The 56,909-nt window shown below is 45.8% G+C and carries 59 protein-coding genes, 1 tRNA gene and 1 riboswitch; of the genes, 40 read left to right on the top strand and 20 right to left on the bottom strand.

Going from position 1 to position 56,909, the window contains the following annotated elements:
- Positions 1-205 precede the first annotated feature (205 nt).
- Both F3J22_RS19810 and F3J22_RS19805 read right to left on the bottom strand, forming a co-directional pair.
- The gene (locus F3J22_RS19810; RefSeq protein WP_167019675.1) at positions 206-2,140 is read right to left on the bottom strand and encodes a PKD domain-containing protein; all 1,935 of its coding nucleotides are present in this window, start codon (positions 2,138-2,140) and stop codon (positions 206-208) included.
- Positions 2,141-2,348: 208 nt separating this feature from the next.
- The gene (locus F3J22_RS19805) at positions 2,349-2,741 is read right to left on the bottom strand and encodes a nuclear transport factor 2 family protein (protein ID WP_167019674.1); all 393 of its coding nucleotides are present in this window, start codon (positions 2,739-2,741) and stop codon (positions 2,349-2,351) included.
- Between the two features lie 223 nt (positions 2,742-2,964).
- On the opposite strand from F3J22_RS19805, the gene F3J22_RS19800 reads away from it, so the two are divergent.
- Positions 2,965-4,137 carry a hypothetical protein gene (locus F3J22_RS19800; protein ID WP_167019673.1) on the top strand — a complete coding sequence of 391 codons (1,173 nt, stop codon included), beginning with the start codon at positions 2,965-2,967 and terminating at the stop codon, positions 4,135-4,137.
- A gap of 9 nt (positions 4,138-4,146) precedes the next feature.
- On the top strand, positions 4,147-4,512 hold the full coding sequence (locus F3J22_RS19795; protein ID WP_167019672.1) for a hypothetical protein: 366 nt from the start codon (positions 4,147-4,149) through the stop codon (positions 4,510-4,512).
- Between the two features lie 5 nt (positions 4,513-4,517).
- On the opposite strand, the gene F3J22_RS19790 is transcribed toward F3J22_RS19795, so the two are convergent.
- The 3 genes from F3J22_RS19790 to F3J22_RS19780 are packed head-to-tail and all read right to left on the bottom strand — an operon-like array spanning position 4,518 to position 8,040.
- On the bottom strand, positions 4,518-6,260 hold the full coding sequence (locus F3J22_RS19790; protein ID WP_167019671.1) for a CocE/NonD family hydrolase: 1,743 nt from the start codon (positions 6,258-6,260) through the stop codon (positions 4,518-4,520).
- A gap of 18 nt (positions 6,261-6,278) precedes the next feature.
- Complete coding sequence (locus tag F3J22_RS19785; protein WP_167019670.1) at positions 6,279-6,992, bottom strand: LytTR family DNA-binding domain-containing protein; 714 nt, start codon at positions 6,990-6,992, stop codon at positions 6,279-6,281.
- On the bottom strand, positions 6,979-8,040 hold the full coding sequence (locus F3J22_RS19780) for a sensor histidine kinase (RefSeq protein WP_167019669.1): 1,062 nt from the start codon (positions 8,038-8,040) through the stop codon (positions 6,979-6,981). Before F3J22_RS19780 ends, F3J22_RS19785 begins: the two co-directional genes overlap by 14 nt.
- 132 nt (positions 8,041-8,172) lie before the next feature.
- Here F3J22_RS19780 and F3J22_RS19775 point away from each other — a divergent pair, with 132 nt between their 5' ends.
- From F3J22_RS19775 to F3J22_RS19755, 5 genes are all read left to right on the top strand, one after another.
- On the top strand, positions 8,173-8,754 hold the full coding sequence (locus F3J22_RS19775; RefSeq protein WP_167019668.1) for an SUKH-3 domain-containing protein: 582 nt from the start codon (positions 8,173-8,175) through the stop codon (positions 8,752-8,754).
- A gap of 364 nt (positions 8,755-9,118) precedes the next feature.
- Positions 9,119-12,268 (top strand): TonB-dependent receptor, encoded by a 3,150-nt coding sequence (locus tag F3J22_RS19770; RefSeq protein ID WP_167019667.1) that lies wholly within the window; start codon positions 9,119-9,121, stop codon positions 12,266-12,268.
- Positions 12,269-12,513: 245 nt separating this feature from the next.
- Complete coding sequence (locus F3J22_RS19765) at positions 12,514-13,539, top strand: hypothetical protein (protein ID WP_205195441.1); 1,026 nt, start codon at positions 12,514-12,516, stop codon at positions 13,537-13,539.
- Between the two features lie 20 nt (positions 13,540-13,559).
- Positions 13,560-15,464: a LodA/GoxA family CTQ-dependent oxidase gene (locus F3J22_RS19760; RefSeq protein ID WP_167019666.1), complete on the top strand. Its 1,905-nt coding sequence runs from the start codon at positions 13,560-13,562 to the stop codon at positions 15,462-15,464.
- Between the two features lie 5 nt (positions 15,465-15,469).
- Positions 15,470-16,546, top strand: a complete 1,077-nt coding sequence (locus F3J22_RS19755) for an NAD(P)/FAD-dependent oxidoreductase (RefSeq protein ID WP_167019665.1) — start codon at positions 15,470-15,472, stop codon at positions 16,544-16,546.
- 12 nt (positions 16,547-16,558) lie between these two features.
- On the opposite strand, the gene F3J22_RS19750 is transcribed toward F3J22_RS19755, so the two are convergent.
- Complete coding sequence (locus F3J22_RS19750; protein ID WP_167019664.1) at positions 16,559-16,858, bottom strand: hypothetical protein; 300 nt, start codon at positions 16,856-16,858, stop codon at positions 16,559-16,561.
- Between the two features lies 1 nt (position 16,859).
- Positions 16,860-17,246, bottom strand: a complete 387-nt coding sequence (locus tag F3J22_RS19745; protein WP_167019663.1) for a VOC family protein — start codon at positions 17,244-17,246, stop codon at positions 16,860-16,862.
- Between the two features lie 143 nt (positions 17,247-17,389).
- Positions 17,390-17,597, top strand: a riboswitch (cobalamin riboswitch).
- Between the two features lie 162 nt (positions 17,598-17,759).
- Between F3J22_RS19745 and F3J22_RS19740 the strand changes: the two genes are divergently transcribed.
- The 14 genes from F3J22_RS19740 (at position 17,760) to F3J22_RS19675 (ending at position 34,096) form a co-directional block, all read left to right on the top strand.
- On the top strand, positions 17,760-19,778 hold the full coding sequence (locus F3J22_RS19740) for a TonB-dependent receptor (RefSeq protein ID WP_205195439.1): 2,019 nt from the start codon (positions 17,760-17,762) through the stop codon (positions 19,776-19,778).
- Positions 19,775-20,923 carry a YncE family protein gene (locus F3J22_RS19735; protein WP_167019661.1) on the top strand — a complete coding sequence of 383 codons (1,149 nt, stop codon included), beginning with the start codon at positions 19,775-19,777 and terminating at the stop codon, positions 20,921-20,923. Before F3J22_RS19740 ends, F3J22_RS19735 begins: the two co-directional genes overlap by 4 nt.
- A 41-nt stretch (positions 20,924-20,964) precedes the next feature.
- Positions 20,965-22,440, top strand: coding sequence for a PKD-like domain-containing protein (locus tag F3J22_RS19730; RefSeq protein WP_167019660.1), 1,476 nt, complete (start codon positions 20,965-20,967; stop codon positions 22,438-22,440).
- A gap of 48 nt (positions 22,441-22,488) precedes the next feature.
- Positions 22,489-23,412, top strand: coding sequence for a DUF4465 domain-containing protein (locus tag F3J22_RS19725; protein ID WP_167019659.1), 924 nt, complete (start codon positions 22,489-22,491; stop codon positions 23,410-23,412).
- A gap of 68 nt (positions 23,413-23,480) precedes the next feature.
- Positions 23,481-25,004 (top strand): hypothetical protein, encoded by a 1,524-nt coding sequence (locus F3J22_RS19720; protein WP_167019658.1) that lies wholly within the window; start codon positions 23,481-23,483, stop codon positions 25,002-25,004.
- 78 nt (positions 25,005-25,082) lie between these two features.
- Complete coding sequence (locus F3J22_RS19715) at positions 25,083-26,429, top strand: DUF5074 domain-containing protein (protein ID WP_167019657.1); 1,347 nt, start codon at positions 25,083-25,085, stop codon at positions 26,427-26,429.
- A 90-nt stretch (positions 26,430-26,519) separates the two neighbouring features.
- Positions 26,520-27,110, top strand: coding sequence for a DUF6580 family putative transport protein (locus tag F3J22_RS19710; protein ID WP_167019656.1), 591 nt, complete (start codon positions 26,520-26,522; stop codon positions 27,108-27,110).
- Positions 27,111-27,213: 103 nt separating this feature from the next.
- A complete protein-coding gene (locus F3J22_RS19705) occupies positions 27,214-27,561 on the top strand; it encodes a hypothetical protein (protein ID WP_167019655.1) in 348 nt (115 codons plus the stop codon).
- A 137-nt stretch (positions 27,562-27,698) separates the two neighbouring features.
- Positions 27,699-28,739 carry a bifunctional transcriptional activator/DNA repair enzyme AdaA gene (locus F3J22_RS19700; RefSeq protein WP_167019654.1) on the top strand — a complete coding sequence of 347 codons (1,041 nt, stop codon included), beginning with the start codon at positions 27,699-27,701 and terminating at the stop codon, positions 28,737-28,739.
- A 35-nt stretch (positions 28,740-28,774) separates the two neighbouring features.
- Positions 28,775-30,208 (top strand): MFS transporter, encoded by a 1,434-nt coding sequence (locus F3J22_RS19695; RefSeq protein WP_167019653.1) that lies wholly within the window; start codon positions 28,775-28,777, stop codon positions 30,206-30,208.
- 78 nt (positions 30,209-30,286) lie between these two features.
- The gene (locus F3J22_RS19690; RefSeq protein ID WP_167019652.1) at positions 30,287-31,009 is read left to right on the top strand and encodes an SDR family NAD(P)-dependent oxidoreductase; all 723 of its coding nucleotides are present in this window, start codon (positions 30,287-30,289) and stop codon (positions 31,007-31,009) included.
- A gap of 153 nt (positions 31,010-31,162) precedes the next feature.
- Entirely contained in the window at positions 31,163-32,500 is a 1,338-nt protein-coding gene (locus F3J22_RS19685; protein ID WP_167019651.1) for a serine hydrolase, read from the top strand.
- Entirely contained in the window at positions 32,484-33,410 is a 927-nt protein-coding gene (locus tag F3J22_RS19680) for a TraB/GumN family protein (RefSeq protein WP_167019650.1), read from the top strand. The genes F3J22_RS19685 and F3J22_RS19680 overlap by 17 nt, the downstream gene beginning before the upstream one ends.
- Before the next feature lie 83 nt (positions 33,411-33,493).
- The gene (locus tag F3J22_RS19675) at positions 33,494-34,096 is read left to right on the top strand and encodes a hypothetical protein (protein ID WP_167019649.1); all 603 of its coding nucleotides are present in this window, start codon (positions 33,494-33,496) and stop codon (positions 34,094-34,096) included.
- 66 nt (positions 34,097-34,162) lie between these two features.
- On the opposite strand, the gene F3J22_RS19670 is transcribed toward F3J22_RS19675, so the two are convergent.
- Positions 34,163-35,110: a lipopolysaccharide assembly protein LapB gene (locus F3J22_RS19670; RefSeq protein WP_167019648.1), complete on the bottom strand. Its 948-nt coding sequence runs from the start codon at positions 35,108-35,110 to the stop codon at positions 34,163-34,165.
- Between the two features lie 207 nt (positions 35,111-35,317).
- Positions 35,318-36,010 carry a MarR family winged helix-turn-helix transcriptional regulator gene (locus F3J22_RS19665; RefSeq protein ID WP_167019647.1) on the bottom strand — a complete coding sequence of 231 codons (693 nt, stop codon included), beginning with the start codon at positions 36,008-36,010 and terminating at the stop codon, positions 35,318-35,320.
- 143 nt (positions 36,011-36,153) lie between these two features.
- On the opposite strand from F3J22_RS19665, the gene F3J22_RS19660 reads away from it, so the two are divergent.
- From F3J22_RS19660 to F3J22_RS19645, 4 genes are all read left to right on the top strand, one after another.
- Positions 36,154-36,657 carry a transposase gene (locus F3J22_RS19660; protein ID WP_167019646.1) on the top strand — a complete coding sequence of 168 codons (504 nt, stop codon included), beginning with the start codon at positions 36,154-36,156 and terminating at the stop codon, positions 36,655-36,657.
- Between the two features lie 178 nt (positions 36,658-36,835).
- On the top strand, positions 36,836-37,156 hold the full coding sequence (locus F3J22_RS19655) for a helix-turn-helix transcriptional regulator (protein ID WP_167019645.1): 321 nt from the start codon (positions 36,836-36,838) through the stop codon (positions 37,154-37,156).
- Positions 37,153-37,662, top strand: coding sequence for an SRPBCC domain-containing protein (locus tag F3J22_RS19650; protein WP_167019644.1), 510 nt, complete (start codon positions 37,153-37,155; stop codon positions 37,660-37,662). The genes F3J22_RS19655 and F3J22_RS19650 overlap by 4 nt, the downstream gene beginning before the upstream one ends.
- 30 nt (positions 37,663-37,692) lie before the next feature.
- Positions 37,693-38,109, top strand: coding sequence for an SRPBCC family protein (locus F3J22_RS19645; RefSeq protein WP_167019643.1), 417 nt, complete (start codon positions 37,693-37,695; stop codon positions 38,107-38,109).
- A gap of 145 nt (positions 38,110-38,254) precedes the next feature.
- Here F3J22_RS19645 and F3J22_RS19640 read toward each other — a convergent pair whose 3' ends face one another.
- The 3 genes from F3J22_RS19640 to F3J22_RS19630 all read right to left on the bottom strand — a co-directional run bounded on the left by F3J22_RS19640 (position 38,255) and on the right by F3J22_RS19630 (position 40,492).
- A complete protein-coding gene (locus F3J22_RS19640) occupies positions 38,255-38,887 on the bottom strand; it encodes a hypothetical protein (RefSeq protein ID WP_167019642.1) in 633 nt (210 codons plus the stop codon).
- 110 nt (positions 38,888-38,997) lie between these two features.
- Positions 38,998-39,564, bottom strand: coding sequence for a DUF417 family protein (locus F3J22_RS19635; protein ID WP_167019641.1), 567 nt, complete (start codon positions 39,562-39,564; stop codon positions 38,998-39,000).
- Positions 39,565-39,634: 70 nt separating this feature from the next.
- Positions 39,635-40,492: an AraC family transcriptional regulator gene (locus F3J22_RS19630; RefSeq protein ID WP_167019640.1), complete on the bottom strand. Its 858-nt coding sequence runs from the start codon at positions 40,490-40,492 to the stop codon at positions 39,635-39,637.
- A 124-nt stretch (positions 40,493-40,616) separates the two neighbouring features.
- Between F3J22_RS19630 and F3J22_RS19625 the strand changes: the two genes are divergently transcribed.
- The 6 genes from F3J22_RS19625 (at position 40,617) to F3J22_RS19600 (ending at position 45,360) form a co-directional block, all read left to right on the top strand.
- Complete coding sequence (locus F3J22_RS19625) at positions 40,617-40,946, top strand: helix-turn-helix transcriptional regulator (protein ID WP_167019639.1); 330 nt, start codon at positions 40,617-40,619, stop codon at positions 40,944-40,946.
- A gap of 55 nt (positions 40,947-41,001) precedes the next feature.
- Positions 41,002-41,838, top strand: coding sequence for an arsenite methyltransferase (locus F3J22_RS19620; RefSeq protein ID WP_167019638.1), 837 nt, complete (start codon positions 41,002-41,004; stop codon positions 41,836-41,838).
- Between the two features lie 29 nt (positions 41,839-41,867).
- Positions 41,868-42,932 carry an ACR3 family arsenite efflux transporter gene (arsB, locus tag F3J22_RS19615; protein WP_167019637.1) on the top strand — a complete coding sequence of 355 codons (1,065 nt, stop codon included), beginning with the start codon at positions 41,868-41,870 and terminating at the stop codon, positions 42,930-42,932.
- 36 nt (positions 42,933-42,968) lie between these two features.
- On the top strand, positions 42,969-43,394 hold the full coding sequence (locus tag F3J22_RS19610) for an arsenate reductase ArsC (protein WP_167019636.1): 426 nt from the start codon (positions 42,969-42,971) through the stop codon (positions 43,392-43,394).
- 130 nt (positions 43,395-43,524) lie between these two features.
- Positions 43,525-44,220: a VIT1/CCC1 transporter family protein gene (locus tag F3J22_RS19605; protein WP_167019635.1), complete on the top strand. Its 696-nt coding sequence runs from the start codon at positions 43,525-43,527 to the stop codon at positions 44,218-44,220.
- Between the two features lie 237 nt (positions 44,221-44,457).
- The gene (locus tag F3J22_RS19600) at positions 44,458-45,360 is read left to right on the top strand and encodes a DMT family transporter (RefSeq protein ID WP_167019634.1); all 903 of its coding nucleotides are present in this window, start codon (positions 44,458-44,460) and stop codon (positions 45,358-45,360) included.
- Between the two features lie 81 nt (positions 45,361-45,441).
- Here F3J22_RS19600 and F3J22_RS19595 read toward each other — a convergent pair whose 3' ends face one another.
- Entirely contained in the window at positions 45,442-46,377 is a 936-nt protein-coding gene (locus F3J22_RS19595) for a ketopantoate reductase family protein (RefSeq protein ID WP_167019633.1), read from the bottom strand.
- 126 nt (positions 46,378-46,503) lie between these two features.
- On the opposite strand from F3J22_RS19595, the gene F3J22_RS19590 reads away from it, so the two are divergent.
- Genes F3J22_RS19590 through F3J22_RS19575 form a run of 4 tightly spaced genes read left to right on the top strand, consistent with a single transcriptional unit; the run spans position 46,504 to position 48,286 of the window.
- Positions 46,504-46,827 carry a helix-turn-helix transcriptional regulator gene (locus F3J22_RS19590; protein ID WP_167019632.1) on the top strand — a complete coding sequence of 108 codons (324 nt, stop codon included), beginning with the start codon at positions 46,504-46,506 and terminating at the stop codon, positions 46,825-46,827.
- 8 nt (positions 46,828-46,835) lie between these two features.
- Positions 46,836-47,303 carry an SRPBCC domain-containing protein gene (locus tag F3J22_RS19585; protein WP_167019631.1) on the top strand — a complete coding sequence of 156 codons (468 nt, stop codon included), beginning with the start codon at positions 46,836-46,838 and terminating at the stop codon, positions 47,301-47,303.
- 6 nt (positions 47,304-47,309) lie between these two features.
- Positions 47,310-47,696: a DoxX family protein gene (locus tag F3J22_RS19580; protein ID WP_167019630.1), complete on the top strand. Its 387-nt coding sequence runs from the start codon at positions 47,310-47,312 to the stop codon at positions 47,694-47,696.
- 11 nt (positions 47,697-47,707) lie between these two features.
- Positions 47,708-48,286: a YdeI family protein gene (locus tag F3J22_RS19575; protein WP_167019629.1), complete on the top strand. Its 579-nt coding sequence runs from the start codon at positions 47,708-47,710 to the stop codon at positions 48,284-48,286.
- Between the two features lie 48 nt (positions 48,287-48,334).
- On the opposite strand, the gene F3J22_RS19570 is transcribed toward F3J22_RS19575, so the two are convergent.
- The 3 genes from F3J22_RS19570 to F3J22_RS19560 all read right to left on the bottom strand — a co-directional run bounded on the left by F3J22_RS19570 (position 48,335) and on the right by F3J22_RS19560 (position 50,866).
- The gene (locus F3J22_RS19570; protein WP_167019628.1) at positions 48,335-49,462 is read right to left on the bottom strand and encodes a tetratricopeptide repeat protein; all 1,128 of its coding nucleotides are present in this window, start codon (positions 49,460-49,462) and stop codon (positions 48,335-48,337) included.
- Positions 49,463-49,648: 186 nt separating this feature from the next.
- A complete protein-coding gene (locus F3J22_RS19565) occupies positions 49,649-50,098 on the bottom strand; it encodes a DUF1569 domain-containing protein (protein ID WP_167019627.1) in 450 nt (149 codons plus the stop codon).
- Positions 50,099-50,257: 159 nt separating this feature from the next.
- On the bottom strand, positions 50,258-50,866 hold the full coding sequence (locus F3J22_RS19560; RefSeq protein WP_167019626.1) for a hypothetical protein: 609 nt from the start codon (positions 50,864-50,866) through the stop codon (positions 50,258-50,260).
- A gap of 187 nt (positions 50,867-51,053) precedes the next feature.
- On the opposite strand from F3J22_RS19560, the gene F3J22_RS19555 reads away from it, so the two are divergent.
- Both F3J22_RS19555 and F3J22_RS19550 read left to right on the top strand, forming a co-directional pair.
- Complete coding sequence (locus tag F3J22_RS19555; RefSeq protein WP_167019625.1) at positions 51,054-51,560, top strand: SRPBCC domain-containing protein; 507 nt, start codon at positions 51,054-51,056, stop codon at positions 51,558-51,560.
- 50 nt (positions 51,561-51,610) lie between these two features.
- Positions 51,611-51,994: a DoxX family membrane protein gene (locus F3J22_RS19550; RefSeq protein WP_167019624.1), complete on the top strand. Its 384-nt coding sequence runs from the start codon at positions 51,611-51,613 to the stop codon at positions 51,992-51,994.
- A 76-nt stretch (positions 51,995-52,070) separates the two neighbouring features.
- Here the strand turns inward: F3J22_RS19550 and F3J22_RS19545 are convergent, their stop codons facing one another.
- From F3J22_RS19545 to F3J22_RS19535, 3 genes are all read right to left on the bottom strand, one after another.
- Positions 52,071-52,406 (bottom strand): MGMT family protein, encoded by a 336-nt coding sequence (locus F3J22_RS19545; RefSeq protein WP_167019623.1) that lies wholly within the window; start codon positions 52,404-52,406, stop codon positions 52,071-52,073.
- Between the two features lie 273 nt (positions 52,407-52,679).
- Positions 52,680-52,862, bottom strand: coding sequence for a hypothetical protein (locus F3J22_RS19540; protein ID WP_167019622.1), 183 nt, complete (start codon positions 52,860-52,862; stop codon positions 52,680-52,682).
- Positions 52,863-53,046: 184 nt separating this feature from the next.
- On the bottom strand, positions 53,047-54,150 hold the full coding sequence (locus F3J22_RS19535) for an acyltransferase (RefSeq protein ID WP_240155134.1): 1,104 nt from the start codon (positions 54,148-54,150) through the stop codon (positions 53,047-53,049).
- Positions 54,151-54,308: 158 nt separating this feature from the next.
- Here F3J22_RS19535 and F3J22_RS19530 point away from each other — a divergent pair, with 158 nt between their 5' ends.
- From F3J22_RS19530 to F3J22_RS19520, 3 genes are all read left to right on the top strand, one after another.
- Positions 54,309-54,905 carry a TetR/AcrR family transcriptional regulator gene (locus F3J22_RS19530; RefSeq protein ID WP_167019621.1) on the top strand — a complete coding sequence of 199 codons (597 nt, stop codon included), beginning with the start codon at positions 54,309-54,311 and terminating at the stop codon, positions 54,903-54,905.
- Complete coding sequence (locus tag F3J22_RS19525; protein WP_167019620.1) at positions 54,902-55,258, top strand: GIY-YIG nuclease family protein; 357 nt, start codon at positions 54,902-54,904, stop codon at positions 55,256-55,258. The genes F3J22_RS19530 and F3J22_RS19525 overlap by 4 nt, the downstream gene beginning before the upstream one ends.
- Positions 55,259-55,358: 100 nt before the next feature.
- Positions 55,359-55,431, top strand: a tRNA-Lys gene (locus F3J22_RS19520).
- 211 nt (positions 55,432-55,642) lie between these two features.
- Here the strand turns inward: F3J22_RS19520 and F3J22_RS19515 are convergent.
- Positions 55,643-56,653 (bottom strand): YhcG family protein, encoded by a 1,011-nt coding sequence (locus F3J22_RS19515; RefSeq protein ID WP_167019619.1) that lies wholly within the window; start codon positions 56,651-56,653, stop codon positions 55,643-55,645.
- Between the last annotated feature and the right edge of the window lie 256 nt (positions 56,654-56,909).

Below are 56,909 nucleotides of genomic sequence, written 5' to 3'. Positions count from 1 at the left end.
AACAGATATCAGCGACCACTCCCGGGATTTACATCAGTTAATCCGCAGTGGCAAAAAGGAGGAAGCAACAGCAAAACTTCCGCAGGAACGTATCTATCCACTGGATGCTGTACTGGGTAAACCTATTCATCATTCCACACAACAATAAATGGTGTCTCTACCTGGGTAGAGACACCATTTTCCTTTATAACCTGAAAGTCTAACCTCAACGTATCAACGTTACCGTCCCCTTCCTGCTAAATCTTCTCCCCAGATAATCTACTCCCTCTACCATCCATACATAGGTATCCGCAGGTGCTGGCTGTCCCCTCACCGTACCATCCCAGCCGCCAGGCAAGTCGGTACTTTTAAAAACCAATTGTCCCCAGCGGTTCCAGACACAGAAGAAGTCGAGATGCTGCACACCAGGCGCTATCGCCCTGAATACATCATTTCTGCCATCATTATTGGGCGTAAAGGCATTGGGGACATAAAACTCCGGCCCGGTATAAACTTTAATATGGATAAAATCCGTGGCAGTACAGCCTTCCGGAGAAGTGAGTGTCAGCCCGTAGGTTTGATCGCTTTGCAGGTAAGCCACAGGATGGTCGCTGTAAGGATCACTCAGTCCTGTTGCCGGCTGCCAGTGGTAAGTGACACCTGGCTGCGTCCAGCCGGCCCTCAGTTGCAGTGGCTGCCCTACTGCGATAATGGTATCTTTCCCCGCCTGCGCATATACGTTGTTTACTTTCACCGGCACCGGTACCACCGGAGAAGCACATCCTTCACTACTGAGACCATACATCGTAGCCTGGTAAAGACCGGTATCTGCATACTGATGCTGCAACGACTGCCCCATCCCCATCTGCCCATCCCCAAATTTCCATACATACTTACTAATGGCAATCCCCGGCGTTTCATTGGTGCTGCTGAAATCTGTAGCAACACCCAGACAAACATTACTTCCTGTGGCGGTAATATCAGGCGTTTCACTGAAAAGTACTGTTTTGGTGGCGGAGCTACTACAGCCCTGTGTAGTCGTCACCGTTAGCGCCACCGCATGTGGCCCTGGCTGTGTGTATGGAGGCGCCGGACTGCTACCGGTACTACTGGTGCCATCGTCCCATTGCCAGCTCCAGGTCGCGGGCGTACCTACTGTCACCTGTGTTTCATCGGTCATCGATTGATTAGCACCTAAACAGTATGGGGCGGGACCAAAATCTACCTTCGGGTAAGAGCCCAGCGTAAAAGGGGATTTCAACGTATCAGAAATACAGCCGCTGTTATCCTGGATAACCAGTTTCACCGTATAATTGCCGGCTGCGGGGTAATCATGCGGCGCAGGCTGGGCTACCGAAGACTGCGTACCATCGCCAAAATCCCACCACCAGCGGGTAATAGTACCAAAAGAACTGGAGTTGTCGGTAAAAGTTACCGGCGTGCCCTCGCAGTATATCTGCTGCGATGTAAATCCGAATTCAGGCCGCAGGGCTGCACAAAATTGCTGCAGGTTATGCGAGCCGCCGGTACTGCCGGCAAAACCCCATAGCACTTCAGGATCTCCACCGAAAATATCATTCACCAAATCTTTGTCTATACTTAAACGGTACTGATTATCTACACTTATTTCCAGGTGTTTCGTAGTGGCGTCCCAGTTAATCCGGAACAGGTGCCATTTACAATCTTTAATATTATTTACATTAGGCAGTACCGTAACCGGCCCCGCCAGGTTATTAGGACTATTATGATCCGACACACCATTCATCTGAATGGCAACGTGGTCATACGGAGGGTCATTTTCATCATAATTCTGGTAGGTATCAATGATTACACCCAGCGAAGGAGATATGCCTTTAAATCCAATCCCCTGCCCGTTTGCCCCCAGATTGGTACCTTTTGTCTGCAAAATAAACCCTATCCCATCGGCGCCATCGGTATTACAGCCGAGAAATACATCAAAAACATAATTAAATGATTGATTCAGATTGATTTTATTCTTATTCCAGGCAGTGCCGCTGGTGAAGGTGACGTCCTGGGTAAGTACATAGCAATTGCAGCTGGTTTGCGTGGCGGAACCATTGAGGATGTAGGGAGACTGACTCTGAACAGGAAATGCATAGCAAACTAATAATATGTTGGCCAGGAGCGCTAAAATTTTCATAACTGGGAATTGGGGCACTGATTACCTTGGTTACCTCGCAACAAGTTAAGGCGCGCTTTGATAATATCAAAGCGGTATTATGCAACGGATATACGGCAATATGAAGTGCTCTTTCAGGGACTGTCCGGGAAAGCAAAACACCCGTTTCTCAGGCAGAAACAGGTGTTTTATCTAAAATCAGATTACTATGCGGCATCATATTGCAGAATTATAATTCCTGCCGGTAAGATACCTTATCGACAATCTGCCATCTGCCGCCTAACTTCATCAGGTTAAACCGATCGATAAACCGGAAGGTCGCAAATGTCAGCTGTACCTGCGCCGAGGCAGTATCACCATCCCAGGTATACGAAATAAGTTCAGGCTGACATTCCTGTACAGTTGCTTTGCCAACCAGGTCCAGGTATTGTGGTAATGCCCACTGTACCAATTTCCCCTCAATGGTGGTCCTGATATAGGCATTTGGGTGAAATGCCCGCCGGAGTCTTTCCAAATCTAATACCGGACGGCCTTCGAGGTAATCATTCAGTGTAAGAAGAATCAACTGTTTTTCTGCTGCATCCATTTGAGTAGCCGGAGTTTCCATAGTTTTTTTCAGCAAAGCTATTTGATTTCTCTCCCACACCTCCTACCCCAATTACTGTTTTTTGTATTGAAATTCACTATTCTATCTGGATAAATTTAGCAGCAAAATTATCAGGATCGCAATTATTTTGTTTACCACCGGATGATTGCTTATTCTTATATATACCAATATTACTGTAACAGCTTATGAGGATATCCTCTTTTAATCATTTACCTGTTTGTAAAATATATTGCTTCCTATGAATTCAACACGAAACTGGCTGATAACCACTGTTATCCTGATTAATTTTATTTCCCGGGCCCATAGTCAGTCGGTAATTATCCCGAAAGGAATTGTGCTTCCAAAAGACTCCCTGGTCAGGGAACGCCTGATCCGTTCACTGAATGGCTTCCTGGCGCAAGCAGACCAGCCGGCTATAAAAAATGAATATATTCTTAAAACAGAACTACTCGCCACTTCCGCATTATTGGACGAAATGAAAGGAATGCGGCAAAACATCACCCTGAAAGATAACGACTTTTATAAATGCTACCTGGGCAATGCTGTACCATTGGATGATAATAATTTCATACTACAGCTATCATATATTGGTATTAATGAAAATACACCCCTACTGCGTGGGAACTACAGCATAATGGCCCGACAAATCAATAATAACTTTTATTTTTATTCACCCTTAAAACAAAACACAGCTCACTGGAAATCTCAGAAAATAAATAATACCACTTATTACTTTAAGGATACGCTGTATACTTCTTGCGCGGATGCATTTGAAAAACACCTCGATCTCTACAACAAAAAACTGAATATTCCATCTTCAGTGGCAGACTTCTACTACTGCGATAATTTTACAGAAGTGCTGCAGCTGGTGGGTGTAGACTATAAATATAATTACAACGGCATTAAAAATAATCAGCTGGTATCCCGGGAAAACAATACCGATTTGCTGGTAAATGGATGGACATCTAATCCCCAACGCTTCGACCCGCATGATATGTGGCACGACCGCCTGCGGATTGTACTTGACAAAGATGTAATTAACAGACCCGTCGACGAAGGCTGTGCCTATCTATATGGCGGCAGTTGGGGCTATACGTGGACAGAGATTTTAAGTATCTTTAAAACGTATATCAATAACAATCCCAATGCCAACTGGCAATCCCAGTACATGGATCTGAAGAATTTTTCTGAAGGAAGCAAGCCATTAAAAGTGGCATACGTATTAAATGCCCTGATCGTACAGGAGATTGAGAAAAAGAAAGGATTTCCCGCAGTTTTACCATTGTTAAGTTGTGGTAAGAAAGAAGATGGAGATGCAAATTATTTCGCTGCCCTGGAGAAAATAACCGGCGTGAAAAAGGAAGGCTTCAATCAGTATATAACGAAACTGATAAAAGCGGCCTATTTATAAAAAGCTGTAATGGAAAATATACATGTAAGAATTTCAGGAAAACTAAGCCCAAAGGTGCTACCACTCTTTGCTGAAGTGCTGGGATCGATGAAACTGGCACGCAACGAAATCATTTTCTTCTGTAGTTATTCAGCTTATGATATTCCGGCAGGGCATTGCTTTTCTGAAATTCTTAATAACGATAAAACCACCAAATGCAGGATCATTCTCAAAGAAATCAGCCAGCAGTTTTTCAAACCATTTGACGAAATACCTCACGGATGGAAAACAGTCTGTAAGTTTGAATTTCCTGATGGCATAATTCCTTCGGCAGTAATGGAATTACCGGCATTAGATGGCTGGGGGTATGAAAAACATTTCCTCATTTTCCAATAGCTATCCTATGGCATGAGTACCGGAATAGCTATCGTACTCTCCGAAAGCCATTCCAGCACCAGCGGCACACCGGCATCGGCAACGGTTTCTGTGCTGACATCCTTCCCTGTTCCATAATTCACCTGTGCAAAAGGATTTCTGTCTGCATCTACTACTATCATGATACTGCTGCCGGCGGGAAGTAATTTGCTGATCATCCGTGACCGGTCAAAAGGCAGGTGTGCGATACCTCCTGGTGTCAGCAGCTTCCGTGTAGTCCTGTCCGTTATATAACTGGCCCTTGCGAGGAAGTAGGACAACTGAAAATAACTACCATCCGCTTTCACTTCATATAAGGCCACATGAAAATCGAAATCCTTTTTATTGCATTTAACGTACAGGTTGCCTGCAAAAGCGCCACTGATAATCATATTCCGCTGCAATGGCTTGCTGACAAAAGCCAATCCCCCGTTTCCCGGAAAGGATGTCTGTTCCAGCGGGAATGGGTAGTAGGAAGATGATTGTGTTTTGTCTGCCAGATTTATGATTTGTTTAATACTACCTTTCATGGTTTTTCCGGCAGTCAGGCGGTGAAACTTTTTTTCACGATGCGGATCCAGGTGGAAAGTCCAGATGGAGTCGTGCATCTTTGCGATGGCCGGAACATGGCGCCAGCTATTGGCACCCATTACTTCAAAATTAATTTTATCTTTTAGTATGGCAGGTTTTGGGGCTCCTTTGAGAATATAGTCGAGCCATTGAAAGGTAATTTCGCGGGTATTGATCAGTGCGGCGCTATCTACCTTATACCCTCTCAGCAATGCCGTACCACCTGTTTGAGTTCCGAAATGATCGTATGGGCCGATAATCAGGTAATGCTCCGCAGATGGGTTATAACGGTAATGGCTATACAGGTATTCCAGGCCCGACACCTGTCCGTCATCATAATAACCTTCAAAGGTCAGTACGGGAATATTGATATGTGCGAAATCCTGCTGCCATGGCACCATCGCCTGCCAGTAGGCATCATAACCGGGATGCAGGAGCCATTGCTGCAGCCAGGGAGAAGGCGTACCATCAATACTGTCTATCCGGTTAAAGGCGGCGCCACTATTGTACCAGCGGCCGCGCATACGTTGCCACCGGTCATTGTCGTTATTAACGATATTATCGGTGAAACGGTTATTGGTAACATAAAAGGCCCACTGATAATTGGCTGTAAGAAATACGTTGTTTTCCATCGGCAGGCCTTGTCCGGGAATGGCCGCCACATAAGGCACAATCGTTTTCAGCGAAGGGTGTAGCTTTTTGGTGGCGGCCCATTGGGCAAATCCGGAATAGCTGCCGCCATACATCGCTACAGCGCCATTGCACCACGGCTGCCGGCTAATCCAGTCTATGACTGTATTCGCGTCTTCACACTCCGTTTCATAAAGCCGGATACTATCCCTGCCAAGGTACTTCCCCCGGGCATTGGCAACAATACCTACATACCCATGATCAGCCATGGACTTCGCCTCCCGCAACGAACGCTCCGGGCTGGTGTAGATGGTATAGAAGAGAATGCCTGGGACTTTTTCAGTAAGTCCTGTGCGCCTTACCAGTGTAGCCGTTAGGGTTATTCCCTGCGGGGAAGTGATGCGTATACTGTCTTCTATATGATAGTGATTTCCCATGGATGTACGCAGACTATCGTAAACGGGGCCCGGGTACTGGGCATAGCAGTGGCTGGCGCCACTCAGCAGGAGCAGCAGCAATAAATATTTCATGTAAAAAGCATTTTGTGTTTAAGGTAAACGTGCGATTTGCTTTAACCTGGAAGCCTGTCTGACAGAGGTTTCCAGGAGCGTACCATTTTTCATGGTAAGGCGCATACTTCCATTCGGCAAAGTTTTCGTTGAGTCGATCTGCCTGGTATTTACTACCTGGTTTCTGTTGATCCTGCAAAACAGGGCTGGGTCCAGGCGTTGCTCAAACTGTTGCAATGAACTTTTGATAACGCTTTTCTGCGTGTCGGTAACGATGGTGATGTAGTTGTCTGTTGCAGTGATGTAGTGTATGTCTGCCGGCTGGATAAGCGTTCCCCTGTTTCCGTTTTTAATAAATACAGGCCGTGTGTATTGCAGGTCATGATGGCGGGCCAACAAACGCTCCAGTACCCGTTCCATGGCCAAGGCAAAGCGTTCCATACGAATTGGCTTCAGGAGGTAATCTACCGCATTTACATCAAAGGCCTTAGCGGCATATTGATCAAAGGCGGTGACAAATATGATGGCGGGCAGCTCTGGCAGCTGTTGCAACAGGTCGAAACCTGACAGCCCCGGCATCTCTATATCCAGAAAAATAATATCCGGCTGAAGCGTCTCCACAATTTCCCTTGCCTGTTGTACATGCTGCGCCATGCCGGCGATCTCCAGCATGAAGTAAGGTTCCAGCTGTTCCCGAAGCTCTTCCCTCGCGGCCTTTTCATCATCTACGATCAGTACTTTATATTTTCGCATGCAAGGGTATTTTAATAGTAGCACTGACATTTAATTCATCCGTATGTATTTCCAGCGCAGCATCACCGTGATAATGCAATGCCAGCCGGTCACGCAGGTTTTGGAGTCCGATCCCTGTACCTGTTGCAGGTTTCCAGGCGCCGGTATTGGTGACGGTGACCATCAGGAACGGTTCCTGGCGGGCCGCATGGATGCGGATCACGCCCCCATCCTGTTGCTGCATGATACCATGTTTGACAGCATTCTCCACGAGCGTCTGAATGCTCCAGCGGGGAATTTTTATCTCTTCTGTATCAGCCGCCAAATGGTGCGTTATACGTAATATTTCTCCCCATCTCAATTGTTGTAATTCAAGATAATCCCCGACAATCTCCATCTCTTCACTAAAAGGAATCAGGGCCATATCTTTTTCGTATAGGGATGACCGTAACAGCGATGCCAGCAGGTCAATCGCACGGCGTGCCTGTTCAGGTTCATTCCTGACCATGGATTTAACAAGGTTCAGGGAATTAAACAGGAAATGTGGCTGTAGCTGCCCTGTCAGCTGCTGTAACTGCATTTCGCTGGTAATCAGCTCCAGTTTTGCTTTTTCTGTAGCTATCCTGATCTCGCGCTGCGAGTAATGGTACAGATGGTATGCCAGCAGCCAGATAGCCATCAGCCTTACGCCGGCAATAAAGGTAGGTTCTGCTGCCATGGCAGCATACTCCCGGAATGGCGGGTGGAAAGACGGTACCAGCCAGTATTTCAGGAGATAGAGCTTCGCAATGGTAACCACCATGAACACCACCCCCATGATAATGACAGCAGGGATCAGCCGCCAAAGCAATTGTTGCGCCCCCAGCTGGTTCCATCCGGCATGTCGCGCAATAGCACGGTAAATATGGGTAATACCTATGTAACATAACATGTCGGTGATGAAAAAGCAGACCGCCAGCGACAACATAAAACCTTCGCCGGTAAGGCCTTTAAAGGCCCAGTACAACGAAGCCGCACCCCAGCCGAAAAGCTGGCACTTCCAATATGTCGACAAGCCCTGTTTTCTCATATGAACAAAGGAACAAATAATTTCAGGACCGGAGAATTAAAAGACGGTCAGCGTTGAAATATGGGGGATAAGCGTCTTGTACCGGCGGAACCTTAATTAATTTTTTATAATATAATCAAATATATTGCAGCTATGCTACTACCTAATACACCTGAAAACCTGGAAATGGTTCTAAAAGCAGCCGGATGGTATGAAGGCCGGAATATACGGTCAACATTGGCTAATACACTGGCATTTCATATGTACCCTGAGAACGTACAGGCATTTCTTTCTGAATTCGGAGAACTCCATATCAAAAGTGCAGGGATAGTCTATGGCGATTATCAGATACCTGGAATTAAGCAACTTAACGATGTAAGTTTTGTGAATAATGTAAAAAGAGATATCTATCTCACAGGTAACGAATGGGACAAAAACAATCAGTCGGACGTTTACTATTACTCCCTGATTCTTGGCGTACAACTGCATGATGTTGGGCACATTAAAACCTGTGGACCAATATACCTTGATGACAAAGGCAATTTCTACCTCCATGACTTTCTTAATAACCTATATTGGGTTGCCGATGCTGCCCCGGTTGCCTTTGCCAAACTTTTCTTTGGATCAATTGATATGGCTATATTTCATGAAGGTAAATGGAGAATATCTCCTGAAACTAATTTGGATATCTCACACTTACCGGTAAGTCCGGATTATGATAAAATTGACTGGTAATTTTTTATTCAGTCATCATATTCAAACAGGTCAGGGATATAGACTGACACAAATCATTATGTAAATAATAATTTCAATATATCATATCAGCAACAAAACACCAGCCGCGAGCATATTTCTTACCTGGTAATTAATAAATTCGTACCTGCTTCACCGTTAGCACAACCCCGGCAGCGACCACCGGCATAAAGACACAAATCACTGCAGCAGCCCGACAACCCGGCCCAAGACCATATCGATTTTCAGCATATACTATCTGCAACGGTTATACGAACAAGAGAGTTAATGTTTTGTTAACGTGGCCGTAATATTCCCGACAAACCGGCCACCTATTTTTGTCACCTTAGTTTAAAACCCTTAGTAAATGAAAAGCCTGATTTGTACTATTTTCCTCGCGTTAGGTTTGCTAACGTCAACCAACATCATCGCACAATCCACGCTTGCTGACCTCAACGGTCAGATCAAAGCAAAGGACGGTACATTGATCCCCGGCGCCTCTGTTACTGTAAGAAACGAATCAACAGGTTTCACCAACAGAACGCAGTCCAACACCAAAGGTTTCTATACCTTTAAACAACTACCACTTGGTGGACCTTACACCATTACTGTATCAGCCATTGGGTTTGGTTCTCAGAAAAAAAAGGACTATACCCTCAACCAGGGGGATGTCCTGCAGGTAAGCTTCGACCTGGAGCCATCCGTTTCCAACCTGGAAGCGGTAACGATTACTTCTACCTCTAACAAGAAAGCGATCGTAAATGCCGGCGCAGCTACCACCATCACGCCAACCGACATGAACAGACTTCCTGTCAACGGCAGAAACTTCGCTAACCTGGCAGCCTTATCCCCACTCACCGGCAACGGTAACAGTATCAGTGGTCAGCTGGGATCAGGGACTAATTATACCATTGATGGTATGACTGCAAAGAACCCTACCTCTGCCGGTCCTACCACCTCCAGAAGTGGCGCCCCTTATTCTATCTCCATTGAAGCGGTTCGTGAATTTAAAGTGGTCACCAACCAGTACGATGTTACATTGGGCAGATCAGGTGGCGGTACCGTAAGCGCTGTTACCAAATCCGGTACCAACACGGTTTCCGGCTCAGTATTCGGCTTCGGCCGCGCCAACTGGTTATCCAGCCCCTATGATATCCGTGGCAACAAAAGAAACAACGACTACTCTACCTATCAGTTCGGTGGCTCTATCGGCGGCCCTATTATCAAAGATAAATTACACTACTTCTTTGCATGGGACCACCAGACAGATAACCGCTCCCTGGTAATCGCTGACGTACAATCTCCATCTGACCAACTGGTATATAATATCACCAGAAGCGTATTGGATACTTTTGTAGATATCGCCAGAACAAAATATGGTGTATCACAACATCCGCAATATGGTTCCTTCGGAAAAACACGTAAGTCCGACGCAGGCTTCCTTCGCTTAGACTGGCAGCTGAACGATAAAAATCTCCTGACCATCAGGGATAACTACACCAACGACATCAACAAACTGGGCCTGATAGACAACAATGCCATCGACCTGTATGAGTCTACCGGCAACGATTTCAACAAGGATAACAGTCTGTTGCTGACACTCCGCTCTACCATCAGTTCAAAGCTGACCAACGAATTAAAGGCACAGCACCTCTACACCTGGCAGGCAAGCCGTCAGAACGATGAGTTACCTGGCGCATTACCCAGAGCAATCGTTGAAAAAGTAACTTCTGTATTATCTAACGGTACCACCAAATCTACCACCATACAGATTGGTGGTCACCGCTTCGGACAGGAAGGCTTTACCAACAATGTATTCCAGCTGACAGACAACCTGTATTACAATACTGAAAAAGTTAACTATACCTTCGGTGTGGACATGATGTACACCCATGCCAAATCACTGTATGGCAGTGAGGTCAACGGCCGCTATGTATACAGGGGCATGGATGCCTTCAAAAACAATACACCGTATGCTTTCTACCGCGAAGTACCTTTGGTGGCTGACCCAAGTGTGATCTCCACTATCTTCAATGGCGGTATTTACGGGCAGTTGCAGACCAGTCTGGGTAAAGGCCTGAACCTTACTGCCGGCTTGCGTTTTGATATGGCTACCTACCCTAAGGCGCCATTCAATCAGGCCTTACACGATGCACTTGGCCTGAACACCAGCAACGGCATCAAATCCTTTGTAACACAGCCAAGGATTCAGCTGACATGGGACGTCAACGAGAAACATACAGACTATCTCAAATTTGGTGCAGGGGTATTCAGCTCTGATATCAATAACTACATGCTGATCAACAACCTGACCTTTGACGGCAGACATTTCGGAACGGTTAACCTGAACTCCAGTTCAGTAAATATCCCTTCTCCCGATTTCTCTGCTTTCAGAAAAGATCTTTCTACCGTACCTACTTTCGCCGCCAACCAGCTGCCACTCATCAACTATACCGGCCCTGATGCCAAAATACCGATCGTTTACAAAGCGAATATCAATTATACCAGGTATATTACCAGCCGACTGAGAATGGGCCTTTCTGCCTACCTCACCTACGGCCGCAACAACTACTTCTACATAGATAAAAATATGGTGGAAAAACCATTCTTTACTATGCCTGCAGAGGCTAACAGAGGTGTATATATTCCTTTGGAAAAGATGAATACCAGCGGTGGTAGTGGTAACTACCTCGATGGCAGGATCAGCAACGCTTTCGGAAGAGTACTGGAACTGACCAGCAAAGGAAAAAACAATACCTATACTTTTGTGTATGATGTCAACTATCGCTATTACAAAGATGGTAACATCACCGCCAGCTATACCTGGAACGATTCCAAAGACAACTCCTCCTACAATGGTAACGTTGCCAACAGTGCTACTTTAGGTTTGCCGGTGGCAGATGATCCACGAGACCTGAGTAAAATGACCTACTCCGATTTACAGTTCCGTCATAAGGTAGTATTGTACGGCACCTCTCCTACTGTGGCAGGATTTGTATTCAGCGTACGTTTCTCCGGTATCGGCGGTACCCGTTACAGCCTGTTGTCTGGTGTAAACAGCAACCAGGATTTCGTAAGCGGCACCAACGACCTGGCCTATGTATTTAATCCGAATGATCCGAATACAGCTGCTGCTGTTAAAACAGGACTGCTCAACCTGCTGAACTCCGGCGCCGGCCGCAGCTTCAAAAAATATATTGAAAAATCCGAAGGCAAGATCGCTGAAAGAAACGGTGGTGTTAATGGTTTCTATGGCACGCTGGATTTAAGACTGCAAAAATCTTTCAAGGTTTCCAGGACCAGCGGTTTTGAGTTTTCTGTTGATGTATTCAACTTCGCCAATATGCTGAATAAGAAATGGGGCGCCAGCCACAACTTCGGTAACACATCCTTGTACAGCGCTTCCGCTTTCAGCAAAGATACCCGCGAATACACCTACGACATCAACACCAGCGGCATTGCCAATCCTGGTGGAGACCCTTACCAGGTGCAGTTAGGCGTGAGATATTTCTTCTGATAAAATTGATAAATAAAAATAAAAATCCTTCTTCACGCGAAGAAGGATTTTTATTTTTATTTAAGCAGATGAATATATTTTGTTAGGAAGATTAACTTTTTTTTGGAAGAAATTTTATTTTCTGTAATATTGATCTATCAGAATAACCAAAGAATTTTATTGCATTTTCATTTAGAGCAAATCCCCCCTCATAGTCGTCGTTTAACAACACAATCATCTACTTAAAACAAAACCTGATTTACGTTATGCACGCATTAAACCCCATGGACAATTCGGGCCGTAAGAAGGCCGTGAATTGCGATGTAGACCCTACCAGCAGTTTAAAGGAAATGTTTATTGACATGATCCAGTTTCCAAGAGCACTGGATGGTCAATGCCCGGTACGGCGTCCTGTATTTTCCAAACAACATGGCATGGTCAAAGCTACTTTCGTAGTAAGCAAAGAAGTGCCGGCACATCGCCGTATTGGCATTTTCAAGTACGACCAGCTGGATGCCTGGGTAAGATTTTCAAGCGATACCAAACAAGGGTTAGGCGATTTTAAAACCACCATCGGCATTGGTATCAAACTATTTGGTGTTGACGGTAAAAAGTTACTGGAGAGCGAATCAGACGCCTTAACGGCCGATTTCATTCTACAGAACCATGATGTCTTTTTTGTAAATACAGCAAAAGACATGTGCGAATTTACCTATGCCGGAGTGGTACTTCGCGACTACGACTCCTACCTGAAAGACCACGAAGAAACAGCAAAAATCCTGGATGCAATGGAAAAGCCGGAAACGAGTGTCGCCACGGCAGTTTATGGCAGCTGCCTGCCGTATGCATTCGGAGCGAATGATTACGTAAAATATAAACTGGTACCCATCAACGTAGGTCCTGGCCCGGCTATCCCAACCAATAACCCTGGTTACCTCAGGGATGAACTGAAACAAAGATTGATCAAAGAAGAGGTACGCATGGGCTTTTACCTGCAATTCAGAACAGATGAGGCTAGCATGCCACTGGATGAAGCAATGGTGCGCTGGCCGGAAAATATTTCCGCCCCTCAGCTCTTTGCAACACTGATCTTACATCAACAGGACATTGACGCCCCCGGCCAGGTAACCTATGGTGAAAATCTCTCTTACAATCCATGGCATACATTGGCAGAACATACACCCATAGGCAGTATCAGTGATGCCAGGAAAGTAGTGTATGAAGAAGGCGCCCGCCTGCGCCGCGACAGAAACGGTATCCCCCTGACAGAACCACACACCGCACGTAAATAAACCTCAATAAAACCAATATTATGGCAGAAAAAGCTGAATACGCCAGAATGGCGATCTATCCCCCGCTAGGTATTGCCAGAGTCGGCAATTCCGATGAATATTTCCTTGCACCAGATGTGCCGGGCATAGAGCCTCCTCACCAAAATGGCTATAAAGACAATCAGGGACGCATCAAAAAGCAGGTACCACGCTTTCGTATATACGCTTTTGATGAAAACAACAACCCTGTAAAGGAAATTACAGCAGACGCCAATACAACTATCGAATGGCGCGTAAACCTGGCAAATAGAAAATCCAGCTGGTATGATTTCGAAAATGCTGCTGATCTCCCCGATGAACAGTCTAAAACTACCGAACATCGGAATATCAAAGAAACCGACAGAAGCAAATTAAACATCTTACCAAAACCCAAAACAATCAAGGGTATCAATCAAAGCGGCGTACTCTTCAATGAAGGGTACTTCTATGATATCAATGTTCCATTGGGAGAAATCAGGACAGATGATAAGGGCCGCCTGCTGGTCATCCCCGCCGATGGCACCTCCGCCTCTGCTTTTAAAGAGCCTCCAACAACCTTCGCCAACAACGTTGGCTGGCATGACGACACCGCTGATGGCACCATTTTCGCATCCGTTACAATCGGCAACGCTACCTACCAGGTTAAGCCTGCCATGGTAGCCGTAACGCCTCCCAACTTCGGCCCAGGCCTGTTTGCGGTAGTAACCATGTACGATGTAGTGGAAGATTTATTCCTGCAAAGCGGTGAAATTCCTAAGCCTGCACAGCTGGAATTCTGGAAACATATTTATCCGATCATCTCCAGAACAGTGCAGACACAATGGGTTAACCACGGGTTCTATATGTTGTTCGGACAAAACTCTCCCAGTGACTACCTCATGGCAGAAAATTTTGCGAAGCTGATGAGTCCTGACCCTATTTACCGCGACTTCCGCACCAAGGTTTTCCAATGGTACAGAGATCCGGAAAATAAGGATTATACACCCGTAAAAATACCACCGTTCTATGGCGATGCTTTCGGTGATTATGAAGATGTGTTTAATGTAGACCTGCCACTGACCAAAACGCAATACGAGCGAATGGCACAGTGGGCACAGGGACATTTTGTTGTAGGGAACAAAGCAGGAACCGATTTCGACAAATTCACACTGGAACAACAGATACAGGCCCTCATCGAAGCCCCGCTGGAAGAATGCCTCGGTGGCCCCTTCCATCCTGGTATTGAAATCACCTGGCCTTTCCGTCAGCGTATCTTCTGGGCAGAGCCTTTCAGGATTAAACTCCTCCCTGAAAATGTAGAACCCAAAGATGATTATGGTAAAGAACTCACACCTGAAGTAGCTGTTGGCCCCAATGGCCCTATCGATGGCAGCGGCCCCGGCTCGCTGACACGCTGGCTGGGCGTTCCATGGCAAACAGATGAAGCCAGCTGCTTATCGGGCTATGATACCACCACCTACCTGATGCTTCCTTCTTTCTGGGCCGCCAGGGTTCCTAACCAGGTACTGTCTGAATCCTCCTTCCAGCGCCTGACAGATAAAAACCTCAATATCAACCAACGCCTCAAGCACTTCGACTACCGCCAGGACTGGCTGCGTGACCTGGGCACACAATACCTGCCAAAGCTGGCAAGGATGGTGGAGAAATGGCACTACCTGGGGATTATAACAGAGGTTAAACTCGAGGCAGATATGGCCAATCCGGCGCTCCCGAATACCTTATGGGTGGAAACCGGGCGCCCTGGCTTTACAACAGAGGACCCTACCTTCGATCAGGTACTCATTGCAGAGCATGCACAGCCGCCATTACTGCAGAAAGCAAGAGCTATCCTGCGTACTGCCGCCGGCGTAGATGCCAGTCAGCTCAGAATACTGCAACGCAAACCATTCAGAAGAGACGAAATGTAAGCAGGATGAATATTCCAGTAATAATTATCGGTGGCGGCCCTGCAGGTGCCGCCACTGCTTTGCAGCTACGCAGCCGGGGTTACGAATGCCTCATTCTGGAGGCCTCGGCAACGCCTGTACGAAAACCCGGCGAAACCATCCCCCCTCAATCCTGGCACCTGTTTAAGAAGTCCGGGCTGGAAACACTACTGCACCACCCCAGTCATCTTACCTGCTATGGCAACAGGTTTATATGGGGAGATGAACACCCGGTAGATAAATCATTTTTTGCCAATACCGTAGCCCGGGGATGGCATCTATGCAGGGATATCTTCGAAGAACAGCTCTCCGCGGAAGTTACCCGCCGTGGCGCGCAATACCTTCCTGGCTGTACCGTGACTGCCGCCAACTTTAATAACGGCCAATGGCATGTCACCTATATAGCTACCAATAAAGCAATACAAACCATTACCTGCAAATTTATCGTAGATGCTACCGGCCGTAAAGCCCGTGTTGCCCGTAAGCTGGGCATACAACGCAACTCATTGGACAGGCTGGCAGGCATCACCACCTGTATCACTTTGCCCGGAAGTATACAGCAGTTCACCTACCTGGAAGCCGTACAGACAGGCTGGTGGTACGCTGCACCCCTAACTGAAAAACAGCTGGTATTAAGCTTCATGACCGACACCGACCTGCTACCTGCTACCTTACGCAGCAGCAAAGACCTGCTGCAAAGCGCTGCCACTACCACTATGATCAGCGAATTGATAACAGGTAACGCTGCCACAGATACGCCTCTTACAATAGCCAGCGCCGCAACCGGCTACCTGCAGCAACGTAGCGGCCACCAATGGCTGGCAGTAGGCGATGCCGCCTATTCCTACGACCCTATCTCTTCCTATGGAATCACCTCCGCGCTGGAAAGCGGCTATTATGCAGGCCATGCCATCGCTGACCACCTGAATGGCGACAACGACGCACTCCGGGCGTATGACTGGGCCATCAGTACCGCCTTCTCTACGTATCTTAAAATGCTTACCGGACAATACCTCCAGGAAAGAAGATGGCAGGATGCGCCATTCTGGAGCAGAAGAAATTAACAATACAAAACACTAAACCTGCAACTCACTTATAGTAGGATCAGGTGGGTAATACATTACCTCGTATTGCCCGCCCACATAAACATCTGCATAAATATCCAATCCCATGTAACCCATGTAAACCTTGCCATCTACCGTAAATTCATAATGGATGGTAGGTGCCCCCTCATTGGATGGCTCAATTTTAACTATAATACCCGTCGTAAAGGCATGGTTTTTCTTTAGTAAATAGGGGTTAATGAACAATGACTTTACAAGAAATATTATCACCAGCATAAGGAGAATCAACCCCGATAAGTATACTACAGCCATTTTATGCCAGATTTTGTTTCCTGTATTTCAGCTGGAATACATTCCCTTCCGGATCAGTACCATCACAAAGCCAGTAATCATAATTATCAAATGTTTTCAGCTCCCGCATAGGAACCCCTTGCTCCAGTAATTGCTTTCGTACCAATTGAATATCTTCATCCAGCTCAAAAACAATTTTTGTATTGCTATCAAACTGATGGCCCGCTGTCATTTTATCGGCGTATGCCGGACCTATTTTGTGTAAACCCACGAAAACTTCACCCGCCTGCAATAACACCCAGATATCATCCTCCTCTACCACTGTAAGACCAAGTACATCCCGGTAAAAGATCTTCAGCCGCTGCGGGTCCTGCACATAAAATATGATGGTATTCAGTTTAAGCTTCATAGCGAACCTATTTTTCCCTCTCCCAAAATACAACTAAAATCCGGTGGTTCACATACTCCCACAAACACCTGCAATAATGCCACCATAACAGTTCACTTTCCGCCATTCCGTTAGCATTTTGTTAAAATTCAAATATTTAATTGTACCTTTGCCCCCGCAATGGTTTTCAGCATAGTACTCTCTATGCCGGAATTAATAGGGAATCAGGTGCAAATCCTGAGCAGACCCGCTACTGTAAGTTCTGTTACAACACTTTGAGTTCTACTTGCCACTGTTTTTATTTTATAAAAACGGGAAGGCCGTTCAAAGTGAGAATAAGTCAGGAAACCTGCCACTGCAGACAGATTCAACACCCTCGAGGATAGGGAATTGAGTAAAGCATACTCTGAATTTTTTCAGCATTATTAGCATTTCATTCCATGGCCGCGACTGGTCATTGTCTGATTCAATTGTCAAACCTTTATGTTCAATGCATTAAAAGCGTTAGGGATAACGTTTTTAACCTTTATTTGTATGCCGCTGTGTGCACAGCATCATTACCGCGACTCCACCCAGGTGGATTCATTACGTGTAAAAGACCTGAAAGGTGTTACTGTACTTACAAACGTTTACAAAGAAGTTATTCCTTCACAAAAACTCACGGGTGAAAATCTCAAGAGTTTAAACAGCTTTTCTGTAGCAGACGCCATCAGGTATTTTGCCGGCGTCCAGGTGAAGGACTATGGCGGCATCGGCGGCCTCAAAACCGTTGATATGCGTAGCATGGGCACCAACCATATGGGCGTCTTCTACGATGGTATACAATTGGGCAACGCCCAGAATGGCCAGGTAGACCTCGGTAAATTCTCTATGGACAATATCGAATCTATCTCTGTCTACAATGGCCAGAAAAGCGAGATATTCCAGCCCGCCAAAGACTATGGCTCATCAGGAACCATCTATCTGCGCAGCCGCAAGCCTGTCTTCGATTCCCTGCAATCCACCCATGTAAAGGCCGTATACAAAACGGGTTCTTTCGATCTGGTAGACCCCTCCATCCTTTTTGAACAGAAACTGACACCGAAAATTAACTATTCCCTCTCCGGTGAATTGATCAACGCCTCCGGCAAATATCCCTTCCGGTACAAAAGAGTATATGCAAAAACAGGCCATACCGCCTGGGATACAACAGCTATAAGGCAAAACGGAGATATCAACGCACACAGAATAGAAAGCGGATTATATGGAAATATCGACCGCGGACAATGGAACGCGAAAGTGTATTACTACGATGCAGAAAAAGGCATTCCCGGTGCAATCGTCAACAACGTATGGAAACGCTCCCAAAGACAATGGGACCGCAACTTCTTCGTGCAGGGCGGGTTTCAGAAGAATGTAACCCAAAGATATGATATACAGGTAAACGGCAAATACGCCAACGACTATATGCGTTACCTCAACCCGGATACCACCCTGATGTATATAGACAACACCTTCCACCAGCAGGAATGGTACGGATCTGTGGCCAATAAATACAGTATCTCCAAAAAAATAGATGTCGATTTATCTACAGATTTCCAGTACAATACCCTCAGCTCCAACCTGGATGGTTTTGTGTTTCCTAAAAGATTTACCTCGCTGATCGCCCTCGCAGGCGCTGCCGACCTTGGCCCCGTGAAAATGCAGGGCAGCGTTTTAGGTACGTTCATCAACGAGCAGGTGACCAGGGGCAATAAATCCCAAAGTGATACTGCAGCCTCAGCTCCCGGAAAAAGCGAAATCACACCGGCATACTTTATCACTTATAAACCTTTTGCCGAAGCTGATTTCAACATAAGGGCATTCTATAAAAATATCTTCCGTATGCCCACCTTCAATGACTTGTATTATACCGATATCGGGAATATCAGTCTGAAGCCGGAATTTACCCACCAATATGATCTGGGATTTGCTTACCGTAGAAATCCAGTAAGCAGGATACTCAACGAATGGAAAATTCAAACGGATGTTTACTATATCAAGGTTACCGATAAAATAGTAGCCGTACCCAAGGGAAATGGTATGTACCGCTGGATGATGATGAATATCGGTACGGTGGAGATAAAGGGGCTCGACCTCATCGCCGACTGGGCATTTACCCTTTCTAAAGAGATCATGCTCAATGTCAGGGCCACTTACACCTATCAGCAGGCACAGGATTTTACCAAAAGAAAAAGTCCGGCACTACAGCAAGAAACCTGGGGAGGTCAGATCCCTTATGTACCCTGGAACAGCGGCTCATTGATCACATGTCTGCAATACAGATCATGGCGGCTCAACTACAGCTTTATTTATGTAGGGGAACGCTACCAGAACTCTGCCAATACAGTAGAGAACTACGAACAGCCATGGTACACCAGTGATATGTCGGCATCAAAAAACTTTCAGTACAAACGCTATCGCTTCAGGATTGCTGCCGAGCTGAATAACGTTTTAAGCCAGGATTATGAGGTAGTCTCGAATTACCCGATGCCTAAACGAAATTATAAACTCATCTTATCCGTTGAACTATGAGAAAGTATTCCTTATTCTTTATCGTACTGCTATCACTTTTCGCCTCCTGCCGGAAAGATATAGCCGTGTTCATCAATGAGGATACAACGGTGGATTCATCTTCCAAAGATAACGCCGCAGGATTTTATTTGCTGAATGAAGGGAATATGGGTAGTAATAAAAGTACCCTGGATTTTTTTGATTATGCTACGGGCAAGTACCAACGAAATATATATGCCGCCATCAACCCCACGGTACCAAAGGAACTGGGAGATGTAGGCAATGATATCGCCATCTATGGCAACAGGCTGTATGCGGTGATCAATGCATCTAACAAGGTAGAAGTAATGGATGCACGCACCGCCAAAAGGATTGGCCAGATAGACATCCCCAACTGCCGTTATATCAAGTTTGATAAAGGGTATGCCTATATCACCTCCTATGCCGGCCCTATTCAAATCAACCCCAACTACACACAGAAAGGATATGTGGCAAAAGTAGATACGGCTACGCTAACCGTTGTAGACAGATGTATTGTTGGCTTCCAGCCCGATTGCCTGGAAATAGTAGATGGAAAAATATATGTGGCCAACTCCGGCGGATACATGGGTGCAGGTAACACGAGTAACTATGAAAGAACGGTTTCTGTAATAGATATGGGCACCTTTACAGAAGATAAACGTATCGACGTAGCCTATAACCTCCATCATATCCTCGCAGATAAGCGCGGCGATCTGTGGGTGACATCCAGAGGTGATTACAAAACACTGCCATCCCGGCTTTTCTTTATCAGCAAGGCACAGCAGCAAGTGACAGATACCATTCCGATTGCTGTCAGCAACTATTACCTCGACGGCGACTCACTTTATGTATACAGCACCGAATGGAGTTACATCACCTATTCCAATGTCATTACCTATGCCATCGTTAATACACGTACCCATCAGGTGGTGAGCCACGCCTTCATTACAGATGGCACTGACAAGGAGATTGAAATCCCCTATGGCATTATGGTGAATCCGATAACCAAAGATATTTATGTAACCGACGCGGGTAACTATGTTTCCCCAGGTATTCTATACTGTTTCACGAAAGAAGGAAAAAAGAAATGGAGTGTTCGCACGGGTGATATCCCTGCCCACTTCGCGCTATTACCAAAATCATAATCATCTACCTGATACAAATATTACAAATTGAAATCAACTATATGAAAAGGACCTTATTGCTGAACACACTGGCAGCAGTTATTTTTTTCGTTACTGCCTGCACGAAAGAACAATACAACACCCCTGCGATTTCCGGTGTGGGTACAGATACCATCGTACTGAATATCGGTGATAAATTTGTTCTGGCACCCAACATTACCAACGTGAAAGGCAATGATTATGCCTGGTTGGTAAATGGTAAACAAATGGCTTCCGGACAGGTCAATTACACTTTTGAGGCTACCGCATCCGGCAATTTCGATATTACGTTTAAAGCAAATAATAAAGGTGGTACAGACCAGCAGACATTTAAAATTTTTGTAGAGAAAGTAATTAGCTTGTCGATAGATAAACAGCTGGCGGTTCCCATGGGAAAAGTGCTGGATATTTCGCCAACCGTTACCGGCCCGGACAGGTCTGATTATACCTATGAGTGGTCTATCAATGACTCTGTCATAGGCAAACAACGTAACCTGAGCTTTATTTCTGCCACAGCCGGTAGTTTCGAACTGAAACTCCGTGCAACTGCAGGCAAGCAAACAGCTACGACTACACGTACCATTGCTGTAGCTGCTGCACAGTATAACCAAAACGCCTATACGGTACTGGAATATGCTCCTTCACCGGCTAAAAACTTTAACTGGTCTATCATCGGCACGGCTTCAAACTGGAAGTTCGGCGATGAATACCAGCTGGGATATAATGCCTTCCTTGCCAAAGCAAGTGACATGAGAAAGGCGAATACTGCGCCAGGCTTAGTGTTAGGATCATGGGGCGGTTATGCCATCTTCCAGTTCGATCATACCGTTGCCAATGCACACGGCATCCCTGACCTGGAAGTAACTGCCACCTACTCCAAACTGGACTTACCGGCTGTTTACGTTGCCTATGACCGTAACAAAAACGGAAAGCCTGACGAAGATGAGTGGTATGAAATCAAAAATGCTGACTTCGGCCTGGAAGATATGCCTGATTACCAGATGACATTTACCTACGACAGCACCACAACAGATGCCAAAAGAATATACAGCTACCTCAGCTGGAAAGATAACCAGGCTACGCCTGTTGGTGGCCAGATAATTACCAACAAAACCTTCAGTAGTTCTGTCAATGCTGACGGAAATATTTCTACCAGAGGGTTCTTTCCCGGCCTTGCTGTCACCGACTTCAGCACTAAAGCAACAGCGATGCTCGACGGATGGAAAACTTCGTTTATCCGTAAAGGTAAACGCATTACCAGGAACGTAACCGGTGGAAATCCATTCCAGCAAACACTCAATATCGATATAGATCTCGCCGTAGATAAAAACGGAGAAAGCGTACAGCTGCCGGGTATCGACTTCGTGAAAGTACAGAGAGTGATTTATCCTTTTGAACAGGATTATATCAATGCAGGCGGCGCCATGGTCGACTCCAATATGGACGAAGGACGCATGTTGCAAGTGGGTTCGATATTAGACAAACACCTCAAAAATTAAAGAAAGCCGGGCTACCCGATTTAATATCAAACCCAAAATTTTCAACAAATGAAAAGAACCCGATTTAGTAAAACCCTGTCAGCTGCAATCCTTTGTTTTGTAGTATTTGTAGCAGCTTCCTGTTCCAAGCAGAATGATTTGTCACCGGTGCCAGCCCAATCGGTGGAAACCAGTGCTGCCGGAGCAAAATCCTTATTGTCGACCACTTATACCATCACCTTCGAAGGACTTAGTCGCAGCTATATGGCTGACACGACCTCCTATGGTGATAATGCATATGCTACCTGGGGAGGCACGCAGATTGCGCCCTATACCCATTCACCTAGTAATCTGAAATTTGCCATCAAAGGTGCCGGCGGCGCTACGCCTGTAAATTACTGGGATGGCGGCTTTGTTGTTTCCGACTGGAACTACCAGGCCAACATACCAGGCAAAACCGGCGACTGGTGGTATTCCTATCTCAATCAGTGCAGCGTTTACAGCGGTACCAGTGGCTCCAAAAACGGCGGCTATGGTGGCAGCAGCAATTTCGCTGTAATGTTTGGATATGTAGACTTCTACAATAATACCTATGCTACCCGCCCTACCATGAACTTCACCAGTGGAAGCGGACAGGTAAACGGCATGTACGTTTGCCTTTCTTCGTACACATATGGTGTGATTCTGAACGGTAATACTTTTTCAAAACCTTTGAAAAATGTTGCCAGCGGAGCAGGTTACCTGAAATTACTGGCCTATGGCTTTAATGGCAGTACCCCTACCAATAACGGCGACCCGGTTGAAATATACCTGGCAAGGTACAGTGGTGGTGTTGCTGTTGAAGGTCCGGTTACTACATGGAAATACTTCGACATCTCAGACTTAGGCACCGTTACACGCGTTGAATTCAACTTTGAAGGCAACGACAGTGGTTCCTATGGCTTAAATACGCCAGCCTATGTTTGTATGGACAACGTCTCCGTGACATTGTAATACGGTAAGTTAAATGAATGCCCGGCTTTCTTAACCAGGGATTTACTAATGACAATCAATCTGACAAAATGAATAATAAATTAAAATCGCTCATTTACTCAGCCTGCATTTTATTTTTAATTGGCAGTTGCAAGAAAGAGGATGCAGAAATTCCGGACGCACCACCTGTAATAGCAGGACTGGATTCGGCATATTATGTGGTGATAAAAAATGACCTGTTATTGAAGCCTACCATCGACAACAAAGTAGATTCCCTGGTATGGCTCGTCAATGGCCAGCGTGCAGCTAACGGCCTCTCCTTTAACTTTCAGGCGCCTGCCGATCCAGGCATTTACAACCTGATCGTAATGGCATTTAACCGCGGTAACATCATCCAGAAAGTGGTAACCATTACCACCGGAAGATACCTCAACTGGGAGATCAGCACCAATTCAATTTTAACGCTGGAAGCCTCCCAGAAATTCGCCGGCAAAACCGACCTGAAATGGGAAGTGTTATCCGGCCCTTCCACACTTTACAGGCTGACAGACAGCAGCACCACTACCGCACAGTTCAGTACGGTCGACAGAGGCACCTATCAGCTGAGGGTTTCCTCCGGTACCCTGGTGGATACCATGCTGATCACAGCGAAACAGGCAACAAATCCGCAATCTCCATATACAGCAAAGGTATTCGACTTCCTCCCTGCCCCTGGCCAGTTTGTAAATGACCTGCCTAAATATGTGGCAGGTGATACCTACGAAACCATGGTAACAAAAGCAGGTAAAGAACTGATCGGAGAAGATGCCAACCTGATCACCTTAGGCGGCTGGGGCGGTTACGTGGTGCTTGGATTTGACCATACCATCGTCAACGTTGCCGGCAGACGCGATTTCAGAATTTACGGCAACGCCTTTGGCGCCAACAGCAACCCACGCCCGGATGCACCTTTCGGCGGCAGCTGCGAGCCAGGCATTATCATGGTAGCCTACGACAAAAATAAAAACGGGAAACCTGACGACGATGAATGGTACGAGATTAAAGGCAGTGGCAACTTCGGCGCTGAAAACGAGCCATGGTACAGCAATGCCGTGGCCGCCAAACTGGACACCAGGACATTCCGTAGCTACGAAATGACCTACTACCGCCCTACAACAGAAACACCCGGCGAAGTTACAGACGGCTATACCACCATCAGCAATTATATCCGCTGGACAGATAACCAGGGACAGCAAGGTTATAAGATCAAAAATACTTACCATAACCAGAGCTACTATCCTGCATGGGTGAAAGACGACAAACTAACGTTCAAGGGTATACGCCTGGCCAACAATGGTATCGATGAAAGCGGCGCAGGCAGCTACTTTGTATTGTATGCATACCGCTATGGCTATGTAGACAATTACCCGAACGCTCATGACAACTCAGGAATTGATATCGACTGGGCCATCGATAAAAATGGTAAAAAAGTAAATCTCCCGGGTATCGACTTCGTAAAAATATATAGCGGCGTAAACCAGGAAAACGGCTGGCTGGGCGAAAACTCAACAGAAGTAGGCCGCGGCGAAGACCTGCATATGCTGGGAAATAATATTGCAACGATTACACAATAAGTATTTATTGGAGTTATTTAACTCCTTCTTATATCACCAACTATTCATCTAGAGACAAACAAGCAGTAACAAAAAAGTATGAAAAAAAGCGTATTAGCAGTGGGGGCAGTCATTGCCATCGGAGCCGTATCCTGCTCTAAGAAAGACTCAACATTACCTACACCTGGTGCAGCGGAAATTGTAAATCTGCAGGCACAGACCAGCGTAGCACAGGAAGACACCCTGACATTCAAGGCAAAAGCGGATGCAGGCAGCACCTTTGCATGGTCTGTAGATGGAAAAGATGCAGCAGTAACCGATTCTATCTTCAAATTTGTTTCAACCAGCCTGGGCGATCATACCATCGGCCTGACAGCCGTTAAAAATGGTCAGCAGGTGACTTCACAGTCTACCATCACCGTATACGGAAAATACAAATTCGGTACATTCGTCTTGAACGAAGGTAACATGACCACCGAAAACGGATCCCTGGTATTCATCAGCCCTAAAGGTGTGGTAACTGATAGCGCTTACTTCAGAGTGAATAGCAGCGATCTGGGCAACGTAGCACAAGACCTGTTCATCCTGCGTAATAAAATCTATATCATTTCACAGAATGGCAAGAAGAACGCAGTGGGTACCGGGTTTACCAACGACGGCCTGCTCGTAGTTGCCAATGCGGAAACACTGAAAAAAGAAGCGGCCTACAATGATGAGCTGTCTACCCTCAGCTGGCCTACCCACGTGGCAGCCCTGGACGAAGAGAATATCATCATCCGCGACAACAATGGTTTATACAGATTTAATTCTACCACGAAAGTGCTGACCTTTATCAAAGGTTCCAAATCTGCATCAAAAATGACCATGGCTGTATCCAACAACAAAATCTTTGCTGCCGCCGGCACTAAAGTTTATGTAGTGGAAGCAAATAAAGATACCCTGAGCTATGGCCTGGACATGAAGGCTTCCGTTAGTGGTGTAGTGAAAGCCAGCGACGGCAATATCTATGTTTCTACCACCGGTTCTCCATCTAAAATTTCTAAAATCAACTACAGGGATTACTCACTGATTAAGGCAAATGAAATCAGTACAGGTAGCCTGAGCGCTGGTTTCGGTGCTACCCCTGGTATCACTGCAAAAGGCGACACCCTGTATTTCAGCGGCGCCGGCACTAAAATCTACCGCCATATTTTCAGCTTAAATACCACCGAATTTATGGTAGATGCTAAAACAATGGTAGAAAATGCCAACATCGTTTACAACAACATCGCAGTGCATCCAATCACCGGCGAAGTATACCTGAATACCATCAAGGCGTATGGCTGGGACTTCCTGATCAACAACACCAGTGTATTCAACTTTAGCGGCAAAGCAGCTTTAAGCGCTAACTACAAGAATTATACGCATTTCCCTGCAGGTACGTTCTTCACCTGGTCATTCAATTAATGAAACAGGCCTAAGCATAAACAAAGGAGGTTACCGGAACATTGCGGTAACCTCCTTTGTTATTTTTTTATCAAAACAGCAACGCTGGTTATGAATACTAAAACACTGACACTGAATTTCTTCACCGTAACAGTATCTATCCTGCTCGCGGCGGTATCCAGGCTCCTGCCCCATCCACCCAACTTTGCACCTATGCTGGCCATAGGTATTTTCGGCGGTGCGCTATTTGCAAAGAAAATATGGGCCTTTATCATTCCTATTGCTTCTATCTGGATCAGTGATCTCCTGATCAACAACATTGTATACGCCGCCTATTTCGATCATTTTGTATGGTTTTATGATGGCTTCTACTGGCAATATGCCGTATATGCCATCGTGCCACTGCTCTCTGCCCTGTTGTTTGGTAAAACGATCAAAGTATCCAGAATAGCGCTGATGGGCATAGGCGCAGGAATACTGTTCTTCCTGGTATCCAATTTCGGCGTATGGGCCGGTACCAATATGTACCCACATACGTCAAATGGCTTGCTGACCTGCTATATCATGGGATTGCCATTCCTGAAAGGCACGATCCTTAGCAACCTGTTTTACAGCGGTATTCTATTTGGCGCCTATTATGTTGTAGAGAGAACCACCATATTATCTGCTCCGGGAGCGGGTTATACCTGGAAATGGATTTAGCATCCGGCATTCTTTAAGGAGATAGAAAGACATTAGCCCCCACGTACAGCGTGGGGTTTTTCTTTTAATACAAAGAGGCAGCATAAACAGTATATTCGTGTAAATGACAAACGAAGAACGACTGGAAAAAATCCGATTACTGCTGTTAACGCAACACCCGGCAATAGCATCGAAGTTCTTCCCCTTAAATAGTTCATCCTGCTACCATTGGTTTGAACTGGAAAGGGGGCAGTTTATGGAGGTATTTACTATCAGGGCAAACAATCCGGCGCTGGACCCGGTAGTGGCTAACAGCATCCGGGCAACTATCCGATCGCTTGAAGCAACGCAGGAGCCCGTCCTCCTGTCAGACTCCATTGATAATGGAGTGGAAAACATAATTATCTACTCCAACCCATTGGCTACTACCCTGTTTGGTTGCTTGGTTTTTACTACCGGGAACGACTTATAATATTGAATTTTTAGTATATATAAATACCCACTACTCATTCATTATTTTTGGCGCACAAAAAAAATACCTGTCAATTTTCCGGTTGTCTGTTGGGCATGGTACCGATACTTTTGTGGAAGAAATTTAAATGATCGATAATGGAACTGAGTTTTGACCGAATGTACCAGGCTGCTGTTGAAAAGGATGAAACCTTTGAAGGCGTGTTTTTTACTGCCGTAAAAACAACAGGGATCTTCTGCCGGCCTTCCTGCCGCGCCCGGAAACCCAAACCGGAAAACGTGGAATTCTACCACACAGCAAAAGAATGTATCCTCAAAGGTTATAGACCCTGTAAAGTTTGCCAGCCACTGGAAATGCTTAACCAGACACCGGAAGAGATCCGGCTGCTACTGCAGGATATTGCTGCTGACCCGGGCAAAAAATACAAAGACGCAGACCTGATAAAAAGAGGCATTGAGCCACACCATATCCGCCGTTGGTTCATGAAAAACCACGGCATCACCTTTCATGCTTACCAACGTATGTTACGGATCAACGCTGCCTTTAAGAAGATCCAGCAGGGCGATTCCGTCACAGAAGCGGCTTATGATGCAGGATTTGAATCGCTCAGTGGTTTCGGTGATTCCTTTAAAAACATATTCGGCGTATCTCCCAAAAAAAGCAAAACCCAAAGAGTAATAGATCTCAAAAGACTGGAAACGCCTTTAGGTACAATGTATGCCTGCGCCGTAGCGGAAGGAATCTGCCTGCTCGAATTTACAGACAGGAAAATGCTGGAAACGGAATTCAAATATCTTGCTAAAACACTTAATGCCACCATTGTTCAGGGCGATAACCCCCACTTTGCCAGGTTAGAATCGGAACTGGCAAGCTATTTCGAAGGTTCACGCAAAACCTTTACTGTACCATTGTTTACACCGGGGTCTGCATTTCAGCAGTCGGTATGGCAGGCATTGCAGCAGGTGCCCTACGGCATTACCCAGTCCTACAAAGGCCTTGCCTCTGATATGAAGAGGCCGGAATCTATCCGTGCAGTGGCCAATGCCAACGGTATGAACAAGATTTCCATTCTCATCCCATGCCACCGTATTATTGGCACCGACGGATCGCTCACCGGCTATGGCGGTGGCATCTGGCGCAAAAGCTGGCTGCTGGAATTCGAAAAGGCAAACAGCTGATTACTTTCTCTCCCCTAACCCACTATAATAATTTTATGACACCCACTACCTCTACCATCAACAAATGGTATGCACTGCTTATTGTCCTGACCGCACCACTACTTTATGTCATCGACATCTTTATCATCAACATTGCCATACCTGCCATTCAATCAGGTTTACATGCCTCTGATGGCGAAATTCAGCTGGTCATTGCTGCTTATCTGCTGGGAAGTGCCTGTTTTCTGATCACAGGCGCCAGAGCAGGTGATTATCTTGGTAAAAAGAAAGTTTTTTTCTGGGGTATGTGCTGGTTTACACTTACCTCCTGCCTTTGTGGAGTATGTCAGACGCCCGCACAGCTGAATATTGCACGCTTTTTACAGGGTGTAAGTTCCGCTTTTATGGTCACGCAGTCCATTTCCCTGATACAGGTTCTATTCCCGGATGCCGGAGAAAGGGCCAAAGCCATCGGGTGGTACGGCATCACCTTAAGTATTGCTGCCATCATCGGGCAAATGCTGGGAGGTTATCTGGCGGAAACAGCTTTCCTCATTGCAGGCTGGCGGCTGATATTCTTCATCAACCTGCCGGTAGGAATAGCCGCTATGTGGGCCATTCACCGGTATCTGCATGAAACAGAAAAGACAACACAGGTACAATTTGACTATTCCGGCGCACTGTTGCTGACGGCATCATTAGGATGTCTGATATATGCCATTACCGAAGGCAGAGAACAGCATTGGCCATGGTGGAGCCTGGGGCTGCCGGTTCTATCAATTGCACTGATGGCTGTCTTTATCTTCCTGCAAAAGAAAAAAATGAGGACCGGCCGTCAACCACTGATCAACCTCCGGCTATTCAAACAGCCCGCGTTCAATATAGGCCTGCTGGCAGTATTGTTTCACTTCATGCTACATACCGCCTATTTACTGATGATGGCGGTATTCCTGCAAAAAGGCCTGGGGCTTTCAGCGCTGGCGTGTGGCGCCTGTTTTATTCCACATGCACTGCTATTTATGTTATCTTCTGTGATGGCTTCCCGCCTGCTGGTAACCTACGGCAGGCGTGTCCTGCAAATGGGGCTGCTCATCATCCTGTTGGCTTTTCTGCTGCATATATTTGTGGGCACTGACCCGCAGCATCCTTACCTGACGGTATTATTCATCTCCCTGTATGGCCTGGGAAATGGATTGGTACTGCCGTTTCTGTTAAATATTGTGTTAGATAATGTGCCGGTGGAAGATGCCGGTGCGGCTTCCGGTATTTTCTCTACTTTTCAGCAAACTGCTTCCGGACTGGGTATCAGTATCATTGGCGGGATCTTCTTTGCAGTAGTGGAATCCAGACCTGTGCCGCAGACATATGCCCTCGCCCTGCGTTACGGCCTCAGTGCAGGTATTGGTTGTCTGCTCATGGTGGCGCTCATGCTGGCATATCTGCCTGCTAAAGCAACAACTAATAAGGAAACCCTGATGAACCATGCATAGTTGTTTTTCAATTTAATAATGCAGCAGGCATTGGTGCCTCCGTTCTATTCCCTATTTTTACTATCCATAACTGACTCTATGCCCAAAACTGTTCTGGTACTCGGTGCCAATTCCGATGTAGCGAAAGAAGCCATCCTCCTTTACCTGGATAAAGGCTACCAGGTGATAGCCGCCTCCCGCAGCACTACTGACATAGCCGCATTTATGGCGGCAAGAAATGCGCCCACCGGCCAGCTCTCTATCTGCTACTTCGATGCCACTGCATTTGAGGAACATGAAAAGTTTTATGCATCATTGCCGGCAAAACCACATATCGTCGTGTATGCTGCCGGCTTCCAGGTCACCAACGACGAAGCGCTGATCAGCTGGGCAGGCAGTTACCGCATGATGCAGGTCCACTATGCCGGCGCTGTTTCCATTATCAATATCATCATCAGTGACCGCGAAAACACGCGCCTGGAACGGATCATCGGACTTTCTTCCCTCTCCGGTGTGAGAGGAAGAAAGAGCAATTTCGTGTATGGCAGTACTAAAGCAGCGTTTACCCAATACCTGGCCGGATTGCGCCAATACCTGTTTGCCAGAAAGGTGATCGTAAATGTCATCGTAGCGGGTTATATACGTAGTAAGATGACCGCCGGGCTAGACCTGCCGGAATCGCTGCTGATGGAGCCCGCCTTCATCGCCAGCGCCATCGTAAACGCCGGCACTGGCTTCACCATCGTACCTGGTATCAAATGGAAATTCATCCACCAGGTATTAAAATATATGCCTGAGAAATTAGCTGCCAGATTACCGTAGGGCCGTCACAGTTATATCAGCCTGACAAACAATTGTTTCGGATGCAAACGATCTTCCCTGCCCCTTTTTTATGTTTTATTTAACGCCGGCGGAAACAATTGTACACTAACTTCAGCAGGGTAAATGATTGCCTATATTATCTAACGCCCTGTTATGAAAAAAGCTATACTCTTTTTAGTTGTTTCATTGATCGTAAATTCGTTGAAGGCGCAGACAGATAGTGAAAAGCTGGATGAAGTGATGCAGGCCGCCACCAACGCACACCTCTTCAATGGTGTGGCCCTGATTGCACGCCACGACAGCATCCTGCTGTTTAAAGGCTACGGCTGGAGAAATTACGAACAACAAATACCACACGATACCAATTCCGTCTTCCAGATAGGATCTACCACCAAACCTTTTACCGCAACGGTTATCCTCTGGCTACGGGAACAACACCTGCTCGACCTCTCGGATAAACTCAGTAAATATTTCCCCTCCTACCGGTACGGCAATCAGATCACCATCAAAAATCTGCTGACCCATACATCAGGTATCTACAACTTCACTGACCAGCATTATCTCGCCAATCTCGCAGACAAACCTTTCCACCAGCGGGATTTCTGGAAAATAGTGGCCGATAAACCGCTGGAGTTTCTACCAGATACCCGGTTCAGCTATAGCAACTCCAACTACATGATACTGGGCTATATTATCGAACAGGTATCAGGAAAATCCTATGAGCAGATGGTACGTGAGGTCATCTTTGAAAAAGCTGGCATGACGCATTCCGGATTCGATTACAGGCATTTATCCAGTCTGTATAAATCTGCAGGATATGATACCCTGGACCTGAAAGCACCGCAAAGAGCCCGCCTGAGCGACTCCAGCGCTACCTATGCTGCCGGAGCAATGTATACCACCGCAGCCGACCTGTATCGCTTCAGCCAGGCCATGTACAATAATAAAATTATCAGTCAGGCCTCACAGGAAGAAGCATTTACACCCTATAAAGGTAATTATGGCTATGGATGGTATATCGAATTTGCACCCGGATTAAAATTTATGGCACATAACGGTGGTATCTGGGGCTTCCAGTCGCATTTTAAAAGAATCCCGCAGGACCACGTTTCCATTATTCTGCTGCGCAATGAAATGCTGGGATTTGAAGATTATGCCATCAGTCTGCACAGGATCCTGTATCATGATCCCAACTACTATATACCACGCCCTTCCGTGGCACTCACAACAGATAGCATGCTGCCCTACATCGGGGAGTACCAGCTGAAAGATAAGCCTGCCTTTAAAGCAAATGTAGCCGTGAGAGACGGAAATCTGTACCTTACCTGGACCAACCTTGCACCAGAAAAAATGTACGCAGAGAAGACAGATCAATTCTTTTTCAAATCCTATAATTGTCAGATAGCCTATACAAGAGACCCACAGGGTAAGATCACAGGTTTTGTGGCCCATAATCCGGGACAGGATTTCCCTTATGAAAAGATTAGATAGTATGCCGCAGCGGTGGCCGATATCCGCTCGTTTTATTGGTATGAAAATACTGGTGATATTAATGATTAACACCAACCCTATTGCTGCACAACAGCCAACACCTACCTTATTGTGGCAGGTGACCGGAAAAAACATCCGGGACACCAGTTACCTGTTTGGTACCTTTCATGAAATAAGTCCTTCTTTCTTTATAAAATATCCAAAGGCTATGCAACTGCTGCAACACGCAGATAAAGTAGTGCTGGAAACAAAGCTCTCCGGAAATCAGCTGGCTGATAATACACCCGTATCACAGTATGATCGGAAAAAATGGGAGCAATTGCTAAAACCCGCACAGCTAGCCATTTTCCAGCAATTCACAGCCAGGGCAGAAGATTCCAGCTATTACAGCATGACGCCCGTTTACGCGGCATTGACGCTCAATCGTTCCTATATTAAAAGTTATTGTGAAACTGATCCCGATAGCTTCAATATGCGAATGGATGACTTCATTGAGCAAGAGGGCCAGAAAAATAATAAACCAATCATCGGACTGGAAGAAAATCAGACCAGCATACTGAATGACATTTCAACAACTACGAGTGACTCAAAATTATATGCTGATCTGGTAATAACACTGATGGAGCAAATGCTGGCAGATGCTACAGCGTCACCTGTCTGCACCCTGGTCCGGCAATACCGCCAGCTGGAACTTGACTACCAGTTAGAGCAGCCGGCTCCTCCGCTAAATGCAGATTTGTTGCATGACAGGAATATGAGCTGGTTAAAGCAGTTACCCTCGCTATTTGCCCGGGGGCGTTGCTTTATAGCCGTTGGCATACGGCATTTATGCTATAACGAGGGACTTATCTGCGCTTTACGTAAGCAGGGTTATACAGTTACACCTGTTATAGCAAAAAATAATTTATAAAGAAACGGCCCTGGCATAACGTATATGGTACATGGCGAAAATGGCATTTTAAAAATGTACTTTTGCCAAAATTGACTATCCCTATGAGTACCGGAATTGATATAAAATTTGTACAGGAACGTTATGCAAAGATGTCTGATACAGAACTGGCACACCTGGTCACCACCAATGCCGACGGGCTCACACCTGAAGCCCTGGCAGTCGCAAAAGAGGAAATAAAGAAACGCGGCATGAGTTCCCGGTTGCTGGATGCACTCGATGCACAACAACAAACCTATTCAATTGAAGAAATAGATCAGTATTGCAACCTGATCAATCACCTTAACTGCCCGGTTTGTGGTAGCAGCACCCATACACTCAATGCCACGCTGACAGCAGAAGTAATGAGCTTTATCATTCTTACACAATATAAAAGGAAGGTCCATGTAGGCTGCCCGTCTTGTCTGGACACCCTGAACAATAATGCATTGACAAAAACGATAACCCTTGGCTGGTGGGGTGTTCCATGGGGAATTTTCAGGTCTTTCAGCGCAATCCGCACGAATATTAAAAGTAAGAAAAGCAATCACCTTGATACGCCGAACCATTACCTGCGGCACTTTACCCTGGCCAATATAGGGCTGATAGAAGCACACCGGAATGATCCCAGGCGCCTACAACAGGTTATTGCCAATGTAATGCAGTAAGCCGTATAAACGAAAAGACCTGCGGAATCTGCAGGTCTTTTCATTTATACAGTAGGTAATAATCCCCTATGCCATCACCTCTTCCAGCCAGGCACGCTCCTTTTTCATCTGCTCTTTCATACCCATCTGCTCAATGATGCTATGGCAGTTCCTGGCAGCCTCTTTACACCATGGCATTTCCTGTACCAGGCAAAACAGTTTGGTAAATCCACGCAGGGTTTCCTGCTTGCGGATCAGCCAGTAGCCATATTGAGAACGGAAGTACGGGCTGTAATAAAACTCTTCGTTGGCCCAGTCCCAGATAGTATCCGGAATCTCCTGGCCATTGCTCAACCACGCAAACGCATATACGGGCGAGTTGATGAAGTCGCCATCAAACCCAAGCAGGTCCTGAACGGACAGCGACATCTCCTTATCTTTCGGAATTTTCCCGTTCAATATTTCATTATACAATGCGTGTGCCTCCGCATGTTTACCTGTAACATGCAGCACATCTGCATAAATACGCCTGCTTCTGATACTGGTGCTATCCAGTGCCATGGCCTTATCACAATGACGAAGTGCGTCTTCGTACTGCATCAGGATAAAATATGTTTTTGCCATCGCACTATGAAAATCAGGATTTTGCTCCTGTTCTTCGTCCATAAATTTTGTGCTCATTTCCAGCGCCTTCTGCGGGTACCTGTCGTCGTTGAAGCGCTCCATGATCTGCCATAGCTGCAGCGTTTGCCCCAGTTGGTTATCCAGTAACGAATAGATAATTCCACGCCGGTCTGCCAGTGATTTTACTGCCTTCCAGGCATTATACTGCTCCGGGTATAGTGCTGCCCACGTGGTAGGCTCGTTTGTTTCAGGATGTAATAACAGCGCTTCTACTGCTGCACCGGGTTTGGAAATATATCGCGGAATAGTACGAAATACCTCGGCTGCAAACAGTGCCTCCTGATTATTGCTGCCTGCTGGTGGCTCGCTTGCAGCCGTATTTTTCTTCTTGAAGAAATCGAATAGACCCATAGGAATAGTTTGATAAATAAGCGTTGGCGATAATAAATTCGGTCATCTAATATAAAGAAAATCAATATATGCTTACTAACGCCAACGCCTATACATTTATCATGGAAAGTTCAGGGTTTATCCGGCAGATACACCACCATCAACCGCCAGCGCTGCACCAGTAATCATAGCAGCATTCCCGGAAAACCCTGATATATTTTATCTCACTCATTTTCTGTGACTGGTCCGGGCGTAGGTATTCACTCTTTGCTGCTGTTCTGCTTTCAGACGGGTCAGTTTTTGCTCTCCCAGTGCCGCGATGAGCAGCTCATCAATAGACTTGTTTTTTCCGCTGGTAAAAATTTCCTGCTGTTCTACTTCTGTGTTCTTAAGAATATTAACGACTACCTGTTTGTCTTTCGGATCGATCGCATCATACATGAGCAGCGTTGGTTTATATAGCAGCGGATATGCCTTCGCCAGAATTTTCTCACCGGCTTTTGTCAGGCTGACGAGCTTTGCACGCTTATCACCCGGGTCCGTTCTTTCGGTGATATAGCCCAGTTTCTTCAATTTATTGAGGGTATCAATACCGGTTGTCTGCTCTGTAAAATTGTACTGTATTACCTGCGATTTATTCACTTCTTTCAGGTGATAGATCGTATTCAGAAAGTAAAACCATTCCAGCTCAAAGCCAGGGAGTTCCTGCAGGGCCATTTTTGAATAGGCCGTTTGCATGGCGCCCAGTCGCCCTATCAGCTTGGCAAACAGCGTATCCAGGTCAGGCGGGGTGATACCACCGAAAAGCTGGTTATGCTGCTCTTTCGCCAGGAAGTCCATGCAGAATTCCACTGCGGTAGCGGTTGTATGCTTGCTGGTATATTCCTCCCAGGCCGCTACCAGTTTTACCAATTCACTCATATTATATCGGATTCGTCATAAATATAGTTAAAAAAGAAGGAATTCTTTTGGCAGATGCACTAATATCATTACTTTTATATCGGATTCGATATTTAAAAGTATTCATTACTTCGCTTTCGACACAAAAATTAAATCTGATGATCATGGATAATATCACCACAGGTTATCTCAACAGGGCAGAAATATGGCTCTTTGTAACAACGCTCATCTATTTCATGATGAATGGCGCACAGGTTTTCGAGACGCTGATATTTGTGCCTAAATGGACTGGCAACGCGCCTGCACATTTCAACCTTTTACTGGATGGGCGCGGTACCAGCCTGAAAAATTTCTGGATCGTTTTCCATTCTTTACATGAACTTACTTTCCTGCTCGCCATCATCTTCTGCTGGAAGATCAGTTTTGCACGCAACTGGCTGCTGCTCTTATTCGCGGTTCACTTTGCAGTAAGAGTCTGGACAATCGGATACTTCGCACCCAATATCATGGATTTTCAAAAAATGGCGACTGCTCCGGTAGCAGTGAAAGACCTGGCAGCACGGGTTGCCCGCTGGCAAACACTCAACTATTTTCGTGTTGCTATTTTTATAGCCGTTTCATTCGGTTTGATACCACTATGCTATAAAATTTTACAGCTACGGCCTTAATCCTGTAACATCATTTCCAGGAAGAAATAGTATCCCCCTTTTCGTCGTATAGGCGTAAGGGGGATATCTTCTTACATTTCTATTTTCAGGCAGATAAAAATAAATTTGCGAAACTGATTGGTTGCACATATATTTGCAATCAAATGGTTTCATATTTGAAACAATTAAGAAAAAAAACATGAGGAGAGATATTTTCCAGGCGATAGCTGACCCTACAAGACGCGCCATCATAGCGCTGATAGCATTGCAGGCAATGACACCGAATAGCATTGCCGAGCACTTCGATACTTCCAGGCAGGCAATCTCCAAACACCTGAAAATATTAACGGAATGCGAACTGGTAAAACAGGAACAGCAAGGAAGAGAAATATATTATTTACTCGAAGTAGATAAAATGAAAGAGATAGATAAATGGCTGGAACAATTCAGGAAAATCTGGGAAAGCCGCTTCAATCAACTCGATCAATTGCTAGCAACTATCAAAAAGAAGCCTTCATGAAAAACAAAGTATTATTCGACTTCATCCCCGATAAGCAGAACAACCAGCTCACCATCAGACGCGAATTCATGGCCGGCAGGCAATTGGTATGGGATTGCTATACCAGGTCAGAACTGCTGGACCAATGGTTCGCTCCCGCTCCGCTGACTACCAAAACAAAATCCATGGACTTCAGCGAAGGCGGCCACTGGCACTATGCCATGGTTGACCCGAATGGCACCGAATACTGGGGCTACACGGAATACCACACCATACGGCCCATCGATTATTATACCTCCTCCGATGCCTTCAGCAATGAAGCCGGCGACATCAACGAAGAACTCCCCCGTGCTGAATGGCGTGTATCCTTCTCCGATAAAGGTGACAACGCAGTAGTAGAAATTATTGTGAGCTATAAATCCCTGGCCGACCTCGAAAAAGTAGTACAGATGGGCATGGAACAAGGCCTCACCGCTACCCTGGAAAAACTGGACCAGCTCCTGGAAAAACTCACCCACAAACAATAAACTATTTCTTCACCCCTGACTATATTTTTTATGAGTAACAAAATCATCATCGCCACTTCCGTTCCTGTAAATACGCAGAAAGCCTGGGATTACTATAATGAACCAGTACACATCACCCAATGGAACTTTGCAGATCCTTCCTGGCATTGCCCTTCCGCATCCAACAACATGGTTCCCGGCGGAAAATACAGCGCCAGGATGGAGGCCAGAGACGGTAGCTTCGGATTCGATTTTGAAGCAACCTACAACGAAGTTATTCCCGGAAAATCATTTACCTATACCATGCCGGATGGCAGAGAAGTGAATGTCCTTTTCGAAGCTAACGGCGACGGACAAACGAACATAAACGTCTCCTTCGATCCGGAAACTGAAAATCCATTAGAAATGCAAAAAGCAGGATGGCAGGCTATCCTGGACAACTACCAACAGTATGTTGCCAATAATTAAAGTTTTGCTGGTTACTTTATCCGTAATAAAGAAACTTGCGCACGTCGCAGGTTTTTTTATTACGATTATTGTAAAATGGTGCTTTTAATTTTCGGACTGTAACTACAACGCCCCTAAATAGAGCCAGTCTTTTTACACTCCGGCATCAATCCTTCACCGGCCATTTGCCATAATAGGCAATCACCTTATACTCCCCATCTACCCTGCCAAATACAAACCCGAAAAAGCTTTCCGCCTGGGTATTTTTCTCCGGATATTGCTGATACACCTCGTACAGGTGCGAATGCTTATCCGTTACCCTGCGCAAGGTCTTATAATAATCCTCCGGCGAATCCGCATCGATTTCCTGCAAATTATCTTCCCCGGCCTCAGGCAGCAGCCTGCCTACATCCGGATGGAAAATGCTGTTATAATATTTATTAAAATCTGCCGCGCTCACCAGTCCGCCAGGCTTATCTACCGTTCCAGCCTTCACATCGTCATTGGTCCATTGCATGGCTGTCTGCAACGGAAAACGCAGGTATTGGCGGATAGTATCCCGATTGTTCGTTTTCACGGCGCGCTGCAAGGCCTGCAGGACTATACGAAACTGTTGTTCGTCGCCACTGGTATCGGCCATACTTTTATCTCTGGGAGTAACACTATCGGACTGCGCAGGCAGCGAAGTGCCGGGTAATTGCTGCTTTGATTCCTGCTGCTGCTGGCTACCACAGGCGGTAAGTATACTGAAGGTCAATACAACAACATATGCTGGTACAATGGAGGTCCGGTTTTTCATAGCATTGAAATTACTACAGATCTCTATAATAACTGCAATAAAATAATGGCTTTACTATCTCACTAAAAAAACACCTGCATGATAACAGGTGTTTTTACCAGTAATTTCCTTTACCGTAACAATATTTTCTTTGCGGCATCTGAGGCACATATCAGTCCTCCGGCCATCATCATGATATCTTTTAATACCAGTCTGCCTGCCCCTGAAAGGTAAGGGAAGCCATGGACAGCTGTAGGGAAATCGCCTCCCAGACTGGGTACATAAACTTCCGGTGTGGTCACCAGGAAAGAAAGCGTGACCAGCGCCATGCCAAAAGTCAGCAAACCACCAATCAATCCTATGCGCGGCAACCATATGCCCAGTAACACCAGTGTGCCGATGCCCACAATCACCGTGCCCAAAGCCCATGCAAATACATAGGTGCCGTTGGATTCATGCCATGCTATATTTCTGGCAACCTCCTTCCCTTCCGGGTTTTTATATTGCGTATAGCCGTTAGGGTGATGATAGAAAAAACGCATCACCGGGCTGTTGGCCACAAACGGTACAATGCCGTCAGCCTCATAGTGAAAGGCTTTCAGCCCGCCGATCCAGGCCATGACTATAAAGACGGACACCCGCATAAAGTTGATAAACCGGGGCTGCAGGCCTGCTAACCATATCATCAGCATTTTCATATACAGAACAATTTGATCTGCAACAAAAGTACCGCAGTGCCACACCCGATAAAATGGACGTATATGGACGTTAGCTGGACGAATATGCCACTTCGGAGATACCTACCTTTTTGCGAAAAGCCTGGGGAGATTCGCTTACCGCCTTTTTAAAATAGCGGCTGAAATAGTATTCATCTTCAAACTTCAGCCGGAAGGCAATCTCTTTTATGCTGAGCTGCGTAAGGTGCAGCAGCTTTTTAGCTTCGAGGATAATGCGCTCCTGTATCAGCTGAGAAGGCGTTTTGCCAAAATAGCCAATGGCTTTTTTGCTGAGTGCATTCGGCGTCATGGCCAGCAGGCCGGCATATTCGGCAGGTTTATGTAAGGTAAGAAAATGCTCGTCCAGCAGCTGGCGGAAGGCTTCCATCCTGGCATCCTTACGCCCCGCTGATGCAATGACCGCTTCCTCGCGAACCTTGTAGGTACTGCTCTTCGCGAGTACAAGCTGCAGGTATGCCCGCAACACGATAGCGGAGGGGTGTCCGCCGGTAAACTCCTCCTCCATCTGCTCAAATATCTGTTTAAAAGCTATATGGGAAGATGATGTAAGCGATACAGACGGATCTTTATAAATATTATTAAACAGTAATCCATTACAGGCCACCTCCTCGTGATGGGCCTCTATGCAGTAGAAATCGCTGTGAAACTTTATAAGTGACCACGACAGTACGCCGGCAGCCTTTACCTGTACCGCCTGTAGTGGCGTGGCAAATAGTATCGCCGGCGCTTTGAAGGGGTAGGCTGCAAAGTCGGCCTGCCAGCTACCCACGCCTTCATGAACCAGTAATACCAAGTATTCCGGCGACCTTTTAGACCGCGGAAAAGGATTCTTTTGTCCGGCTGCAATTTCGAGCAGACAATGCCCCGATAAGGCCATCAGTTTCTTCATCAGTTAAACACGTGAATACTAAAGATAGGAGGAAATACCGATTGGCGGCGCTTTTACATAGACTGCAAAAATATTCTTGGTAATCCGGAACAACCATCGTAATATTGCGATAACAAGAAGGTATATGGGAGCGACGAAAGCAGATTTATTTACGAGGGAACAGAACGACATTGCCGCCATGGCGAAGGCACTGGCGCACCCTGCTCGTATCGCCATCCTGCAATACCTGGTAAAAAAGAATGCCTGTGTATGTGGCGACCTGGTAGATGAACTGGGGCTGGCACAGGCCACCACTTCCCAGCACCTGAAAGAGCTCAAAACCGCCGGTATCATCAAGGGAAGCATCGAAGGGGCCAGTGTATGCTATTGCATCAATCCTGCGGTCTGGAAACAGTACAAAAGCCTGTTTAACGCTTTCTTTAAAGATGTAGATCCGCAGGGAAACTGCTGCTAAAAATTTTTTGCCTTAATCAATCGTAATATTGCAATAATACAATAAAGCTTTTTTTATGCATACAGACGAACAGAAAAAACAGCTCGTACAAACGAAATATGCGGAAATTGCCGCCCAGGACAAAGCCATCAACGCTGCCTCCTGCTGCGGCGCAGGCAGCTGTTCCACGGAAGTATACAACATCATGAGCGATGATTATTCCGGACTGGAAGGGTATAATCCCGATGCCGACCTGGCACTGGGATGCGGCCTGCCTACACAATATGCCAGGATTAAAAAAGGCGACACCGTAATTGACCTGGGGTCCGGCGCCGGCAACGACTGCTTCATCGCCCGCCATGAAACCGGTGAAACGGGAAAAGTAATCGGCATCGACTTCACACCCGCCATGATAGAACGGGCACGCACCAACGCAGAAAAACTCGGCTTCAACAACGTGGAATTCCGCCAGGGAGATATTGAACATATGCCCGTAACCGCTAATGTAGCAGACGTCATCGTCAGCAACTGTGTACTTAACCTCGTCCCTGATAAAAATAATGTACTGAAGGAAATCTACCGCGTACTGAAACCCGGTGGCCACTTCAGTATTTCAGATATCGTGCTCACAGGCACACTGCCCCCTGCTATTCAAGAGGCTGCAGAAATGTACGCCGGCTGCGTATCCGGCGCCATTCCAAAAGAAGAATACCTCCGGCTGATCAATGACAATGGCTTTAAGAATATAACGGTACAAAAGGAAAAAGTAATCACCATCCCTGATGATATCCTTTCCGGGTACCTGAACGAAACGGAAATAACCGCATTCCGTAACGGCAATGCCGGCATCTTCAGCATAACAGTATATGCAGAAAAACCAGCAGACGCTTGCTGCCCTCCGGGCTGCTGCTAACACTCCCCCAGGAATTTTAAATTTCGATTATGTCAACATACACATCTGCACCACGCAGACTGAGTTTTACCGACCGTTACCTTACCTGGTGGATTTTCCTGGCAATGGCCATAGGCACAGGTATTGGCTATTTCTTTCCTTCGTCTGCAACTTTTATTAACCACTACTCTTCCGGAAGCACAAACATTCCACTGGCGGCAGGATTGATATTGATGATGTATCCTCCGCTGGCAAAAGTCAGGTATGAGCAGATGGCGGAAGTATTCCGTAACACCAGGGTTTTATCTGTTTCTCTCCTGCTCAACTGGGTAATAGGCCCCCTGCTGATGTTTGCACTGGCAGCCATTTTCCTGCACGACTACCCGGAATATATGACAGGCTTGATGCTTATCGGGATGGCCAGATGCGTGGCTATGGTCATCATATGGAATGAACTGGCCGATGGGAGTCGTGAATATGCGGCAGGATTGGTTGCACTCAACAGCATTTTCCAGGTACTGTTTTACAGCGTATATGCGTATGTGTTCCTCACCTGGCTTCCTGCTGTATTTGGTATGCAGGGCGCTACTGTTAACATTACGATCGGTGAAATTGCCTATAGTACCGCCATCTATCTTGGAATTCCTTTCCTGGCAGGCATCATCAGCCGCTATTCCCTGATCGCCTGGAAGGGCGAAACATGGTTCCGGGAAAAATACCTGAAAACCATTTCTCCCATTACCCTGATCGCCCTATTGTTTACCATCGTAGTAATGTTCACGCTGAAAGGCAGACTGATACTACAGTTGCCGATGGACGTCGTAAGAATAGCCATTCCGATGATGATCTATTTTATCATCATGTTCCTGGTGAGTTTCTTCCTGGGAAAGCTCCTGGGAATAGATTATGCCCGTAATACTTCTATTGCGTTCACTGCCGCAGGCAACAATTTTGAACTCGCCATAGCAGTGGCTATCGGTGTATTCGGTATCAACTCCGGCCAGGCATTTGCCGGTGTAATAGGACCTTTGGTAGAAGTACCTGCCCTGATCGCACTGGTAAATGTCGCCTACTGGTTCAGAAAGAAATGGTACACGCTTCCGGAAATACAATAATCAAAAAACAACTACTACAATTACTACAAATTACTTATGAAAAAGGTATTAGTATTATGCACCGGCAACAGCTGCCGCAGCCAGATCGCCGAAGGTTACCTCCGTCACTTTGCCGGAAACAATGCGGAAATTTACAGCGCCGGCGTGGAAACACATGGCGTCAATCCACGCGCAATAGCCACCATGGCAGCAGATGGCATCAATATCTCCGCTCACACTTCCAATAACATTTCCGAATACATGAATATTCCGTTCGACTACGTTATTACCGTATGCGACCATGCAAAAGAGCGCTGCCCCTATTTCCCGACCAGTGCACAGCTATTCCATGAAAACTTCCCCGACCCGGCAAAGGCCACCGGTACGGAAGAAGAGATTACAGCAGCATTCCGGGAAGTGAGGGAAATCATAAAAGATTACACAAAAACATTTGCAGCAAAGTATTTATCTGCAGAAAAATAAATAATATACCAACCATCCAAACAAAAGAGGAGCGGATATGATTTTTTACAGCCCAACTGCTCACAAATAAAATAATAATTACATTTATGCCCGTTATCGTTGATCCTAAGATTTAAAACTGACTTATCGCATGACTCACCAGCACCAGGAAAAGCATTTCACCGGTTCGGAACTGCTCAGGGATATTGTAATTGGGATGTCTGACGGACTTACCGTGCCATTTGCACTGGCAGCGGGCCTCAGCGGCACTGTAAAGGACGTAAACCTTATTGTTGTGGCCGGACTGGCGGAAATTGCCGCAGGCTCCATTGCCATGGGACTCGGTGGATATCTCGCCGGCAAAACAGAGCAGGACCATTACGCCAGCGAATTAAAAAGAGAATATGAAGAGATAGAAACGGTGCCGGACAGAGAACGGGAGGAAGTAGAAACTTTCTTCGCGGAACTAGGCCTTAGCCGAGACCTGCAACAAAAAGCAGCCGCCGAACTGATCACCGATAAAGACCGCTGGGCCGACTTCATGATGAAATATGAACTGGGCCTCGAAAAGCCCGATCCACGACGCGCCACCAAAAGCGCGCTCAATATTGGGGTGTCCTATATCGTCGGCGGACTAATACCACTAATGCCCTATTTCTTTGTCAGCAGCGGCATTGAAGGCCTGAAGATCTCTGCCATCATCACCATTATCTGCCTGTTTAGCTTTGGTTACGTGAAGAGCCGCTTTACCGGTCTGAACCCGCTTACAGGTGGTATCCGCGTGGCCGTTATTGGTACCATTGCCGCAGCCTGTGCTTTTTTGATCGCCAGGTTGATTGGTGGTTGATAAACTATGTTATTTTTCTACCGCCCTTTTGATACCGCCGCAGGCGGTGTCAAAAGGGCGGTTCTTTTCCCAACCCCTGAGGGGCTGGGAAAAGAACCGCCAGCTACCGTAAATATGATTACTGGTGGCTGAAAATTGTCCGGATCAGGCCAAAAATTGGTTAAGACGTGATATTGATGCAAATAATTCATCTGCTTCAGATAATTTTGCAGCTCAGGATTAAAGTCACAACAGGAAATGGAAAATAAAAGTCTGAAAGGTATCCTACTGGCGATTGCAGGGGCATCGCTCTGGGGCGTTTCAGGAAACGTAGGACAGTTCCTCCTCCAGAACAAGGAACTCAATGTAGAATGGCTGATAACAGTACGACTGCTGATAGCAGGTACCTGCCTCCTGCTGTTTGCCAAAACAGTAGAAAAAGCACCCATTAACGATATCTGGAAGGAAAAATCCAGTGCCATACAACTGCTGGTATTCAGCATCACGGGTATGCTGGCAGTACAATACACCTATTTTGCCGCTGTCAGGTACTCCAATGCCGCCACTGCCACGGTATTGCAATATACCGGGCCGGTAATGATTGTGGTATACCTTGCCCTGAAGAAGAAAGCTGTTCCCAAACTCACGGAACTGCTGGAAATCTCCCTGGCAGTAATAGGCACCTTCCTGCTGGTAACACATGGCAACGTACATACCTTATCCATTTCTGTTACGGCGCTATTGCTGGGCATCGCCTCGGCTATTGCGCTGGCGATATACACCCTGCAACCTGCTGAACTGCTGAAGAAATACAATGCCGCCACTGTTACCGGATGGGGCATGCTCTGCGGCGGAATCGCCTTCTGCTTTGTTCACGCACCATGGCGCGTATCAGGCATATGGGATTTCCAAACAGTGATTGGTTTCGTATACCTCATGATCTTAGGCACCATCATCCCGTTTTATGCCTACATGACGGCCGTAAAAATCATTGGCGGCCAGAAATCCAGTCTGCTCGCCACCGCCGAACCACTCTCCGCTACCATACTGGCAGTGCTCTGGCTCAATACTTCTTTTACTGCCATCGACTGGATCGGGAGTCTGTGTATTATCACCACCGTGGTTTTACTGACCATCCGCAATAAAAAAGTAGCATTGTAACATTACTTTCTATAAAAAATAAAGCCTTCTCCGGGTGGAGAAGGCTTTATTTTTTATAATAATCGGGAGATGTCCAGCATTTTATTTCGGCTGTACCAACGCCGATTTGATTTTTATCAGCTGCCCCAACATGGCCGTCCTTGGTACCTTATCGGCCATATTCAATGCTGTGGCCATTTGAGCGATGGCTATATTCAGGGTGTCTATTTCTGTAGGTCGCCCGTTGTTGAGGTCCTGCAAGGTGGAGATCAGCTGTCCGTCTGAGGATTTACTAATTTGCAACAATGTATTTTCAATATCGCCCGCTTCCAGTAAAACGCCTTTGGCAGCAGCTACCAGCAGACATTCTGCGATAATCTCCGACGCGATGGCCATGGCAGCAGGATCACGGTGAAAAATGCCATTATCAGCATTCAACAGTGGGCAGACAGAATTAAACACGCTGTTGGCAATCGCTTTTTTCCAGATGACCGGCTGTATATCCCTGGCTACCCCGAAAGGGAAATCCGGCGTTGAAAGCAGCGCCACTATTTCGGATAACAACACATCACTTCCTTTAATAACGCCCACCTGAGATACCGCTACCGGTTTAAATCTTACCCGCTGCCCTTCCAGGTGCTGGCTGGTGGCAAATAACACACACCGATATACGTTTTCAAAGCCGGAGCCCTCAAAAGACTGCTCTACATTCAGTCCGTTCTGCAGTATCACTACCGGCATATTTACCTGCATCGTTTTCAACGCTGCCGCCAGGGTTTCATTTCCGAAAGATTTGGTCGTTAATACGAGCACGCCGTCCTGCCCCTGCAAGGCCTTCAGCGGCAAAACGTCGATGGCTGCCTCCACGATGGTATCGTCCGGCAATTGCACCGATATCTGTTGCCGGGAAGTCCCTTCCTCCTGTATACGGCCTCTTGCTATTTTAACGTCAACGCCCCTACGTTGTAAAAATACGGCCAGTGCCTTGCCGATGGCGCCGTAACCTACTATAAATACCTGCTTGTCTTTAAGTGTCATGGTCCGTCCGATTGAGTTTACAAATAGATCTCTTTTCAAAAATATCACTTTCCAACTTGCCTAGATCCAAAATAAATTTGCGTAGTTAAATGACTACATATATATTTGTAGTCAAATGGCTACACAATGAATTTAAGAAGAGATGTTTTCCAGGCAATAGCTGACCCTACCAGGAGGGCAATATTATTACTGGTAGCAGCACAGGCGATGACAGCGGGAGCTATAGCCTCCAATTTTGATACGGCGAGGCCCACCGTATCCAAGCACCTGCAGATACTCACGGAGTGCGAGTTATTGAAGCAGGAGCAAAACGGCAGAGAAATCTACTATCACTTAAATCCCAATAAAATGAAAGAAATAGCTGATTTCCTTGAACCATTCCGTCAATTCTGGGATGCGAAATTCAATAAACTCGAAGAGATCATGAAAAATTACAAACCCAAAAAATAGGTACTACCATGGAACTGAAAACCAAAATATCAGCCGCAGAAGGCCGCCAGGATCTGACCATTACCCGGGAATTTGAAATACCGGTAGATTTACTGTATAAAGCTTACACCGAAGCCGACATCATCACACAATGGATGGGCACCGCCGTTTTAAAGCTGGAAAACAGGCAACATGGCAGCTTTCAGTTTGAAACCAAAGACCAGCATGGCACACCGGTGTTTCGTGCAAATGGCGTGATACATGCCCTCACAGAGAATGAAAAAATCGTCAGGACCTTTGAAATGGAGAATGCACCATTCGGCCCTACCCTAGAGTTCTTGAGGTTTGAGTCTACTGGTAATGACACCAGCAAACTCACCATGCACGTCATCTATGAAACGGCAGACCTCCGCGACCAGAACCTGAAAATGCCTTTCAGCCAGGGTATCAACTACGCACACAATCGTCTCGAATCTATACTTAGCAAAGTAAAATAATCACCTATGACAAACACTAAGACCGGAAAGATCATTTATTGGATAGCTACCCTGTGGCTGGCGCTGGGACTCGTTTCTACAGCATATGTACAATTGAGCGGCATGAAAGCCGAAAACGATTTTATGACGGAACTGGGATTTCCGGTTTATATCCTGAAGCTGCTGGGTATATGGAAAATCCTGGGCACCATCGCTATATTGGTACCACGCTTCCCACTGGTGAAGGAATGGGCCTATGCTGGTATGTTCTTTCTCACTACCGGCGCGCTCTACTCCCACTTCATGGTGCATGATGGTTTCGATAAAATTTACCCATCTTTACTGTTATTAGCTTTAACTTTAATCTCCTGGTATTTCAGACCAGCAAACAGAAAGCTGATCACTAATATATAAACCACCGTGCTATGAATCCTAAGGTTGATTTTTTCTTTGACGAAGCCTCCCAATGGCAGGAGGAATATAAATTGCTCCGCTCGATTGTACTCGACACCAAACTGACAGAAGAATTGAAATGGGGCCAGCCCTGCTATAGCTACGAAGGTGGCAATGTGGTGCTCATCCATGGCTTCAAGGAATATTGCGCACTGCTACTTTTCAAAGGCGCACTGATGCAGGATCCGGAAGGCATACTCATTCAGCAGTCGGAAAACGTACAAGCAGGCCGCCAGATACGCTTTACCAATGTCAAAGAAATCAAACAACTGAAAAAGACATTGAAGACGTACATCCAGGAAGCAATAGCAATAGAAAAGGCAGGACTGAAAGTGGTAATGAAAAAAACAGCGGATTATAAAGTACCGGAAGAGTTCCAGCAGCGCCTGGATAAAAATCCGAACCTTAGACGTGCCTTTGAAGCCCTGACACCTGGCAGGCAACGTGCCTATCTGTTTCACTTCTCGCAACCTAAAACCTCCAAAACCCGGGAAGCCAGGGTAGAAAAGGCAATCGGGGCCATACTGGACGGAAAGGGACTAAATGATTAGCTGTGGTAACGATAGTAAAAAGGAGCTCATATGAGCTCCTTTTTTATGTTAGTTTTGTCCTTCCTTTGTTAACCGTTCCATCAGCTTCAATGCAGCACTTTTTACATCTGCATATTTCATATTATCATTAAATCCTATACCCGGATTGATATGTGCATTGCCTTTGCTGGCACATAAGAGATATTTGGAACCTCCCATTGCTGCAGAAAAAGGCGAATACTCTGTTTGTACTGTCATCACAACCTGTTCCTTCTCATCAATCAGATAAAATATGTGCTTGTAAAAAATCTGACTGGCACTTTCTGTCTGGTAGCGCTCATACACCTGCACGTGGTAGCCGTTCCAGTCGAACTGCTCAAAACAGAATTTATCTGCCAGCCTTCCCTGGAGCAGGTTATTTTCCTTTGCCAGATAAAGCTTGTCGCGGTAAGGCTTTGCCTTTGCATAATTTTTCTGATGATAATAGATTTGTATCAGCCGGGGGTATGTTGAGTAGTCATCGGGATTTATGTCCAGTATCTCCAGGAAATTGCGCTCCGCTTCGTCATCATTTCCTTTTAATGATTCGATCAATCCTATATTGTAAAGTGCGTCCAGATAGGATGCTGACTGTCTCGGAAATTTTTCCAATGCTACCTTATATGCAGCTAACGCTTTATCATTTTCTTTTTTGCTGGCATACGCCTGCCCGATCAATATATATACCACATCAGGGCAATCTTCCATTGTAGCGGCCTTTTGATAGGCGGCCAGCGCCAGGTCAGGCTGATTCAATGCATAATACGAATTTCCTGTTCCGGTGTAGGAATTTACATCATTCGGGGATAGCCGGATGGCGGTTTGAAAACAAGTTAGTGCCTCCTCGTATTTGCCATCATAATTAAGCGTTGTACCCTTGACATACCATGCCTCTGCAATGGTACTGTCTTTTTGGATGGCGCGGTCCAGGAATACAATACAACTGCTGTCGTCGTCTGTCCTGAAATAAGCCAGGCCAATATAATAGAGCGATTGGGCCGAATAATCCCTGGATGCCGGCGCATACTCCTGCAGAATTCTATCGTATTTCTTATTGTCAATAAGGAAATGCAGACTTACCTGTACGGTATCCTGTGCAAAGGCTGCCAGGCTTAGGGCCATGATCAGGATGGTGGACAAAAATTTCTTTACCGGCATAGGCTTAATACTAATTTAACGATTCTTGTACTGGCGCGATAAAACGGCCTGTACAATAATACAGCCTATACCGTTATAGTAATGCTAATGCCGGGAGAATATTTTAGAGTAGATAAAAATAACTACCGGTCATCTGCATAAAATATTTTTATACAGATGACCGGCAGTAAGTTTCTTCGTTTATGCTTAGGCGTTAAACTGCCGCAGATGATGGTCTGCGTGTCGGTAAGATAGCTGGCACATCTCATCCCTAGTCATTTTACCAAAGAATGGATGAATAATGCCACCATCCCTGGTGCGGGCATCTTCTTCGATGAGCCCGATCCACTGCTGCTTTTTAATGGAGAAATCGCCCGCAGGCGCTGATACGATCTTTACTTCCGGGCTGGTAGGCATGTTACGGCCAATAGGAATAGCATCATTCAGCATGCGTTTGAGTGCCACACGGCCAAAGATCCTGCCTATAAAGGAGCGTTTTGTTTTAATGCGTCCCAGCGACAGCTCTTCCCACATGATACAGTGCTGCACCATCTGCCTGACATCCATTTTCCCCCATTGCGCCACAGCGTTGACATCCAGTCCTTGAATGCGATCAAATAACTCAGCCCTGGCGGCCGCATCACGAGTAGTTTTCATAATTTACAGGTGGTTAAAGTCAATAATTTAACGTTTAACAAAAATAGCTTGCCCGTAAAAATAAACAGGTGGGCGATTGCGACTATTAAGGGGGGAATTGCGCAGGAAGCATAAAAACACAGCTACCCGCCTTTCCTGCCGGTAGCTGTGTAATAATATTTATTTAGTAAGACTGACAGCAGGAACCGGGTAATTCCCTACTGCATTCAGTAATGTATTCCTGTTGCCTTTCAGGTTTTTCAGAAAAGCTTCAATATTATCGTCGTATGCCCTTTCTGCTACCGACAACAGCAGTACACCTGTTGTACCTGTATTGTCCTTCAGGGCAGTATAACGGTATACATTTCTTTCGATGATGCTCACCTTTTTACCATCAGGGGTATTGGCACTTAAAAGAAAATCCAGCAATATCTCTCCTTCGTTCTCATAAATTTCGTAATTAACGATAGGGTTTGATGCTTTTAATTTCTTCAGCTCTTCCACTTTGGCTGCAGCCAGATCACGGGGAGTGGCGGTGCCTGTCAGTACATCCACCGATACCAGTGTTTTAAATCTTTCTACTTTGTCGCCGGGGGCGATGTACTCCTGTTTGTAAAAGTTTGCAGCAGGATGTGAAGACCATGCCAGGTGATAGGCATTATTCCCGATTTTCAGCGGACCGGGCACATGCAGGTAATCTGTTGCAGCGCCGGGTTTCTGGGCAAACATTGTCATGCTAAAGGTAATGGCTGCTACTACAGCAATAGCTTTTTTCGCGTAATTCAACATAAAATATGGGTTAAGTCAACCGGACTTTTCCGGTACAAATGAGGCACAATAATAGCTAAAATCTCCATATCACCTGCTATCCCTGTTTGGTAAAAAATATTTTGCGCAACCAATTAGTTGCGTATATTTGCAACTGAAAGGTTGCGAATAGCAATCAAAACTATCTGAACAATAAAAAATGAAACATATGAACCCGAATCTTGCATTTGATTTCACTGTAGATAAGGCGCAAAAAATGATTACCATTCAAAGGGAATTTGCGGCAGCTGTACCGCTGGTATGGAACGCCTATACGAAAAGCGATATGCTGGACCAATGGTGGGGCCCTAAACCCTGGAAAGCCAGAACAAAGAGCATGGACTTCCGGGAAGGTGGCAGGTGGCTGTATGCGATGGTGAGTCCGCAGGGGGAAGAGCACTGGTCAATTGCCGATTATTCCAGCATAAAGCCGGAGCAGTCCTATGCCGCATGGTATGCCTTTACTGATGCGGAAGGCAACGTCAACGCTGAGTTGCCGGCATCTGACTGGGTAGTGCATTTCTCACCGAAAGGCGACCATACCCTGGTGGAAATTGTTATTACCTATGCGGAACTGGCACATCTGGAAACCATTATCAAGATGCAATTCAAAGAAGGACTTGCCATGGGTATGAACCAGCTGGATCAGTTACTGGCAGAAAAACAAAATGGCTGATTTATTTTATTATTTTTGGTGTCCACAAAAACCCTACACAATTCATCTTTATGAAGAAAACCATTCTGTTTATTATCTGCCTCATATTTGGTTTGTTTTTTATTAATGCAGGACTGAATAAATTTTTCAATTACATGCCACCGCCACCTCCAAAAGACCTGCCGGAGGCGATGCAAAAAGCCGGTGCTGCTTTTATGACGATCGGCTGGCTGATGCCGCTGACAGGCATCTTTGAAATCATCGGTGGTTTCCTGTTCATCTTTGGTAAAACAAGGGCATTGGGAGCGATTATTATTCTGCCTATCATGGTGGGTATTGTGCTCACGGCCATCTACCAGGCACCGAATGTACTCCCCCTGGCGCTGGTACTGGCGGCGATCAATGTCTGGATAATCATAGATAACAGGGAAAAATATCTTCCTATGGTAAGATAACAGACGCGATAAAAGAAAAAGGGCGCTCTCTACCAGGTAGAGAGCGCCCTTTTTACATGTAGTCCGGTTTCAATAATCAGAGATTCATTTCCTGCAATGGGTCCCAGAAGAGCTTGCGGTAGTCGACCACTTTTCCGTTTTTCACTTTCACCCCTTCTGCTTCCAGCTTTTTTTGCCGGGTACCATCATCGCCGCTGAGTGTGCCGGTAGTGTTTACTACACGCTGGACAGGTACCACCGGTTTTACGTCGTGCACAAAACCCATGGCACGACCTACCATGCGGGCGCCTGATTTCAGTCCCATTGCTTTGGCAACCGCACCATAACTGCTTACACGACCTTCAGGGATACTCCTTACGATATCAAAAATTCCTTGATAGATTTCTCTTGTATCAGTAATTTTCCGTTTCATTCAGCGAATGTATTTATCTACAATAATACAACTTTAGCAGTATTGGCGAACACCCTCCCCTAACTAACCTGCATACCGTTTTTCTATGGAATGCAGCAAGGCTATGCCCGGCCAGCAAGCAGCCAGACAGCAGTTCCCGGGAATAAGATAGCTGCAATTTACATGTCCGCCAGGCGGTGGTTTCCTGCAGGATAAGCGCATAAAAGAATGATGATCGCTGGTACAGCCAACCATCTATCGCGTTATTCACATGCCAGCAAGTAATCAGTTAAATTAAGGTTTTCCCTCCTTTCCGGCATTGTCATCCGCCGGTTCATCATCTTCATTTTCCGGGTAATCCTCATGTTGATCCAGGATGGCATCCCAGAGTGATTCGTTATTTACATACGGAGGGACAGGTGAGGGAGGATTTTCATTTTCCGGATTGTTCTTTTTAGTGGTTTTCTCCTTTGCCATGGTTTAAAATTTTTATTATCCTAATCTTACGTCATTACAGTGAAAAGCGCCTGCATCTGAATAACAACTTTCCTACTGTAATGTTGAGGCAACAAAACAGATATATAATTCGCAACAGATCAATGCATCACAGTTGTGCCGGTTTCTCCCGTTTTTCTACCGGCACAACTATATTCTTAAGTTCTTATCTACTACGCTTCCATAAAGCGGTCAGGTATTTCCTGACAGGTTCATCATATACTTTCATAACCAGCACTGCGAATGCAGTGAGCAGTGGAATAGCACACATGATCACCAGGGAAACCTGTGTCGTATCAGGCTTATACAGATTATAATAATTACCGAACATCCATAGTACCGCATAGTGCGTCATATACAGCGGGTAGGAAATCTTTCCGGAAAACCGGCAGGCAGCACCGGCATATGAACCAGGTAAGCATCCTGCGCCTAATGCGACCAGCAGCGGGAAGTAAACAATTACCACCAGTAATTCTGCCAGTGCATTGTATTTAAAGACCGGCATCAGTAGTGCTGCCAGCAATAAAACGGATACACCGGTAAAGCCTATTTTATTTTTAATGATAAACTGATACCTGTATATCAGCATTCCTGCCAGAAATGACCAGGCCACTCTTGCACCACCATGCCACCAGGTGTCTTTCCCCCAGCCTCCCATGACGTTGCCTGCGCTAAATCCGGCATAGCAGAGCACCACGGCAGCAATCACCGCCAATATCAGCAATACCTGCTTACTGAGGCGATAAAGCACCGTAGCGTAGATGATGTTGGCTACATATTCCCAGAACAGCGACCAGGCGGGCGCATTGAGTCCGAACAGGTTAAAACCTCTTTCAGCCATTACCGGAAAAGGTATTAGCAGTGCAGAAGTGATGAAGAGCAAAATGATTCTACCTGCCGGATAGCCCGCAGGTACGGCCATGAAAGGATCGAAGAGAAATGCCAGCAGCCCCAGTACAGACCCCAGCAGTACCAGCGGATGCAGCCGGATGATCCTTGCCACAAAGAAATTTTTCAATCCCATGGTAGCGATACGGCTGTCGTATGCGTATGCGATCACAAATCCACTCAGACAAAAGAAAAAATCCACCGCCAGGAAGCCGTGTCCTGCGAAGTTCTTGCTAAAATCTGTAATAAACATTTCCATGAAGTGGTATAATACTACCGTGATGGCAGCAATCCCACGGAGTCCGTCCAATACTTCGTAATGTTGTTTTGGCTGCAGGGTTTTTGTTTCCTTTCCTGCAGCAGCCATTGTTCCTGTTTCCATTATTCGCGTATGCATATAGTTGATCCTGACAAAATAAACATCCTGCGGTATTTCTGCAAAATATTTGGTTTAGTGGTTGCTGCGGGCAGCTGAATGGTTGTCTGCCCTATTTTTGAACATTATTTCAATTTTTGAACAGTGTTCAATATATTTGCAGCATGGCAGGAAAAAAAGCGCTGCAGGAGCAGCGGGTACGGGGATATTTTATCGCCGCCACCAAAGAGATTTTGCAAAGTGAAGGCCTGAAAAGCGTGAGCGTCCGCAATATTGCGGACAGAGCAGGTTATTCCTTTGCTTCCTTGTATAATTATTTTAAAGATGCCAAAGACCTGGTATTCCTTTGTGTGCATGACTTTCGGGCAGAATGCATCGCCTATGCGCAGGAGCACTCGCAGAAGCAGGTACCAGGCACGAAGCACCTGAAAGCTGTTACCATGGCTTATATGGAGTACTTCATTCAATACCCCGGCATCTTTGAATTATTCTTCAATGAAAAGCTCAGCGATATCAGTGGCAGCGGCGACACGACGCAGCTGGTAACATCCTTGCTGGAAGAGCTGACCAACGCCGACTGGCAGTTAATGATATCACAAGGGCTGATACCTGCCAGGGAAGTGGCTTTTCGAAAAGAGTCCATGCTGGCGGGCACCACAGGCCTGTTGCTATTGTACCTCAACCGCCGCTACCCTACCAGCTACGACGACTTCCTACACAAAGCAAAACATTTTATTGATCAGCAGTTAAAACCGATATGAGTACCAAAAAAGCACTAAAGCAACAGTTCAGGGAAATGGAGTTCCGCAAAGGCGTTTATCAGCTTCGGAACTTACACAACAACAAAATGTTTATTGGCAGCAGCATGGACGTAGACCGTGCCTGGAATAGCTTACGCGTGCAGCTGATCAGTGGCAACCATGCCAATACCGGGTTGCAGCAAGACTGGAATACACTCGGAGAAGGTGGATTTGCCTATGAAATCGTAGAAATCCTGCAAGTTGACGCCGACCCTCAGGCAGATGTCAAAGCGGCGCTAAAAACGCTGGAAACCCTTGTTATGATGGAGCTGACGCCCTATGGAGAGAAAGGTTATCATGTGCAGAAGAGCTGAGCTTGATATAAAATTTTAAAAAAACTTCTATAAAAAGTTGATTATGAAATAGTTTTCCCTATCTTTGCGTCCCAACAATGAAACACAAACATCATTAAATGATTCCGTAGCTCAGTTGGTAGAGCAATACACTTTTAATGTATGGGCCCTGGGTTCGAGTCCCAGCGGGATCACAAACAAGATTATCAAAGGAAGTTAAAGCCGCTTGAATCGTAGGATTTAAGCGGCTTTTCTGTTTTATCATGGAAAGGTAAATAATACGAAACGAATCTTAAAGGATACAAAAACGGATACAGTAAATAAGTTTAGTTTTTGTGTATCCTTTTTTATGGTAAAGGCTTATCAGCAAAGAATATTACTTGATCCCAAATAAGGAAAAATACCTTACTCGTCCATTAATTCCCTTTCCATTTCTTCAATTGTGGGCAGTTGAGTTTTAAGGTCATCAGGGATAATTTCTGATAACTCAAAAGAACTAATACCTATGGGTTTATTTAAATCGCGAAGTGCATATTCCACTTCTATTTTATCTTTCAATCGGCATAATATTATTCCGATGGATGGGCTATCGGTTACGTGTTTTAATTTACTATCTACCGCAGAAAGATAAAAGTTCAATTTGCCAGCATATTCAGGTAGAAATTTTCCTGCCTTTAATTCAATGACTACGAAACAGCGTAGGTGCAGATGATAAAATAACAAATCCAGGAAATAATCCGAATCACTGATTTCTAATTTATATTGACGGCCAACAAAAGCAAAACCCTTTCCTAGCTCCAGCATAAAGTGAGTAATCTTCTGCGTTAGGGCCAGTTCAATCTCTCGCTCCTGCGCATTCTCTTCCAATCCGAGAAAATCAAAATGATATGGATCTTTAATACTCTCTGCTGCCAGATCAGACTGTGGTTTAGGAAGAGTTGATTCGAAATTGTGATCTGCCTTTCCTTGTCTTAAATGATAATTATGTTTAATGTTAATTTCTAATTGATTCCTGGACCAACCATTTTTGTGGGTGGCTTTGGCATATAAAACTACTGTTTCCAGGTCTTTAATTTTAGTAATTAACAGTCGCTGGTACGACCAGGGCAATTGTGCCACAGCCTGTGGCACAAATTCAAATTGATGAGAAAAGAATATATACCATTGTCTGACTGTATACAAATTTCTGCGAGAGAAACCATTTATCTGGGGGAAACTTTTTTTGAGATCGATAGACAGTTGTTCCAGAAAATTCTCCCCCCATTTGTATTCAGTTTGTTTGGAGATAATTTCCTTACCTAGCTCCCAATAAAGTTCTATTAAAGCTATATTGAAATTGGATACTGCCTTTAATTGGGCTTGTTTTACCTTGTTTTTAATTTCCACCAGCCATTCTCGATAAGCTTTGTCGGTCATTTTAATTGTTTTGCATTTTGATCGCAATCATCTTCTTTACAGGTGAAAATTAATGAGTAGTTGTGCAGGAAATGTCTTAGTTATGTGAATAAAAAAAGGTTAACTCACCAATAACATTTTTTAATGTAAAAATGATAATGGTTGTATGAAATTGAGTATGAGTTTTTAATCCGACATGAAGTAAGTTTATCCAGAAGGATACAAATTCGGATACACAAGCTTTTAAATCCGTGAAAAGTGACGCTAGTATAGCCTT

Source organism: Chitinophaga sp. Cy-1792 (assembly GCF_011752935.1).
Lineage (GTDB): Bacteria > Bacteroidota > Bacteroidia > Chitinophagales > Chitinophagaceae > Chitinophaga.
The sequence above is the reverse complement of the archived record's forward strand: the minus strand, read 5'-3'. Positions and strand labels throughout refer to the sequence as shown.

Excerpts from the sequence above, each read along its gene's own strand:
- F3J22_RS19790 (WP_167019671.1), bottom strand. The coding sequence starts at position 6,260 with ATGAAATATTTATTGCTGCTGCTCCTGCTGAGTGGCGCCAGCCACTGC.
- F3J22_RS19645 (WP_167019643.1), top strand. The coding sequence starts at position 37,693 with ATGAGTAACAAAATCATCATCGCCACTTCCGTTCCTGTAAATACGCAG.
- F3J22_RS19580 (WP_167019630.1), top strand. The coding sequence starts at position 47,310 with ATGACAAACACTAAGACCGGAAAGATCATTTATTGGATAGCTACCCTG.
- F3J22_RS19535 (WP_240155134.1), bottom strand. The coding sequence starts at position 54,150 with ATGGAAACAGGAACAATGGCTGCTGCAGGAAAGGAAACAAAAACCCTG.
- F3J22_RS19610 (WP_167019636.1), top strand. The coding sequence starts at position 42,969 with ATGAAAAAGGTATTAGTATTATGCACCGGCAACAGCTGCCGCAGCCAG.
- F3J22_RS19515 (WP_167019619.1), bottom strand. The coding sequence starts at position 56,653 with ATGACCGACAAAGCTTATCGAGAATGGCTGGTGGAAATTAAAAACAAG.
- F3J22_RS19795 (WP_167019672.1), top strand. The coding sequence starts at position 4,147 with ATGGAAAATATACATGTAAGAATTTCAGGAAAACTAAGCCCAAAGGTG.
- F3J22_RS19700 (WP_167019654.1), top strand. The coding sequence starts at position 27,699 with ATGGAACTGAGTTTTGACCGAATGTACCAGGCTGCTGTTGAAAAGGAT.
- F3J22_RS19575 (WP_167019629.1), top strand. The coding sequence starts at position 47,708 with ATGAATCCTAAGGTTGATTTTTTCTTTGACGAAGCCTCCCAATGGCAG.
- F3J22_RS19565 (WP_167019627.1), bottom strand. The coding sequence starts at position 50,098 with ATGAAAACTACTCGTGATGCGGCCGCCAGGGCTGAGTTATTTGATCGC.
- F3J22_RS19655 (WP_167019645.1), top strand. The coding sequence starts at position 36,836 with ATGAGGAGAGATATTTTCCAGGCGATAGCTGACCCTACAAGACGCGCC.
- F3J22_RS19710 (WP_167019656.1), top strand. The coding sequence starts at position 26,520 with ATGAATACTAAAACACTGACACTGAATTTCTTCACCGTAACAGTATCT.
- F3J22_RS19735 (WP_167019661.1), top strand. The coding sequence starts at position 19,775 with ATGAGAAAGTATTCCTTATTCTTTATCGTACTGCTATCACTTTTCGCC.
- F3J22_RS19745 (WP_167019663.1), bottom strand. The coding sequence starts at position 17,246 with ATGAAGCTTAAACTGAATACCATCATATTTTATGTGCAGGACCCGCAG.
- F3J22_RS19680 (WP_167019650.1), top strand. The coding sequence starts at position 32,484 with ATGAAAAGATTAGATAGTATGCCGCAGCGGTGGCCGATATCCGCTCGT.
- F3J22_RS19550 (WP_167019624.1), top strand. The coding sequence starts at position 51,611 with ATGAAGAAAACCATTCTGTTTATTATCTGCCTCATATTTGGTTTGTTT.
- F3J22_RS19720 (WP_167019658.1), top strand. The coding sequence starts at position 23,481 with ATGAATAATAAATTAAAATCGCTCATTTACTCAGCCTGCATTTTATTT.
- F3J22_RS19650 (WP_167019644.1), top strand. The coding sequence starts at position 37,153 with ATGAAAAACAAAGTATTATTCGACTTCATCCCCGATAAGCAGAACAAC.
- F3J22_RS19775 (WP_167019668.1), top strand. The coding sequence starts at position 8,173 with ATGCTACTACCTAATACACCTGAAAACCTGGAAATGGTTCTAAAAGCA.
- F3J22_RS19810 (WP_167019675.1), bottom strand. The coding sequence starts at position 2,140 with ATGAAAATTTTAGCGCTCCTGGCCAACATATTATTAGTTTGCTATGCA.
- F3J22_RS19640 (WP_167019642.1), bottom strand. The coding sequence starts at position 38,887 with ATGAAAAACCGGACCTCCATTGTACCAGCATATGTTGTTGTATTGACC.
- F3J22_RS19725 (WP_167019659.1), top strand. The coding sequence starts at position 22,489 with ATGAAAAGAACCCGATTTAGTAAAACCCTGTCAGCTGCAATCCTTTGT.
- F3J22_RS19685 (WP_167019651.1), top strand. The coding sequence starts at position 31,163 with ATGAAAAAAGCTATACTCTTTTTAGTTGTTTCATTGATCGTAAATTCG.
- F3J22_RS19770 (WP_167019667.1), top strand. The coding sequence starts at position 9,119 with ATGAAAAGCCTGATTTGTACTATTTTCCTCGCGTTAGGTTTGCTAACG.
- F3J22_RS19560 (WP_167019626.1), bottom strand. The coding sequence starts at position 50,866 with ATGTTGAATTACGCGAAAAAAGCTATTGCTGTAGTAGCAGCCATTACC.
- F3J22_RS19530 (WP_167019621.1), top strand. The coding sequence starts at position 54,309 with ATGGCAGGAAAAAAAGCGCTGCAGGAGCAGCGGGTACGGGGATATTTT.
- F3J22_RS19675 (WP_167019649.1), top strand. The coding sequence starts at position 33,494 with ATGAGTACCGGAATTGATATAAAATTTGTACAGGAACGTTATGCAAAG.
- F3J22_RS19695 (WP_167019653.1), top strand. The coding sequence starts at position 28,775 with ATGACACCCACTACCTCTACCATCAACAAATGGTATGCACTGCTTATT.
- F3J22_RS19740 (WP_205195439.1), top strand. The coding sequence starts at position 17,760 with ATGCCGCTGTGTGCACAGCATCATTACCGCGACTCCACCCAGGTGGAT.
- F3J22_RS19705 (WP_167019655.1), top strand. The coding sequence starts at position 27,214 with ATGACAAACGAAGAACGACTGGAAAAAATCCGATTACTGCTGTTAACG.
- F3J22_RS19760 (WP_167019666.1), top strand. The coding sequence starts at position 13,560 with ATGGCAGAAAAAGCTGAATACGCCAGAATGGCGATCTATCCCCCGCTA.
- F3J22_RS19625 (WP_167019639.1), top strand. The coding sequence starts at position 40,617 with ATGGGAGCGACGAAAGCAGATTTATTTACGAGGGAACAGAACGACATT.
- F3J22_RS19750 (WP_167019664.1), bottom strand. The coding sequence starts at position 16,858 with ATGGCTGTAGTATACTTATCGGGGTTGATTCTCCTTATGCTGGTGATA.
- F3J22_RS19785 (WP_167019670.1), bottom strand. The coding sequence starts at position 6,992 with ATGCGAAAATATAAAGTACTGATCGTAGATGATGAAAAGGCCGCGAGG.
- F3J22_RS19670 (WP_167019648.1), bottom strand. The coding sequence starts at position 35,110 with ATGGGTCTATTCGATTTCTTCAAGAAGAAAAATACGGCTGCAAGCGAG.
- F3J22_RS19570 (WP_167019628.1), bottom strand. The coding sequence starts at position 49,462 with ATGCCGGTAAAGAAATTTTTGTCCACCATCCTGATCATGGCCCTAAGC.
- F3J22_RS19690 (WP_167019652.1), top strand. The coding sequence starts at position 30,287 with ATGCCCAAAACTGTTCTGGTACTCGGTGCCAATTCCGATGTAGCGAAA.
- F3J22_RS19545 (WP_167019623.1), bottom strand. The coding sequence starts at position 52,406 with ATGAAACGGAAAATTACTGATACAAGAGAAATCTATCAAGGAATTTTT.
- F3J22_RS19525 (WP_167019620.1), top strand. The coding sequence starts at position 54,902 with ATGAGTACCAAAAAAGCACTAAAGCAACAGTTCAGGGAAATGGAGTTC.
- F3J22_RS19755 (WP_167019665.1), top strand. The coding sequence starts at position 15,470 with ATGAATATTCCAGTAATAATTATCGGTGGCGGCCCTGCAGGTGCCGCC.
- F3J22_RS19590 (WP_167019632.1), top strand. The coding sequence starts at position 46,504 with ATGAATTTAAGAAGAGATGTTTTCCAGGCAATAGCTGACCCTACCAGG.
- F3J22_RS19595 (WP_167019633.1), bottom strand. The coding sequence starts at position 46,377 with ATGACACTTAAAGACAAGCAGGTATTTATAGTAGGTTACGGCGCCATC.
- F3J22_RS19660 (WP_167019646.1), top strand. The coding sequence starts at position 36,154 with ATGGATAATATCACCACAGGTTATCTCAACAGGGCAGAAATATGGCTC.
- F3J22_RS19605 (WP_167019635.1), top strand. The coding sequence starts at position 43,525 with ATGACTCACCAGCACCAGGAAAAGCATTTCACCGGTTCGGAACTGCTC.
- F3J22_RS19800 (WP_167019673.1), top strand. The coding sequence starts at position 2,965 with ATGAATTCAACACGAAACTGGCTGATAACCACTGTTATCCTGATTAAT.
- F3J22_RS19665 (WP_167019647.1), bottom strand. The coding sequence starts at position 36,010 with ATGAGTGAATTGGTAAAACTGGTAGCGGCCTGGGAGGAATATACCAGC.
- F3J22_RS19620 (WP_167019638.1), top strand. The coding sequence starts at position 41,002 with ATGCATACAGACGAACAGAAAAAACAGCTCGTACAAACGAAATATGCG.
- F3J22_RS19585 (WP_167019631.1), top strand. The coding sequence starts at position 46,836 with ATGGAACTGAAAACCAAAATATCAGCCGCAGAAGGCCGCCAGGATCTG.
- F3J22_RS19635 (WP_167019641.1), bottom strand. The coding sequence starts at position 39,564 with ATGAAAATGCTGATGATATGGTTAGCAGGCCTGCAGCCCCGGTTTATC.
- arsB (WP_167019637.1), top strand. The coding sequence starts at position 41,868 with ATGTCAACATACACATCTGCACCACGCAGACTGAGTTTTACCGACCGT.
- F3J22_RS19540 (WP_167019622.1), bottom strand. The coding sequence starts at position 52,862 with ATGGCAAAGGAGAAAACCACTAAAAAGAACAATCCGGAAAATGAAAAT.
- F3J22_RS19600 (WP_167019634.1), top strand. The coding sequence starts at position 44,458 with ATGGAAAATAAAAGTCTGAAAGGTATCCTACTGGCGATTGCAGGGGCA.
- F3J22_RS19765 (WP_205195441.1), top strand. The coding sequence starts at position 12,514 with ATGCACGCATTAAACCCCATGGACAATTCGGGCCGTAAGAAGGCCGTG.
- F3J22_RS19780 (WP_167019669.1), bottom strand. The coding sequence starts at position 8,040 with ATGAGAAAACAGGGCTTGTCGACATATTGGAAGTGCCAGCTTTTCGGC.
- F3J22_RS19730 (WP_167019660.1), top strand. The coding sequence starts at position 20,965 with ATGAAAAGGACCTTATTGCTGAACACACTGGCAGCAGTTATTTTTTTC.
- F3J22_RS19630 (WP_167019640.1), bottom strand. The coding sequence starts at position 40,492 with ATGAAGAAACTGATGGCCTTATCGGGGCATTGTCTGCTCGAAATTGCA.
- F3J22_RS19715 (WP_167019657.1), top strand. The coding sequence starts at position 25,083 with ATGAAAAAAAGCGTATTAGCAGTGGGGGCAGTCATTGCCATCGGAGCC.
- F3J22_RS19555 (WP_167019625.1), top strand. The coding sequence starts at position 51,054 with ATGAACCCGAATCTTGCATTTGATTTCACTGTAGATAAGGCGCAAAAA.